The sequence below is a fragment of the Rathayibacter sp. AY1B4 genome (assembly GCF_002932815.1).
Lineage (GTDB): Bacteria > Actinomycetota > Actinomycetes > Actinomycetales > Microbacteriaceae > Rathayibacter.
Genome location: NZ_PSWN01000021.1, coordinates 1 through 53,928, shown reverse-complemented (window position 1 = coordinate 53,928; position 53,928 = coordinate 1). Strand labels below are relative to the sequence as shown.

Sequence of the window (53,928 nt, the reverse complement as noted above, 5' to 3'; positions counted from 1 at the left end):
CCGCACTCCCCCGAGACTCCGGAGAACACGGTGCCCACGATCGTCGTTGAAGTCATGCCCAAGGCCGAGCTGCTCGACCCGCAGGGGAAGGCCGTCGCCGGCGCGCTCGCGCGGCTGGGCCACTCCGCCCTCCACGGCGTGCGGGTGGGCAAGCGCTTCGAGATCACCGTCGACGAGGTGACCGACGAGGTGCGCGCCTCAGTGCAGCGCATCGCCGACGAGATGCTCTCGAACTCGGTGATCGAGGACGTCGTCGGGATCCACTACCCGGCGGAGGCCGCCCGATGAGGATCGGCGTCATCACCTTCCCCGGCTCGCTCGACGACCGCGACGCCCAGCGCGCCGTCCGGTTCGCGGGTGCGGAGCCGGTCGCGCTGTGGCACGGCGACCACGACCTCGACGGCGTCGACGCGATCGTCCTGCCCGGCGGCTTCTCCTACGGCGACTACCTGCGCTGCGGCGCCATCGCCTCCCACTCCCCGATCATGCGCGAGGTCGTCGACGCGGCGAACGCCGGGACCCCGGTCCTCGGCATCTGCAACGGCTTCCAGATGCTCACCGAGGCGCACCTGCTGCCCGGCGGCCTGATCGCGAACGACATCGGATCCTTCGTCTGCCGCGACCAGCGCCTGATGGTCGCGAGCACCGAGACCGCCTGGACGAACGGCTTCGAGCCCGGCCAGGAGATCACGATCCCGCTGAAGAACGGCGAGGGCGGCTACATCGCCTCGGCCGACACGCTGCTCGAGCTCGAGGCGGAGGGACGCGTCGTCGTCCGCTACCTCGGCCACAACCCGAACGGCTCCATGAACGACATCGCCGGCATCAGCAACCGCCGCGGCAATGTGGTGGGGCTCATGCCGCACCCGGAGCACGCCGTCGAGGAGGGCTTCGGGCCCGACACGGCCGCCGCGATGCGCTCGGGCGTGGACGGGCTGACGTTCTTCACGTCGGCGCTGAAGTCGCTGCTCGCCTCCGCCTGACGCATCCGGTCCGGGCGGCTCCGCCCGCCCGCGACGCACGAGACCCCCGGTTCCGGCCGGGGGTCTCGTGCGTGATGGGCGATGTTCGCGGCGCCGCTCAGGGCCCGGTCAGGACCTCGGGCTCCGGGGTCATCGAGATGGTGGGGATCGAGGCGGTGATCACGGTGCCGTCGGAGCGGCGGGTGCCCTCGATGTCGGACGTGGTCGGCGCGCCGTGCAGGCGGCGGCCCTGGTGCGTGAGCGGGACGCGCACGGGGCTGCCGGCGGCGACGTGCACGCGCTCGTCGCGGACGGTGATCGCGGCGGAGTCGCCGGTCTCGACCGTCAGCAGGACCTCGGTCTGCGTCACCTCGACGCGCACGCGCGTGCCGTGGAGGGTGATGCGGAAGGCGAGGCGGTCCCAGTCGTCGGGCAGGCGCGGGTCGAGCGTGATCCGCCCGCCGTGGTCGCGCATCCCGCCGAAGCCGTAGACGAGGGCGCTCCAGACGCCGCCCGTCGAGGCGACGTGGATGCCGTCCGCGGTGTTGCGGTGCAGGTCGGCGAGGTCGACGAACAGCGCGGACAGGAAGTAGTGGCGGGCCAGGTCGCTGTAGCCGACCTCGGCGGCGATGATCGACTGCACGACGGCCGACAGGGTCGAGTCGCCGGTGGTCAGCGCGTCGTAGTACTCGAAGTCGGCGCGCTTCTGCTCGGCGGTGAACTCGTTGCCCTGCAGCAGCAGCGCGAGAACGACGTCGGCCTGCTTGAGCACCTGGAAGCGGTAGATCACCAGCGGGTGGAAGTGCAGCAGCAGCGGGCGCTTGCTCGCGGGGGTGTTCTCGAGGTCCCACAGCTCCTTCTCGAGGAAGGCCGCGTCCTGCGGGTGGATGCCCGCCCGCGCGTCGAAGGGGATGTGCATCTTCTCGGCGGCGCGCGCCCACTCGAGCACCTCGCCCTCGTCGAGAGCGAGGCGGTCGGCCATCCGCTCGTACGCAGCGGGCTCGACGGCCTTCAGCAGCTCGACGGCGCGGGCGGCCGAGCGGAGGTTCGCCCGGGCCATGACGTTCGTGTACAGGTTGTCGTTGACGACGGTCGTGTACTCGTCCGGCCCCGTCACTCCGTGGATGTGGAAGTGGTCGTCGCCGTTGCTGCGCCAGAAGCCCAGATCGGCCCACATCCGCGCGGTCTCGACGAGGATGTCGATCGCTCCGCGGGCGAGGAAGTCGTCGTCGCCGGTGGCGCCCACGTACTGCATGAGCGCGTAGGAGATGTCGGCGTCGATGTGGTACTGCGCGGTGCCGGCGGCGTAGTAGGCCGACGACTCCTGCCCGTTGATGGTGCGCCAGGGGAACAGCGCGCCGCGCTGGTTGAGCTCGGAGGCGCGCGAGCGGGCCGCCTCGAGCATGTTCTGCCGGAAGCGCAGGGCGTTCCGGGCGACGAGGGGCGCCGTGTAGCTGAGGAACGGGAGGACGTAGACCTCGGTGTCCCAGAAGTAGTGGCCGCCGTAGCCGGAGCCCGAGACGCCCTTGGCCGCGACTCCGCCGCCGTCGGTGCGGGCGGTGGACTGGGCGAGCTGGAAGAGGTTCCAGCGGGTGGCCTGCTGGATCGCGGGCTGGCCGTCCAGCTGCACGTCGGAGCGGGTCCAGAAGTCGTCGAGCCACTCGCGCTGCTTGACGAACTGCTCCTCGACCGGCGTCTCGCGGGCGCGGTCGAGCGTGCGGTCGCAGCGGTCGGCGAGCTCGCGCACGGGCACGCCGCGGGAGGTGTGGTAGGTCAGCGTCTTGACCAGGCGGACCGGCCGGCCGGCCTTGGCCTTCACGCGGTAGACGTGCTTGGCGAGGTCGTCGTCGATCTGGGAGGTCTGGTCCCACTCGTTCTCGGTCTCGAGCTGGTGCTCGGCGCCGCAGGCGACGGTCATCTGGGAGTTGGTGGTGCGGTAGCCGAGGAGGTAGCGGGTGCCGCTGACGCGCTTGAGGCGCGGCTGGAGCACGCGGTCCTCGAACGACTCCGCCTTGCGCGGGTCGAAGCCGGCCCCCTCGCTGCCGGAGGGGGCGTGGTACTCGTCGACGCCGTCCTGGCGGTTGAGGATCTGGCTCGAGATCAGCACGGACGCGTCGTGGTCGAGCATCTCGACCTCGTAGTCGAGGATCGCGAGGTGCCGGTCGGTGAAGGAGACCAGGCGGCGCGAGCGGATCAGGACGCGCTTGCCGGAGGGGGTGCGCCACTCCAGCTCGCGGGTGAGCACACCGTTCGCGAAGTCGAGGCGGCGCGAGTAGGCGAGGACGTCGGCCTCGCTCAGCACGAAGGGCTCGTCGTCGACGTAGAGGCGGATGATCTTGGCGTCCGGCACGTTGACGATGGTCTGGCCGACGCGGGCGAAGCCGAACGCCTCCTCCGCGTGGCGGATGGGCCAGGTCTCGTGGAACCCGTTGATGAAGGTGCCGTAGGCGTAGCCGTCGCGCCCCTCCTCCACGTTGCCGCGGAGGCCGAGGTAGCCGTTGCCGGTGGCGAAGAGCGTCTCGGTGCGGCCCTGCAGCTCGGAGGCGAACTCGGTCTCGACGAGGGCCCACTCGTCGATCGGGAAGCGGTTCCGGTCGAGCGGGTCGGAGGTGATGGGGTTCATGCGGCGTCCTCGGGGGCGGGAGCGGTGGGGAGGAAGGGGAGCAGCTCGGCCAGGTCGTCCACGACCAGGTCGGCGCCGTGCTCGAGCAGGGTGTCGGCCCCGACTCCGCGGTCGACGCCGACGACGAGGCCGAAGCCGCCCGCGCGGCCTGCCGCGACTCCGGAGTGCGCGTCCTCGAGGACGGCGCACTCGGCGGCCGGGAGGCCGAGGAGCTCGGCCGCGTAGAGGTAGGTGTCGGGCGCGGGCTTGCCGGCGATCGAGCGCTCGGCGGCGAGGAGCCCGTCCACGACGACCTCGAAGCGGTCGCGGAGGCCGGCCGCCTCGAGCACCGGCACGCCGTTGCGGGAGGAGGTGACGACGGCGACCTGCACGCCCGCGGCGATCGCGGCGTCGACGAAGCGGAGCGAGCCCGGGTAGGGAGCGACGCCGGTCTCGGCGAGGGTGCGGTTGAAGGCGTCGTTCTTGCGGTTGCCGAGCCCGCAGACGGTCTCGAGCGACGGGTCGTCCTCGGGCGCGCCCTCGGGGAGGGTGATGCCGCGCGAGGCGAGGAGCGCCCGGACGCCGTCGTACCGCGGGCGTCCGTCGATGTACCGGAAGTAGTCGGCGTCGGTGTAGCCCTCGGCGATCCCGCGCGAGGAGAGGTACTCCGTGAACAGCCGCGACCAGGCCTGCATGTGGACGTCGGCGGTCGGCGTGAGCACGCCGTCGAGGTCGAACAGGAGCGCGCGGACGCCGCGGAGGGCGGAGGCGTCGGGGCGCGTCGGGGATGCAGTCACGGCGGGGAGGACCTCTGATCGGGGGCAGGCGTTCGGCGGTTCCGCCGATGACGGTCGTCCGCCGCGGACTGCAGGTATCGTATACGCCCCCCGGCCGCCGTGTGGAACCGTTTACACGTCCGTCATCTGCGCGCCGCCGGGGGCGTCGATCCGCTCGGGGGCGAGGCGGTGCCGCCCGAGGGGGAGCATCAGCGGGGTGCCCGAGGTCGGGTCGGTGATGATGCGGCTGTCGAGGCCGAACACGGCGAGCACCGTCTCCTCGGTGAGCACCGCGGCCGGGGTGCCGGAGGCGTGCACCGCGCCGTGCGCGATGGCCACGAGGTGGTCGGCGTAGCGGGCGGCCATGTTGAGGTCGTGCAGCACCATCACCACCGTCGTCCCGCGGGTGCGGTTGAGGTCGACGAGCAGGTCGAGCACCTCGATCTGGTGGCTGACGTCGAGGAAGGTGGTCGGCTCGTCCAGCAGCAGCACGTCGGTCTCCTGCGCGAGGGCCATCGCGATCCAGACGCGCTGGCGCTGCCCGCCGCTGAGCTCGTCGACGGAGCGGTCGGCCAGGGCGGCGGTGTCGGTCGCGTCGAGCGCGGTCGCGACGGCCTCGTCGTCGTGGGCGCTCCAGCGGCTCAGCATCCCCTGGTGCGGATGGCGGCCGCGGCCGACGAGATCCGCGACGGTGATGCCCTCCGGGGCGATCGGCGACTGCGGGAGGAGGCCGAGCGTGCGGGCGAGCTGCTTCGCCGGCGTCCGGTGCACGGCCCTGCCGTCGAGCAGCACGGCGCCGGAGCGGGGCGCGAGCAGGCGCGACATCGAGCGCAGGAGCGTCGACTTGCCGCAGGCGTTCGCTCCGACGATCGCGGTGATGCGGCCGGGCGGGACGACGAGGTCGAGGCCGTCGACGACGGTCCGGTCGCCGTAGCCGAGGGTGACCCCCTCGGCCGTCAGGGTGTGCGCGGTGGTCACAGTGAGCCTCCCGCTCTGTTGCTGCGGACGATGAGGTAGACGAGGTAGGGCGCCCCGAGGACGCCGGTGACCACTCCGACCGGGTAGCGCAGGCCCAGCCCGAACTGCCCGACGAAGTCGGCGACGAGCACGAGCAGCGCGCCGACGAGGGCCGAGGGGATGAGGAGCGACGCGCCGGGCCCGATCAGGCGGGCGGCGATCGGGCCGGAGAGGAAGGCCACGAACGCGATCGGGCCGGCGGCGGCCGTCGCGAAGGCGATCAGCCCGACCGCGGCGACGATCACGACGAGGCGAGTGGCGTTCACGCGGATGCCGAGCGCGGAGGCGGTGTCGTCGCCGAGCTGCGTGGCGGAGAGGTCGCGCGAGCGCGAGAGCAGGACGGGGGTGAGGACGACGACCGCGGCGAGGACCGGCACGACCTCGCTCCAGCTCGCGCCGTTGAGGCTCCCGGTGAGCCAGCGGGACGCCTCCTGCAGGTCCCACGCGGCGGCCTGCGAGAGCACGTAGGCGGTGAGGGAGTCGAGCATCGCGGCGACCCCGATGCCGATCAGGATCAGCCGGGTGCCGGCGACTCCGCTGCGGTAGGACAGGGCGTAGACGAGCAGGGCGACCACGAGTCCCGCGACGATCGCGAGGGCCGAGACCTGCGCCGCCCCGAGCGAGAGCGTCACGATCGCGAAGGCCGCGGCGGCGCTCGCCCCGGCGCTGATCCCGATGATGTCGGGGCTGGCGAGCGGGTTGCGGAGCATGGTCTGGAAGCTCACTCCGCCGAGCCCGAAGCACAGGCCCACCAGCAGGGCGAGGACGGCGCGCGGGAGGCGGAGGCGCCCGACGGTGAAGCTCGCCCCGGGGACCTGCTCGCCGAGGATCACGCGCAGCACCTCGTCGGGCGAGTAGACGGTCTGGCCGACCAGCAGGGAGACGGCGAGGACGGCCGCGATCAGGACAGCGAGCACGGCGACGACGATCCGGCGGCGGGCCCCGCGGCGGCGGCGGCCGGCCGCGACGGCGCGGGCGGTGGCGGAGGGCGCCTCGACCAGCGCGGTCACAGCTCGCGCACCTTCTGGCGGCGGACGATCGCGATGAACACCGGGGCGCCGACCAGCGCGGTGACGATGCCCACGTCGATCTCGCTCGGGCGCGCGACGACGCGGCCGACGATGTCCGCCGCGATCAGGAGCACGGCGCCGGTCACCGCCGAGAACGGCAGCAGCCAGCGGTGGTCCACGCCGACGAGGAGGCGGCAGGCGTGCGGGACGACCAGGCCGACGAAGCCGATGGGCCCCGTGACCGCGGTCGTCGCTCCGCAGAGCACGACCGCGCCCAGGGCGGCCCCGCCGCGCGCGAGGGCGACCCGCTCCCCCAGGCCCGCGGCGAGCTCGTCGCCGAGCGCGAGGGTGTTGAGGCTCTTGGCCGAGAGCACGCAGAGGACGAGGCCGGCCAGGAGGAAGGGGAGCACCTGCGCGATGCTCGCGGACGTGGCGCCGCCCACTCCGCCGATCTGCCAGGAGCGGATGCCGCCCGCGATGTCGGCGCGCGGCAGGACGATCGCGCTGATCACCGAGACCAGCGCGGCCGAGGTGGCGGCGCCGGCCAGGGCGAGCTTGAGCGGAGTCGCGCCGCCGCGCCCGAGCGACCCGACCGTGTAGACGAAGACCGCGGCGACCGCGGCCCCGCCGATCGCGACCCAGACGTAGGCGGCGGAGCTCGTCAGCCCGAAGAAGACGATGCCCGTCACGACCGCGAGCGAGGCTCCGGTGTTCACCCCGAGGATGCCGGGGTCGGCCAGCGGATTGCGGGTCACCCCCTGCATCAGCACGCCGGCGACGCCGAGGGCCGCCCCCGCGATCGCGGCGAGCACGGTGCGCGGGATGCGCTTGGCGACCGCGGCCTGCGCGAACCCGTCCGTGGACCCGCCGAACGCGGCGACCACGTCGCTCCATGCCACCTCCCGCGACCCCACCAGCACCGAGACCACGGCGGCGGCGAGCAGCACGGCCACGGCCGCGAGCAGCCAGAGGGCGCGCAGCCGCCTCGGGCGGCGCACGGCGGCGACGCCCGAGGCGGCGGAAGGAGCGGCGAGGGTCACGCGGGTCGGGTCCCGGCTCAGGCGGCCGGAGTGCTCTGCGCGGCCTTGGCGGCGGCCTCGTCGAGCAGGTCCAGGTAGTCGTCGAGGACCCACGAGATCGAGAGCGGCGTCGGGTTGGCGGCGGTGCCGAGCGGGGTGGAGGGCAGGCGCACGATGGCGTCGTCGGCGACCGCGGGGATCTGCGAGAGCAGCGGGTCGGCCTTGAGGGTGCTCACGAGCTCGTCGTCGCCGTAGGTGACGATCACGTCGACGTCGCTGAAGGCGTCGGCCTGCTCGGCGCTCTGCGTGAGCGAGAACTTGTCGGTCACGGCGGAGGCGGTGGCGATGCTGCCCGGGGTGGCCATGCCGAGGTCCTCGAAGAACGCGGGGCGGGTGTCGTGCGAGGTGTAGAAGCTGACCTGGCTGAGGTCCGTCGGGTCGACGTGGGTGAGGAACATCGCCGAGGTGCCGGCCAGCTGCGGGTGCGCGGCGACCTTCTCCTCGATCTCGCCCTCGAGCTCGGTGATCAGGGCGGCGCCCTCGTCGGCCCTGCCCATCGCCTCGCTGTTCAGCGTGATCATGTCGCGCCAGGAGGTGCCCCAGGCGGTCTCGGGGTAGGCGACGACGGGGGCGATCTCGCTCAGGGTGTCGTAGTCCTCCTGCGTGAGGCCGGAGTAGGCGGCGAGGATGACGTCCGGGTCGGTGTCCGAGACGGCCTCGAAGTCGATGCCGTCGGTCTCGTCGAAGAGGACGGGGGTCTCGGCGCCGAGCTCGTCGAGCTTCTCGCTCACCCAGGGGAGGAGCCCGTCGCCGTCGTCGTCGCCGAAGTTGGCGGCGGCCATGCCCACGGGGACGACACCCAGCGCGAGCGGGACCTCGTGGTTGGCCCAGTTGACGGTCGCCACGCGCTCGGGCGCCGACTCGATGGTGGTGGTGCCGAGAGCGTGCTCGATCGTGATCGGCGTGAAGCCGCTGTCGGCGGCGGCGTCGTCTCCGGCGGCCGAGCCGCTGCAGCCGGCGAGGCCGATCGTCAGCGCGGTGGCGGCGAGCAGGGCGAGGGGCGTGGTGGCGCGGGGCATGGGTCCCTTTCGAGAGGCTGTGCGGGAGGCGGCGCAGGGTCCGAGTGGACCGGCACTAAGGACAGCCTAACCAAAGAATGTGCGTGCTCTCAGCCCCGATTCCTCGCCTCCCGAGGTCGGAGGCGCCCGGAGGTGCCGCTCGCGGAGCCCGGAGACGGCCCTGCCACGGCCGCGGACGTCACGCCGTCGCGAGCCTCTCGACGGTGCGCAGGTTCCGGGTCGTCGTGGTGGAGCGGTAGGCGGATCGGGCGAGGATCCGTGCGACCGGCGTGTCCGTCGAGGAGCCGCGCGGGCAGCGCCAGTAGAGGACACCGGCGCCCCGGGCGACGAGCTCGACCGCCGGATCCGGCTCGCCGATCGCGGCCTGCGCGGCGTCGAGCGCCTCCTCGTCCGAGCCGAAGACGACGTACGGATGCGCCTCCTCGTCGATCCGCGGGAACGGGTAGGCGGTGAGCACCGCGGCGAGCGCCTCCTGCGTCACGAGCACGATCCAGGCGTCGTAGCCGAACCGCTCGGCGAGCGCCGCCTCGAGCGCGGGCTTCAGCTCGGCGGCCGGGCGATCGGAGTCGAAGGCCGCGTTGCCGCTCGCGAGGACCGTCCGCACCCGGTCCACGCCGATCCCGGCGACCGTCTCGGCGAGCTCGGCGCTGCGGACAGTGCGGCCGTTGACGTTCACTCCGCGGAGGAGGGCGAGGAACCGGGTCATGCGGCCGACGGTAGCGTGACGGCATGGCGCGCGGAAGCGGACGACGACGACCCCGGCGGACCCTCGAGGAGGAGATCCTGCGGGCGAGCGGGCGCGGACCCGGGGCGAGGACGCGGGCGGAGACCGTCCCTCCCTCCGGACGCCGGCTGGTGGCGCCGCCCGCCTCGGGCACCCTTCTCCACGTCGACGTGGACGCGCTGGTGGCGCTCGCCGCGCGGGAGGACCTGCTGATCGCGCTGGAGCGGCGGATCGGCGAGCACGCGGTGGCCGCGACTCCGGTGCTCTCGTGGTGGTCGGCGACTCCGTCGGTCCCGGGCGAGGAGGAGGAGCGCCGGCTCGACGCGCTCGTGCTGCGGACGGTGGAGCTCGGGGCGGGACCGGCCGAGGACGTGGACTCGCGGCTGCGGGAGCTGGCGCACGAGGGCGGTCTGGACGAGCTGGGCTCCGCTCTGGCACTGCTCGCGCGGGTCCCGGATCCGCCGGCGGCGTTCCAGGATCCGGAGGGGTTCCTGCGCGTGACGGTCCCGGAGTCGCCGTTCGAGCGGCGGCTCGAGGTCCTCGCGGAGGCGCAGGGCCGGGCGGGCGAGCTGCTGGTGCTGCTGCGCGACTGCGCGTTCACCGCGACCCTGCCGCGGCGGCGCTCGGCGATCGCAGCGATGAGCGGGCGGATCCGTGCGGCCGCGGACCCGGGGCGCCTCGACTCCCGGCGGCTGGACGAACTCGCGGAGGCGGTGGACGCGGCGCTCGAGAAGCGGTGGACCGTGCTCTGACGGCGGTCGGCGTTACGGGCGCGCCCGTCGCGGTGACCGTTCGCGCACCGGTTCAGCCCCCGCGCACCCCGGGTGAATAGGCTGGACGGATGCCTCTCACCGGTCTCGACCTCCGCCGCTTCCCCGCCGCCCTGAACGACGAGGGCGGTCCCGATGCCGCCACCGCCGCGTGGGCCACCGCGATCAACGCGGGCTTCCACGAGAAGGAGTTCACGCCGGAGAAGCTGCGCGACTGGGCCGAGCACATGGTCGCCGACCAGCGCGTGCTCACCGCGGTCGTCGACTCCTCCGCCCCCGAGGGGCTCGACGGCGCGGGCGTGCCGGTCGGCACCTACGCGGCGTTCCCCGGGGCCCTGCAGGTCGGCGGCGGACGCGAGCTGCCGACGCACCTCGTCTCGCAGGTGACCGTGCGGCCCACGCACCGGCGCCGCGGCATCCTGCGCGCGATGATCACCGAGGATCTGCGCCTGGCGAAGGAGGCCGGCACCCCGGTCGCCGCGCTCACGGCGAGCGAGGCCTCCATCTACCGCCGGTTCGGCTTCGGCCGCTCGGCCTTCACCCGCTCGATCCGCGTCGACACCGGGCCGCGCTTCGGCCTGCAGACCGAGCCCGCCGGCCGCGTCGAGGTGGTCGCGACGAGCTGGCTGCAGCCGCGCATCCCCGCGGTGTTCGCCGCGTTCCAGGCGTCGACCCCCGGCTCGCTGACCCGCCAGTCGCGCTACGAGGCGAACTCCGTCGGCACCGCGTCCGGCGAGACCACGCCCGGCCTCGACGTCCGCTCGGCCGTCCACCTCGACGAGGAGGGGACGCTCGACGGCTTCGTGACCTACCGCGCGGTCGGGCCCGAGGACGACAAGACCCTCGAGATCGTCGACCTCGTCGCCCCCGGCGCCGACGCCTACCTCGCGCTCTGGGGCTACCTCGGCGCGGTCGACCTCGCCTCCGCGGTGACCTGGGACATGGCGCCGGTGGACGATCCGCTGACCTGGGCGCTCCGCGACGCGCGCGTGGTGCAGGTGAGCCACGTGGGCGACCTGATCTGGCTGCGGATCCTCGACGTCGCCGCCGCGTTCTCGGCCCGGCCGTGGACCGCTGACGGCTCGGTCGTCGTCGAGGTGGCCGACGGGCTCGGGCTCGCCGACGGCCGCTACCGCCTCACCGCCTCGGGCGGCTCCGCCACCGTGGAGCGCACCGGGGACGAGGCCGAGCTCGCGCTGGACGTGGCCGACCTGGGCTCGCTGCTGCTGGGCTCGGTGCGGCCGTCGATCCTGGCGAAGGCCGGGCTGGCGCGCGTCACGGGCGAGGCGGGGCGGATGGACCGCCTGTTCGCGCCGATCGCGACGCCGTACTGCATCTCGTTCTTCTAGGGGGCACCGCCCTCCCGGCGGCACCGCCGTCGGGGGCAGCGCGCGGCCGGCGGTGTCCGGCTCCCGCGCCGCCGCCGCCCCCGCGCACCGCGGCCGCCGCGGACTGCCAGCCGCCTCCGGGCGTCCGCGCATCCCGCGTCGGTCATGCTGGAGGACCCGTCCCCCGACACCGGCAGGAGTTCCGCGTGGGTGCATCCGTGATCGTCGACGTCATCGTCGTGCTGAGCCTCATCGGCGCGCTCGTCGACGGTCTGCGGCGCGGCCTGCTCCGGACCCTCGGCGGTCTCGCCGGGATCGTCGCGGGCGCGATCGGCGCCTCGTTCGCCGTGCCCGCCGTCTCGTCGTGGGCGGCCGGCAGCGAGTGGCGCCTGCTCGCCGTGATCGGCACCGCCGTGCTGCTGCTGGGCGTCGGCTACGCGATCGGAGCGACGCTCGGCGCGGTCATCGGCCGCGGAGCCGACCGGGTGAAGCTCGGCCTGCTCGACCGGCTCGCGGGTGGCGTCGCCGGCGTCGCGATCTCCGGCCTGGTCTGGATCGCCGTCACCTCGGCCGTCTCCCTCCTCGGCGTCCCCCTCGTCACGACCTCGGTCGCCGGCTCGACGGTCATCCGCACGATCGACGACCTCACCCCCTCCCCCGTCCGCGCCTTCCTCGCCCAGCTGCAGTCGACCGTGGTCGACGAGGGCACGTCGTGGGTCGTCGAGGCGCTCGACGCTCCGACCCAGGCGCCCGCGATCCCGGACGTCTCGACCGACGACCCGGAGGTCGCCGCCGCCACCCGCTCGGTCGTGCGCGTCTCCGGCACGGCCTGGGCCTGCGACGTCGGAGTGACGGGCAGCGGCTTCGTCGTCTCGGACGACCGCGTCATCACCAACGCGCACGTGGTCGGCGGAGTCTCGCAGCCGGTCGTCGAGGCGCCGGGCGAGGCCCCGCGCACCGGCCGAGTCGTCTACCTGGACCCGGCCGCCGACCTCGCCGTGATCGCCGTCGACGGGCTCGACGCCTCCCCGCTCCCGCTCGACGACGCCGTCGCCGCCGGGGACGACGCGGTGGTCGCGGGCTACCCCTTCGGCGGCCCGCTGACCCTCGGCTCGGCCGAGATCTCCTCCGACGCCACGGTCTCGCTGATGGTCGACGGAGCACCGACCTCACGGGAGGTGCTGACCCTCGCCGCCGTCGTCAACCAGGGCAACTCGGGCGGCCCGCTGCTCTCTCTCGAGGGCACCGTGTCGGGCGTCGTCTTCGGCAAGGCCGCCTCCGTCGACAACGTCGGCTACGCCATCCCGCTCTCGGTCCTCACTCCCGTGGTCGAGCAGGCCGCCTCGCTGACGGACGCCGTCGATCCGGGGGCCTGCCGCTCGAAGTGAGCGGTCACGGCAGCGGTCCGTCGACCAGCACGAGGGTGAGGTCGTCGAGCCGCACCGTCTCGGGCCGCGCCGACTCGAGGTAGGCGGACACGCGCGGATCGACGGGGAAGCGCGCCGACCGCTCGATCGCGATGGCGACGATCCCGGCGGAGGACGGATCGGTCGTCACCCGATCGCCGATGTAGGGCACGTAGACGCCCGAGGACATGCCCTGCGCGAGGACCAGGCCGCCGTCGAGGCCGCGCTCGCGCAGCACGTCGGCCACCCGCGCGATCCCGGTCGGCCGCTCCTGGGCGATCCCCACCGAGGTGGCGATCGCGATCACGAGGGAGGCGGCCAGCAGCACCGCGCCGGCGCCGCGGGCAAGGGGTGCGGGCAGCACGATCCCGCCGTGCAGCGCCTCCGCGATGCCGACGCCCGCCAGCGCGCAGAGGAGCCACGCCCACGCCGCGTAGTAGTGCGGCAGCGCGACCGAGCTGATCGCCAGGTGGAACACGAGGAGGAGCAGCGTCGCGGCGCCCAGGTAGAGCACCAGCGCGCGGCGCCGCGGAGCGAGCAGTGCCAGCAGGGTCCCGAGGAGCAGCACGGCGAGCGCCGCCGGCCCGATGCCGACGAGCATGAACCAGAGGTTCGCCCACCACGGAGGGAAGACGTACGCGGTCCCGGCGACCTCGATCAGGTGGCCGTCGGCGTTGTGCTCGGACTGGAACTCGAGCAGGTACCGGACCGCCTCGACTGGGTGCACCGGCAGGTAGGCGAGCACCCCGGTGACGACGAACGCGACGGAGAGGGCGAGGCCGCCCCGCAGAGCCCGGGCCCTGCTCCCCGACCACAGCAGCGGCAGCAGGAGCACGGGCGCGAGGACCGCGGTGGTCAGCTTCGAGGTGACCGACAGCGCCAGCAGCGCACCGGCCAGCGCGATCAGCCAGCCGCTCCGCCTGCCCGGGGAGGCGTGCGACCAGGTCCACGCCGCCGCCATCGCCGCGACGGCGAAGAGCACCATGAACGGCTCCAGGAGCGCGAGGCGGTCGATCCGGGTGCCGGCCCCTACGGCGGTGCGCGGGAGGAGGAGGAACAGGCCGGCCGGGACGAGCGCGAGGGTCGGGCCGAGCTCGCGCCGGAACCAGAGCCAGAGCACCAGCCCGGTGAGGAACGAGGCCGCGCCGGCGGCGATCCTGCCCGCGAGCAGCCCCTCGCCGAGCAGCACCTGCGCGAGCCCGATCAGGTACTTCGCCGTCGGCGGATGCTCGAGGTTCGCGCTCACGTCGCCGTGCAGGTAGTCCCACCCCGCGGCGAGGTACACGGGCTCGTCCGACGAGATGTTCGCCGCTCCGAGGTTCCCGAAGCACTGGTAGAGCCCCCACAGCACGGTCCCGATCAGAGCCGCCCGCTTCACCCGCCCGATCCTAGGCGCCGGTGCCCGCACCGCTCCACCGGAGGGCCCGGGCCGCGGCGACCGCGGCGGGTAGGATCGACGCGCATCCCGTCCCCCTCCCCTGGAGCCTCCAGCACATGGCAGACAGCCGCACCGCCGTTCCCGACACCACTGCGAACGCGGAGGCGACGCCCGAGCGGGAGCAGCCCTACGCGGCCCTCGGACTCAAGCCCGACGAGTACGCGAGCATCCGCGAGATCCTCGGCCGCCGCCCCACGAGCGGCGAGCTCGCGATGTACTCGGTGATGTGGAGCGAGCACTGCTCCTACAAGTCGTCGAAGATGTACCTCCGCCAGTTCGGGCAGAAGGTCTCCCCCGCCATGAAGAAGAACCTCATGGTCGGCATGGGCGAGAACGCCGGAGTGGTCGACGTCGGCGAGGGCTGGGCCGTCACCTTCAAGATCGAGAGCCACAACCACCCGAGCTACATCGAGCCCTTCCAGGGTGCGGCGACGGGGGTCGGCGGCATCGTCCGCGACATCATCTCGATGGGCGCCCGGCCGGTCGCGGTCATGGACGCGCTGCGCTTCGGGGCGATCGACGACCCCGACACCGCGCGCGTGGTCCACGGCGTCGTGGCCGGCATCTCCTTCTACGGCAACTGCCTCGGCCTGCCGAACATCGGCGGCGAGACCTACTTCGACTCGGTCTACCAGGGCAACCCGCTCGTCAACGCGCTGGCCGTCGGCGTCCTCCGCCACGAGGACCTGCACCTCGCGAACGCCCGCGGCGTCGGCAACAAGGTCGTGCTCTTCGGGGCGCGCACCGGAGGCGACGGCATCGGCGGCGCGTCGATCCTCGCCTCCGACACCTTCGCCGACGGCGGACCGACCAAGCGTCCCGCGGTGCAGGTCGGCGACCCGTTCGCCGAGAAGGTGCTCATCGAGTGCTGCCTCGAGCTGTTCCGCAAGGACCTCGTCGAGGGCATCCAGGACCTGGGCGCCGCGGGCATCTCGTGCGCCACCTCGGAGCTGGCCTCCAACGGCGACGGCGGCATGTTCATCGAGCTCGACTCGGTGCTGCTGCGCGACCCCTCGCTCACGGCGGAGGAGATCCTCATGTCGGAGTCGCAGGAGCGGATGATGGCCGTCGTCACGCCCGAGAAGCTCGACGCGTTCCTCGAGGTCGTCGGCAAGTGGGACGTCGAGACCAGCGTGCTCGGCGAGGTCACCGACTCCGGCCGCCTCATCATCAACTGGCACGGCGAGGAGATCGTCAACGTCGACCCGCGCACCGTCGCGGTCGACGGCCCGGTCTACGAGCGCCCGATCGAGTACCCCTCCTGGCTCGACGCGCTGCAGGCCGACTCCTCCTCCCGCCTGCCCCGCTCGACCGGCGGCGACGCGCTGCGCGCCGAGACCCTGGCGCTGCTGGGCTCGGCGAACCTCGCCGACAAGAGCTGGATCACCTCGCAGTACGACCGCTACGTGCTCGGCAACACCGCGCTCAGCTACCCCGACGACGGCGGCATGGTCCGCGTCGACGAGGAGTCGGGCCTCGGCTTCGCGGTCGCGACCGACGCGAACGGGCGCTGGTGCCAGCTCGACCCGGCGCAGGGCGCCCGCCTGGCGCTGGCCGAGGCGTTCCGCAACGTCGCCGTCACCGGAGCGACCCCGGTCGCCGTCTCGGACTGCCTCAACTTCGGCAGCCCCGAGAACCCCGAGGTGATGTGGCAGTTCCGCGAGGCCGTGGGCGCGCTCGCCGACGCCTGCCTCGAGCTCGAGATCCCCGTCACCGGCGGCAACGTCTCGTTCTACAACCAGACCGGCGACGTGCCGATCTTCCCGACCCCCGTCGTCGGCGTCCTCGGCGTGATCGACGACGTCGCGCGCCGCATCCCCTCCGGCTGGCAGGACGAGGGCGACAACCTCTACCTCCTCGGCACCACCCGCGACGAGCTCGACGGCTCCGCGTGGGCCGGCACGATCCACGACCACCTCGGCGGGCTGCCCCCGCAGCTCGACCTGGCCGCCGAGCGCGCGCTGGCCGAGCTGATCTCGGCGGGCGCGAAGGAGTCGCTCATCGCCTCCGCCCACGACCTCGCCGACGGCGGGCTCGTGGTGGCGCTGGCCGAGTCCGCGCTGCGCTTCGGCGTCGGGGCGCGCATCTGGCTCGACGAGCTGATGGAGCGCGACGGCGTCGACGCGACGGCCGCGCTGTTCTCGGAGTCGACCGGCCGCGTGCTCGTGTCGGTGCCGCGCGAGGACGACGTGAAGTTCCGCGGGCTCTGCGAGGGCCGGGGCTACCCGGTGCTGCGCATCGGAGTGACCGACGCGGCGACCCCCGCGGTCGAGGTGCAGGGCCTCTTCACGCTGCCGCTGGACGAGCTGCGCTCGGTGAACGGCGCTGTACTGCCGCGCCACTTCGGCTGAGCCTCCGGGCGATCCGAGTCCGCAGGAGTCGCGGTGGTCGAGCTGGACCACCGCGACTTCTGCGGTACCGGCTCCTCTCGGGAGTTCCGTGATTACGGAATGTTTGCAATAGTGGAGGCATGACCCCCTCCCGAGACCTCGCCGGCGAGGTCGACGAGCTCCGAGCGCGGCTCGACCGCCTCGAGCGCGCCGACACCCCCGCCGCGCCCGCCGCCGACGATCCGCTCTGGGCCCTGACCGCTCTCCGCGAGCGCCTGCCCTCTCCCGGCGGAGTGGTCTTCGCCGGCTCGGTCGCCACCCCGGCCGGCCCGGTCGAGTGGCAGTACGGCCTCAGCACCGACGCGTTCTTCGAGCGCGACTGGGGAGCGAGCCCCGGGCCGACCGCGCTCGCCGCGCTGGGCAGCCCCGTGCGTCTGCGGTTCCTGCAGGCGGTGGCCGGCGGAGTCGAGACCGTCGCCCAGCTCGCCGAGAGCGAGGGCGCGGGCACCACCGGGCAGATCTACCACCACGTCAACCAGCTGGTCGCCGCCGGCTGGCTGGAGGCGCGCGGCCGCGGCCGCTACGGCGTCCCGCCGGAGCGGCTCGTCCCCCTGCTCGTGATCCTGCTCGCCTCCGGAGGACCCCGATGACCCGCCGCCGCCTCGCTCTCGCCGCCGTCTCCGCCGCGGCCGTCGTCCTGCTCGGCGGAGTGCTGCTCCGCCCCTCCGCTCCCACCCTCTCGACCGAGGCGACGGGCGACGCCGAGATCGCCGAGTGGCTCCGGACCGACGTCGGAGACGGGGCGCGGAACCACCTCGTCGCCGCCGTGATCACGCCCGACGGCGTGCGCTACGGCGGACTCGGAGCCGACGAGCGGACCGAGGTCGAGATCGGATCGGTCACGAAGACGATGACCGCGCTCCTCCTCGCCCGGAGCGCCGCCGAGGGGACGGTCGGGCTCGAGGACCCCGCCGCGGAGCACGCCGACGTCGGCGGCTTCACCGGGACGCTCGAGGAGCTGGCGACCCACCGCTCCGGCCTGCCGCGCCTCCCCACCGGTGTCGGCGATCTCGCCTCGACGCTCGTCGCCCAGCTGCGTGGCACGGACCCCTACGCGGGCTGGTCGGCCGACGACGTCCTCCGGCAGGCCGCCGAGGCGGACCAGGGCGAGCACGTGCACGCCTACTCGAACCTCGGTGCGGCGGTGCTGGGCCAGACGCTCGCCCGTGCCGAGGGCCGCGACTACGCCGACCTCCTCCGCGAGCGCGTCCTCGATCCGCTCGGGATGACCGCGACCTCCGTCCCGGAGACCGCGGACGCCCTCCCCGGCGACGCGCCGACCGGCTTCTCGGCGAGCGGGCGGTCCGTCGACGCGTGGACGATGGCGGGCTACGCGCCGGCGGGCGGCGTCCGCTCCACGGCGGCGGACATGGCCCGCTACGCGCAGGCCCTCCTCACCGACGACCCCGCGCTGGGGGTGCCCGCGGCGAGCGTCCTGGATCCGCGGTTCGACGCCGACGGGGCGCGGATCGGCCTCGGCTGGTTCACCTCGGAGTCGGAGGACGGCGGATCCGTCACCTGGCACAACGGAGGGACCTCCGGCTACTCGACGATGCTCGCGATGGACCGCGAGCGCGGCGTGGCCGTGTTCGTCAACGGGGACACGGCGAGCTCGGTCGACGAGCTCGGCCTGCGCCTGCTGCAGCGCGCCGGGGAGGAGTCGTGATGACCGCCTCGATCCTCGTCCTGCTCGTCGTCGCGTTCACCGTCGGCCGCTTCGCCCTGGGGAGCGTCCCCCGGCGCCGGGCGGCCGGGCTCCTCGACCGCGACCGCGTCCGGACGCTCGCCCGCGGCGTCGAGGCCGTCGCCGTGCTGCTGCTCGGGCGGGCGCTCGTCGACTGGTCGGCGCTGACGCTGCTCCCCTGGGCCGTGCTGGTGGCTCTCACCGCGGCCGGGGCGGCCGGCGCCGTGCTGCGCTGGGGCGGGCTGCCGTGGTTCGAGGATCCGGCGCGCCGCCGCTCGCGGACGACCGGGCTCGCGGCGACCGTCGCCGTGTCGGCGGTCCTGATCGGCGTCCTGGGCTGAGTGCCGCGCACGTGCCGTCGGATCCGCGCCTTCCGCGGTGGTCGCGTGCTGCTGCGAGGCGGGAGGAGTGGCGGCGGGCGTCGGCGGCGTCAGCCGGTCTGCGCGGGGAGGTCGTCGGGCTCGGCGTTGTCGAGGACGCGGCCGTTCTGGTCGCCGACGCTCAGGACGGTCGCCGGGCGGAGGTTGAGGGTGTCGCCGCCGTAGAGGCTGTCGATGTCGACGCCGTCGCGGCGCACCGAGTTCAGCGCGGAGAGGTAGTCGGAGCTGATGCAGAACCGGTCCGCGATCCGCTCGCTGATGTCGCCCGCTGCCACCAGGTAGGAGGCCGGGGCGCCGTCGGAGGCGGTGCTCGCCGTCCCGGTCGCGCCGGCGCGGGCGCCGCGGTCGCGCACGCGCTCGAGGTCGACGCCGTCGAGCGTCCCCTCGTCGAGCGCCTGGACGACGCACTCGCCCGAGACGTCCTCGACCGGTGCGGGAGTGGTCGAGACGCTCGGCACCGGCCGCGGCGTGGACTCGGCTCCGGCGGCGGGCGGCGCCGTGGAGGCGGACGGCCCGGCGGGTGCGGCGGCGGGGCTCGTCGCCTCCGCCGTGCAGCCGGCGAGCAGGACCACGGCGGAGAGGGCGATCACGAGGCGCTGCGTCGTCCGGACCATTCCGCGACTCTAACCCGGCACCCGGGCGGCCGGGCGCCACCGCGCCCAGCGGGCTGTGGGCGATCCGGTCGAGGCCGCTGGACCCGGCCGACGCGCAGGCCCGAGGCGGGGCGCGGGGCGGCCGCTGGCCGGCGCGCCCCCGATTGACCTCCCCCGTCGATCGCACCCATGCCGAGCACCTGTTGGACACGCGGCCCGAACCGGAGTCGACTGGGACCATGCAGTACACGCACCTCGGTCGCACCGGCCTGTCCGTCTCCCGCACCGTCCTCGGCACCATGAACTTCGGCATGCAGACCGAGGAGTCCGACTCGTTCGCGATCATGGACCGCGCGCACGAGCTCGGCGTCAACTTCTTCGACACGGCCAACGTGTACGGAGGCGAGGCCGGCCGCGGCGCCACCGAGGAGATCGTGGGCCGCTGGTTCGCGCAGGGCGGCGAGCGCCGCGAGCGCACCGTCCTCGCGACCAAGGTCTTCGGCGACATGGGCGAGTTCGCCGCTCCCGGAGCCGAGCGCGGCCGCGACTCCTGGCCCAACGGCGGCCGCCTCTCGGCGCTCACCCTGCGCCGCGCGCTCGACGAGAGCCTCCGCCGCCTGCAGACGGACCACATCGACCTCTACCAGTTCCACCACGTCGACCGGACGACGCCCTGGGACGAGATCTGGCAGGCGATGGAGGTCGCCGTCCAGCAGGGCAAGGTCCTCTACGTCGGCTCCAGCAACTTCGCCGGCTGGCACCTCGCCCAGGCGCAGGAGGCGGCGCGCGCCCGCCACTTCACCGGCCTCGCCTCCGAGCAGTCGATCTACAACCTGCTCGTCCGCGACGTCGAGCGCGAGGTCCTGCCCGCCGCGCTGCACTACGGGCTCGGCGTCATCCCCTGGTCGCCGCTGCAGGGCGGGCTGCTGGGCGGCGTCCTCGAGAAGACCGCGGAGGGCGGGCGCCGCTCCTCCGAGCGCACCCTCGCCGCGATCGAGGAGCACCGTCCCGCGCTCGAGCAGTGGGAGGCGTTCGCCCGCGAGCGCGGCGAGGCGCCCGGCGAGCTGGCGCTGGCGTGGCTCCTCCACCAGCCCGCCGTCACCGGTCCGATCACCGGGCCGCGGACGCTCGAGCAGCTCGAGAGCGCCGTCGCCGCCGTCGACATCACCCTCGACCCCGAGGCCCTCGCGCGCCTCGACGAGATCTTCCCCGGCCACCGGACAGCCCCCGAGGACTACGCCTGGTGACCACCCACCCCACTGCGAAGGAGCATTCATGAAGCAGCGCACTCTCGGCGACCTCCAGGTCGGCGCGATCGGACTCGGCGGCATGCCGATGTCGATCGAGGGCCGCCCGGACCGCGAGCGCTCGATCGCCACGATCCACGCCGCCCTCGACGCCGGCGTGACCCTGATCGACACGGCCGACGCCTACCACCTCGCCACCCAGGACGACCTCGGCCACAACGAGCTGCTGATCGCGGAGGCGCTGCGCAGCTACGGCGGCGACACCTCCGCCGTGCTCGTCGCCACCAAGGGCGGCCACCTGCGGCGCGAGCCCGGCCCCTGGGACCAGGACGGCCGCCCCGAGTACCTCAAGGCGGCGGCCCGCGCGTCCGCGAAGCGCCTCGGCGTCGACGCGATCGGCCTCTACCAGTACCACCGGCCCGACCCGGCGGTCCCCTACGCCGACTCGATCGGAGCGCTGGCCGAGCTGCTCGACGAGGGCGTCGTCCTCCGCGCGGGCATCTCGAACGCCGACCCGGACCAGATCCGCGAGGCGCACGGCATCCTCGGCGAGCGCCTGGTCTCGGTGCAGAACCAGTTCTCGCCGTCGTTCCGCTCCAGCGAGCCGGAGCTCGAGCTCTGCGCCGAGCTGGGACTGGCGTTCCTGCCGTGGAGCCCGCTCGGCGGCATCTCCTCGGCGGGCGAGCTCGGCTCGCGCTACTCCGCGTTCGCGGCGGTCGCCGAGGCCCGCGGCGTGACGCCGCAGGTCGTCTGCCTCGCCTGGGAGCTGGCGAAGGCCCCGGTCGTGCTGCCGATCCCGGGCGCCTCCCGCCCCGAGAGCATCCGCGACTCCGCCACGGCGGCCGACCTGGAGCTCACGCCCGAGGAGTTGGCCTCGCTCGACTGAGCCCGTTCATGACGGAGGAGGGATCCGGTCGAGGCACCGGTCCGACGCGCATCGCGGGATCTCGGCGCTGGTCCCTCCTCCGTTGCGAGCACGATCCCGCTCAGACCGCGTCCTGCAGCGGCTGCGGGAGGGCCGAGACGAACGCGCGGGCCGCGGCGCTCGGCCGCTCCGGCACCGCCACCATCGTCCGCCACACCAGGAGCGGATCGGCGAGCGCCACCGCCCGCAGCCCGGCCGGGCGCTTCTCGGCGAAGTGCGCCGGCACGACCGCGATCCCCATGCCGTACTCGACCAGGTCGAGCAGCGTGTGCACGTCGTTCACCTCGAGCTCGACCTCGAACGCGAGGCCGTGCGCCGCGAACGCCCGCGCCGCGAGGTGACTCGCCGCCCAGTGCTCCTGCAGCCCCACGATCGTCTCGCCCGCCAGGTCCGGGATGCGGCAGCCGACGCGGCTCGCGAGCGGGTGACCCGGGCGCACGAGCACCGCGAAGCCCTCGCTCGCCAGCGGCATCGTCCGCACGCCGCCCGGCACGGCTCCGATGTCGGCGACCAGCGCCAGGTCGAGGCGGCCGGCGGCGACGGAGTCGAGCAGCGTGCCGGACCCCTCGTGGATCAGCCGGAGCGCGACTCCCGGGTGCTGCTCGCGGAAGGTCGCGAGCTCGCGCGGCAGGTGCACGCCGCCGAGGCACTCCTCCGTGCCGACCGCGAGGCTCCCGCGGAGCACCCCCTGCACGGCGAGAACCGCATCGCGGGCGGCGAGCGCGCTGGCGACCGATCGCTCCGACTCCGCGAGCATCGCCCGACCGGCCGGCGTCAGCTCGACCCGGCGCGTGCTGCGGGTGAAGAGGGGGCTGCCCAGCTCGCTCTCGAGCGCGCGGATCGACGCCGAGAGGCCCGACTGCGAGATCTGCAGGGCGCTCGCGGCGCGGGTGAAGTGCTGCTCCTTCGCGACGGCGAGGAAGTGTTCGAGCTGTCGCAGTTCCATGGGTCCATCCTCGTCGCGCGGGCGGAGGAGCGGGGACCGGACCCGGCACTCCCCAGCGGCCGCTCGGCCTGCCTGTGCGGAGCCGACCGTCGGGTACGGCGGCGGCCGTCGCGAGAGCCGGCCCGGCTCAGGCGTCGGCGGACGAGATCGCGAGGACGATCGCCGTCAGCGTCGCCCGCAGGCGCTCGAGCGACGCGGGCTCCGACTCGTCCTCGAGGATCGACTGCTTGACCGCGTCGTCGTAGCCCGCCACCAGCAGGCGCACGGCCGTCGTCGGCTCGAGGGAGAACTCGCGGCGCACCTGGCGCAGCGCCCCGTGCACGATCTGCACGAGCGAGGCGTCGAAGCCGGCGCGGAAGTCGCGGTACTGCGGAGCGATCCGCGGGTCGCGGAGCGCGAGCAGCTCGAACTCCGACTCGACCACGCACCAGCGGCGGTTGTCGGTGGCAGGACCCTGGAGGAAGTCGAGGATGACCACGGCCAGCGTCTCGGCCGTCAGCGGCTCGTCGGCCGAGACGACGCGCGGGATCGTGCGGTCCATCTGCTCGACGAGGGCGGTCACCCGGGCGCCGTTCTCCCGCTCCATGAGCGCGAAGAACAGCTCCTCCTTGGTGGAGAAGTTGGAGTAGAAGGCGCCGCGCGAGAACCCGGCGCGCTCGCAGATCTGCTCGACGGACGCGCTGTGCACGCCGGTCTCGGCGAAGACGTCGTAGGCCGCGTCGAGCAGGCGCTCGCGGGTGCGGCCTCGGCGGGAGGTCTCGGGAGGGGTGGAGTCGATCGCCGTCATCACCAGCCTCCTGCCCGCCCTGTCAACACCTCCGACGCCGTTCACCTTATCCGATACATTCACGTATCGAATACGGTCCTGTATCGGATACGCTCGTGTATCGGAGCCCGGCTCCGCCCTGGTACAGAGACGTATCGCCATCCTCCCCACCCATCGTCAGGAGACCGCGTGTCGTCGCTGCTCTACCGTCTCGGTCGTCGCGTGTACCGCGCCCACCGCCTCGTCGCCGTCCTGTGGCTGCTGATCGTGGTGGCGGGCGGAGGAGGAGCGCTGCTGCTCAACCAGGGCACCGACAACACGTTCTCCATCCCGGGCACGCAGTCGCAGACCGCCCTCGACCAGCTCGAGCGCACCTTCCCCCAGGTCAGCGGCACGTCCGCGCGGTACGTGGTCGTCGCGCCCGACGGAGGCAGCGTCCAGGACGCCGACGTGAAGGGCCCCGTCAGCGACGCGGTCGCCGCGCTCGGCGACGTCGACGAGGTCGCGGCCGTCACGGACCCCTACTCCGACAGCGTGTCCGGCACGATCTCCGACGCCGGGAACGCCCTCGTCATCACCGCCCAGATGGACGGCTCCGCCACCACCACGAGCCCCGAGAGCCGCGACGCGCTGAAGGCCGAGGCGACGACCCTCCAGGACGCGCTGCCCGCCGGCTCCGTGGTCTCGCTCGGCGGCGACCTCTTCGCCCAGAACCTCCCCGGCGTGACCATCACGGAGGCGATCGGCCTCGTGGTCGCCCTCGTCGTCCTCGTGCTCACCTTCGGCTCGTTCCTGGCCGCCGGCATGCCGCTGGTCACCGCGCTGCTCGGCGTCGCCCTCTCGATGTCGGCCATCTTCATCGCCACCCGCTTCGCCTCGATCTCCTCGACCACGCCGCTCCTGGCGCTGATGCTGGGCCTGGCGGTCGGCATCGACTACGCCCTCTTCATCATCAGCCGCCACCAGGACCAGCTGAAGCAGGGCATGGACCCGGAGGAGTCGACCGCGCGGGCGACCGCGACCGCGGGCTCCGCCGTCGTCTTCGCGGGCCTGACCGTGATCATCGCGCTCGTCGGCCTCTCGGTCGCGGGCATCCCGTTCCTCACCACGATGGGCGTCGCAGCGGCGGGCGGAGTCGCGATCGCCGTGGTCATCGCGCTCACCCTGACCCCCGCCCTCCTCGGCTTCGCCGGCGCGCGGCTGCGCCCGAAGGAGCGCCGCGCGAAGAAGAAGGCCGCGAAGGCCGCCGCCGCCGCGGGCACCCACGTCGACACCGAGGCGCACGAGGAGGCGGCGACCGCCTCCCCCGGCGGCCACGTGCACGCCGAGGTCCCGCGCGGGTTCTTCCGCGGCTGGGTCCGGGTCGTCACGCGCTTCCCGATCGTGACGATCATCGCGGTGATCGGCGTGCTCGGCGTCGCGAGCATCCCGGCGCTCAGCCTCCGCCTCGCCCTGCCGGACGCCGGCTACCAGGCCGAGGGCACTCCCGCGCGCACCACCTACGACCTGCTCGCCGAGAACTTCGGCGCCGGCTACAACGGCCCGCTCATCGTCACCGGCACGATCATCGGCTCGACCGATCCGCTCGGCCTGATGGACGACCTCAAGGGCGAGATCGAGAAGCTCGACGGAGTCGCCTCGGTGCCGCTCGCGACGCCCAACGAGACCGCCGACACCGGGATCATCCAGGTGATCCCCGAGGGCGGCCCCGACTCCGAGGCCACCAAGGCGCTGGTCGCCGAGATCCGCGACAAGCACGACTACTTCCAGCAGGAGTACGGCGTCGACCTCGCGGTGACCGGCCAGACCGCGGTCGGGATCGACATCTCGGACACTCTCGCCAAGGCCCTGCTGCCGTTCGGCCTGCTCGTCGTGGGCCTGTCGCTGGTGCTGCTGACGATGGTGTTCCGCTCGCTCTGGGTGCCGATCAAGGCGACGCTGGGCTACCTGCTGTCGGTCGGTGCGTCCTTCGGCGCCGTGGCGGCGGTGTTCGAATGGGGATGGTTCTCGGACGCTCTGCACGTCGACAAGACGGGCCCGATCATCAGCTTCATGCCGATCATCCTGATGGGCGTGCTCTTCGGCCTCGCGATGGACTACGAGGTGTTCCTGGTCTCGCGGATGCGCGAGGACTACGTGCACGGGAGGCCGGCGCGCGCCGCCGTCGAGTCGGGCTTCGTCGGCTCGGCCAAGGTGGTCACGGCCGCCGCGGTCATCATGTTCTCGGTCTTCGCCGCCTTCGTGCCGGAGGGGGACACCAACATCAAGCCGATCGCGCTCGGGCTCGCCGTGGGCGTCTTCGTCGACGCGTTCATCGTGCGGATGACGCTGGTGCCCGCCGTGCTGCACCTGCTCGGCGACCGCGCCTGGCACATGCCGCGCTGGCTCGACCGCATCCTCCCGTCCTTCGACGTCGAGGGCGAGGGCCTCACGAAGGAGCTCGCGCTGGCCGACTGGCCGGAGCCCGGATCCACGGACGTGATAGCGGCCGAGGACCTCCGCCTCGACGGACCCGACGGTCCCGTCTACAGCGGCGTCTCGCTGCGGGTCGCTCCCGGCTCCTCCCTCGTGGTCCACGGGCCGCACCGCTCCGGCCGCACCGCGCTGCTGCTGAGCATCGCCGGTCGGCTCGCCCCCGACTCCGGGCGCCTGAAGGTCGCGGGCCTGGTCGTGCCGATCCGCTCCGCCGCCGTGCGCGGCCGGGTCGGGCTGGTGCGCCTCGCCGGAGCCGCCGACCCCGTCGCCGACGTCCGGTCGGCCCTGGAGTCGGCTCCGCCGATCCTGGTGCTCGACGACCTCGACACGGTCACCGACCCGCAGCTGCGCGGCGCGATCCGGGCCGAGCTCGACGCCGCCCGCGCCGCCGACGACGCGTTCACCGTGGTCGCCTCCTCCGTCGACGCCGAGGCGCTCGACGACCTCCTCCCCTCCGACCGCGGCGTGCTCGCGGTCTCGCCCGCGGCCGAGCGCCGCGCGATCGCAAAGGTCCTCTGACAGATGGCTCTCCTCTCCCTCGAACGCCCCCGCGGCGTCAAGAAGGTGTCCTGGCTGACCCTTCTCGGGATCGTCCTGGTCCCCCTCGTCATCGGCGGCCTCCTGGTGTGGGCGCTGTGGAACCCGACCGAGCGACTCGACACGATCACGGCCGCCGTGGTCAACGAGGACACCCCGGTCGAGATCAACGGGCAGACCGTGCCGCTCGGGCGCCAGCTCGCGGCCGGCCTGGTGACGGGCGGCACCGACTCCGCGAGCTCGGACGCCCCCTCCTCCACCCCCTCGGCGAGCGCGACGCCGTCCGCGAGCACGACCCCGGTGCCCAACGTCTCCGGCTCGGACTCGACGGGCAACTTCACCTGGGTCCTCACGGACAAGGACGACGCCGCCAAGGGCCTCGCCGACGGCAGCTACGCGACCGTCGTGACGATCCCCTCGTCCTTCTCCGCCGCCGCCACCTCGTACTCCGGCGACGCCGCGGAGGCGACGAAGGCGACCATCGACATCGCCACCAGCGAGAAGGCCAAGCTCGTCGACGACGCCATCTCGGCCACCGTGACCAGCACCGCCACGTCGCTGCTCAACACGCAGCTGACCACGGCCTACCTCGAGAACGTCTACGTCGGCTTCAACACCCTCAACGAGCAGATCGGCCAGGCGGCCGAGGGCGCGGGCACGCTCGCCGACGGCGCCGACCAGCTCGGCACCGGCGCCTCCACCCTCGCCGACGGCACCAGCAGCCTCGCCGACGGGATCGACGAGCTCGCCACCGGCGCCTCCTCGCTCTCGGACGGCGTCGGGCAGATCGGCACCGGAGCCTCGTCCCTCGCCGACGGCGTGGGGCAGCTGGGCACCGGAGCCTCCGACCTCTCCGGCGGAGTCGCGCAGCTGGCCACCGGTGCGCGCGGCCTCTCCGGCGGAGTGGGACAGCTCGCGACGGGCGCCCGCGACTCGGCGACCAAGACGACCGCGCTGCAGGGCGGCGCCTCCGACCTGGCCGACGGGCTCGACCAGCTGAGGGAGGGAGTGGTGAGGACCGGCGACGGGACCCAGCAGGTCGCCGCCCTCAGCGCCGGCGCCGCCGCCGCCACTGCGGGGACCTTCGAGGCGCTCAGCGCCGCGCTCGAGGGCTGCGAGACGACGCAGTGCCTCGCCGCGCGCGCCGTCATCGCCTCGGCGGGCGGACCCACCGGCGCGACCACCCTCGCCACGACGACCGCGGGAGCCGTCGCCGGGATCGACGCGGGCATCCGCCTCGGCGGCGACGGGCAGCCCTCGCTGATCGACGCGGTCGGGCAGTCCGCCACCGGCGCGCGCACTCTCTCGGGGGGCATCGGACAGCTGTCCGGCGGCCTGACGCAGCTCGCGGACGGCGCGGACGACGCCGCGGACGGAGCGTCCCAGCTCGCCGACGGCCTCGACACCACGGCGGCCGGGTCGGCGCAGCTCGCGACCGGCGCCACCACCGCCGCGGCCGGCGCCCGCGACCTCGCGACCGGCGCGACCACGGCCGCGGGCGGTGCCGCCGACCTCGCCACGGGAGCCTCCTCCGCCGCCGACGGAGCCGACCAGCTCGCCGACGGAGCGAGCGGGGTCTCGGACGGCGCCGTGCAGCTCGCCGACGGCACCCGCACGCTCGCGACCGGCCTCGACGCCGCCGTCGCGCAGCTCCCGACCTACACCGAGTCGGAGTCGACGAACCTCGCCGACGTCGTCTCGGACCCGGTCGAGAACGCGAGCAGCGCGACCGACCTGTTCGGAGCCTCCAGCGTCCCGTTCTTCGCGACGATCGCCCTCTGGCTGGGCGCCCTCGCGACGTTCCTGGTGCTCGCGGCGTTCTCGCACCGTGCACTCTCCTCGACCCGCTCCTCCGCGGCGCTCGCCCTCTCCTCCTACGTGCCGGCGCTCGTGATCGGCGTGGTGCAGGGACTCGCGGTCGCGATCGTGATGAGCGGGGTCGCGGGCCTGGAGCCGGGCCGCTGGGTCGGCTTCGCCCTCCTGGCGATGCTCACCGGCGCCTCGTTCGCCGCGGTGAACCAGGGGCTGGTCGCCCTGCTCGGAGGGATCGGCCGCTTCCTCGCGATGGTCGCGGCGGTGATCGCGCTCGGCGCGGGCATCATCTCGACGGTCCCCGGGCTGTTCGACGACGTGCTCGGGTTCCTGCCGCTCTCGGCGGCGCAGAACGCGCTGTCCGGAGTGGTCGAGGGCACCGACGGCACGGCCGGCGCCGTCGTCGGCCTGGTGATCTGGCTGCTGTTCGGCCTGCTGCTCACCGTCGCCGCGATCGCCCGCCGCCGGGTCGTCTCGGTCCGCGCCCTGCACCGCACCGCGGAGGCGTAGGCCGCGCCTCGCGCCACTCCTCCCCCGAACCGGGGACGGGTGGCGCGAGGATCGCGCCACCGCCGCGCCTCTCCGGGCGACCGGCCCCGGCCGGGGCTAGCCTGACGCGATGGAGTCGGAACCGATGGCGATCCGGACGCGACGGGTGTACGGCCCGTCGGTCCTGCGGCGCCTCCGCGCCCTCCTCCTGCGGCTCCTCGGCGCCGGCCTCGCGGCCGTGCTCATCCCGTTCGCCGTCCTCGCGGACCGCCGCGGGGTCCTCGACGAGTCGGTGCTCGCGCTCGGCCTCCTCGCCCTCACCGTCGTCATCGGACTGGCCTCGGCGGTCTCGCTCTTCGTCGTCTCCCCCACCCGCGTGATGACGACCGAGACGCAGGTCGTGCTGATGCGCGGCCGCCGCCGCCGCGAGCAGTGGCCCCGCCGGTCGGTCCGCTTCCTCGAGTCCGCCGACGGCGACGGCTTCGTCGCCTGGTGCCGCGGAGACGGAGTCGAGGTGCGCTGCAGCCACTTCCGCCCGGAGGACCTCGCCGCCCTGCTCGCCGACCTCGGCGCCGCCGCCCGCGTCCGCGACGCCCTGCCGCCCGCTCTGGCCGGGCCCGCCTCGGCCGTCCGCTTCCGGCCGCACCGCGCTCCGCTCCAGCGCCGGGCGGTCGCCCTGGTCGTCGTCGCCACGGAGGCGTTCGCCGCCGGCGTCCTGGCCGTCGCCCTCGCGGGATCCCCGTCGGGCGACCGCGCGCAGATCGCGCTGGGGGCGGTCGTCGTGGCGCTCTCCCTCCCGCTCGGGCTGGTCGCCGCGCGGCTGGCGCTGCGGCCCGGGCTGCCGGGCTCGATCGTGGTGTCGGAGTCGGCCATCCAGATCGACGGGCTGATCTTCCCGCTCGAGGCCCTGCGCTCGGTCGTCGCCTCGAGCCCGACGGGGAGCCATAGCCTCCGCCTGACCCTCACCGAGACGAACGGCCGCATCACGGAGGTCCCCCTCGGGCTGCGGGTGCCGACGCTGCGGCGCGACCAGCTCTTCCCCGACTACCCGCTGCTGCTCGGCGTGCTGCGCGAGCGCACGGCGGGGCTGCTGCGGATCGAGGGCTGAGCCTCAGTCCTCGGCGCCGTCGGCGATGCGCTGGTGGTGGTGGATGACCTCGGCGACGATGAACCCGAGGAACTTCTCGGCGAACGCCGGGTCGAGGTGCGACTCCTCGGCGAGCGCCCGCAGCCGCGCGATCTGGCGCGCCTCGCGCTCGAGGTCCGCGGCGGGCAGCCCGTGCGCGGCCTTCAGCCGGCCGACCTTCTGCGTGAACTTGAAGCGCTCGGCGAGCAGGTGGATCAGCGCCGCGTCGATGTTGTCGATGCTCTGACGGATCTGCACGAGCTCGGCCCGCGCCAGGGACTCCTCGTGCGACGGCTCCTCGTGCGACAGCTCCTCGGTCATGCCCCGACCCTAACGGACCGCCCCCGGACACGACGACGGCCCCTGCCCGGAGTCCGGGAGGGGCCGTCGAGAGGGCCCGGTCAGTCGACCAGGTTGATCTGCACGGGGATGTTGCCGCGGGTGGCGTTGGAGTACGGGCAGAGCTGATGCGCCGCGTCGGCGACCTTCTGCGCGTCCTCGGAGCTCGCCTTCGGCACGTAGACGTCGAGCTCGACCGAGAGGCCGAAGCCGTCGGAGTCGTTCTTCCCGATCGAGACGCTGGCCGAGACGGCCGCGTCGGTCGTGTCGATCTTCAGCTGGCGACCGGCTCCGTGCAGGGCGCTGAGGAAGCAGGCGGAGTAGCCGGCCGCGAACAGCTGCTCGGGGTTGGTCCCCTCGCCGGAGCCGCCGAGCTCCTGCGGGGCGCGGGTGTCGAGGTCGAGACGGTCGTCCTCGGTGCGGACGTGGCCGTCGCGTCCTCCACCGGAGGCGTGGGCGATGGCGGTGTAGAGAGCATCCATCCCCCCATCCCACCACTCGCCCGCCGTGAGTCGGGTGAACGCGGGATGCACGTCCGTGCGTTCTCCCGGGAATCCCCCTCGGGAACGCTCCGGGGAGCGTCAAGCCCCTCCCCCTCGGCGCCCTCCGGGTGTGCGGTGGAGGGACACCGACCCCGACCGGCGCGAGCCGGAGAACGGACACGAGCATGCGAGCACTCACCTGGCAGGGCATCGAGAAGGTCTCGGTCGAGACCGTCCCCGACCCCCGCATCCAGCAGCCGACCGACGCGATCGTCCGGATCACCTCGACCGCGATCTGCGGCTCCGACCTGCACCTCTACCGCCTCCTCGGGCCCTACATCGACCGCGGGGACGTGCTCGGCCACGAGCCGATGGGCGTCGTCGAGGAGGTGGGGTCCGGAGTCACCACCCTGAAGCCCGGCGACCGGGTCGTCGTGCCCTTCACCATCGCCTGCGGCGAGTGCTTCATGTGCCGCCGAGGGCTGCAGTCGCAGTGCGAGACGACGCAGGTCACCGAGTACGGCTCGGGAGCGGCGCTCTTCGGCTACACGAAGATGTACGGCCAGGTCCCCGGAGGGCAGGCCGAGCTGCTCCGCGTGCCGCTGGCCGACTACAACACGATCGTCGTCGGCACGGACCTGCCGGACGAGCGCTACCTCTTCCTCAGCGACATCGTGCCCACCGCCTGGCAGGGCGTGGAGTACGCGCAGGTGCCCGACGGCGGGACCCTGGTCGTCTTCGGACTCGGCCCGGTCGGCCAGTTCGCGGCGCGGATCGGCGCCCACCGCGGCTACCGCGTCCTCGCCGTGGAGCCCGTCGCCGAGCGGCGCGCGATGGCCGAGCGGTACGGCGTGGAGACGTTCGACCTGTCCGATGACATCGCCGCGCAACTGCGCGACCTCACGGACGGGCGCGGCCCCGACTCCGTCGTCGACGCAGTCGGCATGGAGGCGCACGGCTCGCCGGTCGGCTCGTTCGCGCAGTCGATGGCGGGGCTCCTGCCCGACCCGATCGCCCGCAAGGCGATGGACACGGTCGGCGTCGACCGCCTCGCCGCGGTGCACGCCTCCCTCGACCTGGTGCGCCGCGGCGGCACCGTGTCGCTGAGCGGGGTCTACGGCGGAGAGGCCGACCCGATGCCGCTGAAGTCGATGTTCGACAAGCAGGTGACGGTGCGGATGGGCCAGTGCAACGTGAAGCGCTGGATCGACGACCTGCTGCCGCTGGTCGAGGACTCCTCCGATCCGCTCGGCGTGATGGACCTCGTGACCCACCGGGCGCCGCTCGAGGACGCTCCGGCCCTCTACGAGACCTTCCAGAAGAAGGAGGACGGCTGCATCAAGGTCGTCCTGCACCCCTAGCCGGGGAACAGCGAAGGCGGCGCCCCCCGAGGGGAGCGCCGCCTTCGCGGTACTGCCAGACCTACTTGAAGACGTCCTTGACGTCCTCGCCGGCCTTCTTGGCCGAGGCCGCGGCCTGGTCCTTCTGGCCTTCGGCCTTCAGGCTGTCGTCGTTCTTGTGGTCGCCCAGGGCTTCCTTCGCCTTGCCGGCGATGTCCTGAGCGGCGTTCTTGATCTTGTCATCGAGCCCCATGGTGGTGCCTCCTTCGCTGATCGTTGGCACGACCGTAGGACCGGGAACTGCCCGCTTCCTGGGAGCGGGAAGGGGCTTGCCCGGGTGCCCGCTGGACTGCGATGATTCGCGCCCTCGACCGGGGCCGGCCGGCCGAGGGCGCGGGATCAGGTCGCCGGGGTGGCGGACTCGGACGGAGCGGACTGCGAGGGCGCGTTCGTGGGCGTCTGCGACGATCCGTCGTCGGCGCTGGTGGGCACCGCGCTCCCCGACTGGTACGGCGTCTGGGCGTCGCCGGTGCAGCCGGCCAGCAGGCCGATCGTCAGGGCGGAGGCGCCGAGCGCCCCGAGGACCCGTGCGGCGCTCACTTGCCCGTCACCGCGTCCTTGACGGCCCCCACTGCCTTCTCGACGATGTTCGGCTTCGGGTCGGTGCCGTAGAGGCGCTCGTCCGGCTGGGTGGGCGGGGGCATCGGGACGTCGCCGCCGGGCTCCGCGACGCGGTAGCTGAACTCTCCCTTGCCGTCCGGGGTCGGGCCCGAGGCCCAGCTGCCCTCGGAGGCCGCTGCTCCGTCCGAGAAGTTGATGTACTCGTACGACACGGAGCGCTCCTCCTTCGAGATCGGGAAGTTCGAGGGCACGGGCAGGTCCTCCCGGCCCTCCGCGCGCAGCTCGGCGGCCGCCGCGATCCACTGGTTCTGGTGCATGGTGTCGCGGGCCAGGAGGAACGACAGGAGGTCACGCACGCCGTGGTCGTCGGTCATGTGGTAGAGCCGGGCGACCTGGAGCCGGCCCTGCATCTCCGCGTTCGCGTTGGCGGTGAAGTCAGCCAGCAGGTTGCCGCTGGCGGTGATGTAGGAGCCCTGCCACGGGTTGCCCATGCTGTCGACGGGGCGCGCGCCGGCGCCGGCCACGATGGCGTGCTGCACGTCGGAGCCGCCGATGACCGCCGCGAGCACGGGGTCCTTCTTCATCGCGTCCTCGGACTGCTCGACCGGGGCCTTCTCGAGCAGCTGGGCGATCATCACGGCGATCATCTCGACGTGGCCGAACTCCTCGGCGCCGATGCCGAAGAGCAGGTCCCGGTACTTGCCCGGGTCGTGGGCGTTCCAGGCCTGGAAGCCGTACTGCATCGCCACGGTGATCTCGCCGTACTGGCCGCCGAGCACCTCCTGGAAGCGGCGGGCGAAGACCGCGTCGGGCTTCGAGGGCGTGGACGTGAACTGGAGTTCCTGACGGTGGAAGAACATGACTGGTTGCCTTTCCGGGGTAGCCGGGCGGATCCGGGTGCGGACGTCCGATGTCTGTCCTCTCGACGGTAGGGAGCCCTGTTCGCGGGTCAGAAGGGGCTTGACGCGGCGGCGGAGCAGTCGATCCACGGGCCCTCGGGACCCGCCCTCGTGGGCGCGGGATGGTAGCCCCATCGGGGGGTCAGCCGCTATGCCCTTCCCGGTACTCGAGGGCCCGAACAGACTGGCGACGCCGGCACGCATTCATTCCCCACTCGATCCTGGAAGGGACAGACGATGTCGAACATCGATCCCGCTTCACCTCCGTTCGGAGACGGCGCCGCGAACTTCGGCGCGACCGAGACCCCCATCGACAGCGGGGCGCACGTCGCCTCCACGGACACCTCCTCCGGCTCCTCCTCGGGCGGCACGGCCGACTCCGCGAAGGAGAAGGCGAGCGCCGCCGCGGGCACCGCCAAGGACCAGGCCGGCGCCGTCGCCGGCGACGCCAAGCAGGCCGCGAGCGAAGTGCTCTCGACCGGCAAGGACGAGGCCGCCAACGTGGTCCAGGAGGCCAAGGTCCAGGTCAAGGACCTCTACGACCAGAGCCGCACCCAGCTCACCGAGCAGGCCCACGCCCAGAAGGAGAACGCCGCCAAGGGCGCCCGCGCCTTCAGCGACGACCTGACCGCGCTGGCCAACGGCGAGGGCGGCAGCGACAACGCCGCGGCGAAGCTCGTCTCCCAGGCGGCCACCCGCGTGCAGGGTGTGGCTTCGTGGCTCGAGAACCGCGACCCGTCCGAGCTCCTCGACGACGTCCGCGCGTTCGCCCGCCGCCGTCCGGGTGCCTTCATCCTCATCGCCGCGGCGACGGGACTCGTCGGCGGGCGCCTCATCCGCGCCCTGACCGCCGAGGCGAAGGACGAGAAGGAGGCGACGAGCACCCGCACCGACGGGCCCGAGTTCGACGCCCCCGCCTCGACCACCGCGTACTCCGACGCCTCCGCGTACGACGCGCCCGTCGCGTCCGCCTACGGCACCGTCGGCTCGAGCTCCCTCGAGCGCGACTACGCGCCGACCGAGCCCGTCGCCGACCCGCTCGACGGCGGCTTCCCGAACGGCGGCCGGCTGTGACCGACCCGACGGGCGTCCACCGCTCGACGGAGACGCCCGACCAGCGGGCCGGGTCGACGTCGCTGGGTGATCTGCTCGGCGAGGTCTCGCGCGACCTCTCCACGCTGATCCGCCAGGAGATGGCCCTCGCGAAGGCCGAGCTCAAGGAGTCCGCCGGCAAGGCGGGCAAGGGAGCGGGCCTCCTCGGCGGGGCGGGCTATGCCGCGCTGATGGCCGTGCTCTTCCTCTCGATCGCCCTCTGGTGGGGCCTGGGCACTCTGATCGGCAACGGCTGGTCCGGAGTGGTCGTGGCCGTCGTCTGGGCGATCGTGGCCGCGATCCTCTACGCGGTGGGCCGCAAGAGCCTGAAGCAGGTCGACGGCGCTCCCGAGACGGTCGACTCCCTCAAGAAGATTCCCGACACCCTCAAGCCGAACGGGGCAGGACGATGACGTACGACGCAGGACAGAACAAGACACCCGAGGAGATCCGGGCGGACATCGAGCGCACGCGCCTCGAGCTCGGCGGAGACGTCGATGCGCTGGCCGAGAAGGTCAGCCCGTCCGCCATCGCGCAGCGTCAGACCGACAAGGTCAAGTCGGCCGTGGGCTCCGTCCGCGACCGGGTGATGGGCTCGGCGCACGACGCCTCCGACTCGCTCTCGAGCGGTGCGGGCTCGGCGAAGGCCAAGGCCGAGGGCAACCCGTTCGCCGTGGGGCTCATCGCCCTCGGCGCCGGACTCCTCGTCGCCTCGCTCATCCCCGCTTCCAGCAAGGAGAAGGAGGCGGCGAGCCGCGTCAAGGAGCAGGCCCAGCCGGTCGTCGACAAGGTGACCGACGCGGCCAAGGAGGCGGCGAGCGAGCTCCGCGAGCCCGCGCAGCAGGCCTTCGCCTCCGTCAAGGAGACCGCGACCGACGCCGCGCAGAACGTCAAGGAGGCGGGCACCTCCGCCACCGACGACGTGAAGGACTCGGCCCGCGAGGCCAAGCACGCCGTCCAGGAGGACGTGCAGCACTGATCCCTCGGCGCTGACAGGGCGGTGGGCCTCCGGGCCCGCCGCCCTTCGTCGTGCCGCCGGGAATACACCGCCGCCCGCGCTCCTTGCCCTCCGTATGCGATCGATCGTCTACTCCCGCACCGGTGACTCCTCCGTCCTCTCCCTCGTCGACCGGGAGGAGCGGGCGCCGGGCGCCGGCGAGGTCCGCGTCCGCGTCCTGGCGTCGGGCGTGAATCCGACCGACTGGAAGGCGCGCGCAGACGGCGACCTCGCGTTCGACGAGGTCGTGCCGAACCAGGACGGCGCCGGTGTCGTCGAGGCGCTCGGCGAGGGCGTCGAGGGCCTGGCCGTCGGCCACCGGGTCTGGATGTACCTCTCCGCGCACCGCCGCCCCACCGGCACCGCGCAGGAGTCGGCGGTGCTCGCCGCCGAGCACGTCGTGCGCCTGCCCGAGGGCGTCGGCACCGACGTCGCCGCGAGCCTCGGCGTCCCCGCGATGACCGCCCACCGCGCCCTCACCGTGCACGAGCACGGCCCCTCCCGCCTCGCCCCCGGCGCCCTCGCCGGCCGCACCGTCCTGGTCCAGGGCGGCGCCGGAGCCGTCGGGCACGCCGCGATCCAGCTCGCGGTCTGGGCCGGGGCGACCGTCATCGCGACGGTGAGCAGCGACTCCAAGGAGCGGCTCGCCCGTGCGGCCGGTGCGCAGCACGTGCTGCAGTACCCGGACGACGCCCTCGCCGACCGGATCCGCGAACTCGCCCCCGAGGGCGTCCAGCACGTGGTCGAGGTCGCACCGGCTCAGAACGCCGCGCTCGACGTCGAGGTGCTCGCCAACCACGGCAGCATCGGGTACTACGCGAACAACAACGGCGACGAGTTCACCGTGCCGATCGTCGCGAGCTTCGCGAAGAACGCCCGCTGGCAGGGCCTGCTGCTCTACACCGTGGGCGAGGAGGCACTGCAGGCCGCGGCCGAGGACATCACCGCGGCGCTCGTCGACGGCGCGCTCCCGGTGGGCGAGGAGGCGGGCCTCCCGCTGACCTGGTTCCCGCTCGAGGAGACCGCGGCCGCCCACGACGCGGTCGAGCAGGGCGCGACGGGCAAGGTGCTCATCCGCGTCGCCGACTGACCGGGAGGGCTCGCCTCTGATCGACTCCCGGCCGGATCAGCCCCGGAGCGGGGGCGAGCCCGGGACGGTCGAGCGGTCGGCCAGACCGGTCACGAGCTCGGCGAGCGCCTCCTCCGCCGTGCGGGTCGGCGCCCAGCCGAGCTCGGCGCGGGCGCGCTCGGTCGACATCACCGGGACGTTGCCCGCGATGTCGAGCCAGCCCGCGTCGGTGCGCTGCAGGCGCAGGTGCCAGGTCGCGGTGACGACGGAGCGGAGCAGCCCGAACGGCACCGTGACCAGGCGGGCGCCGAAGGCGTGCGCCAGCCGCTCCGGAGTGAGGACCGGCTCGGCCGCGATGTTGAAGGCCCCGCCGGCGCGCCGGTCGAGCGCGCGCCAGAAGGCGTCGGCCACGTCGTCGGCGTGCACGCCCTGGAAGACGATGCTTCTCGGCAGCGGAAGGACCGGGATCCGGACCGCCTTCAGCCACCGCGTCGGGTAGTGGGGTCCGGCGAAGAGCCCGGCGATCTCGGTCGCCGCTCCGCGCTGGAAGACGAGCCCCGGGCGCAGGCGCGTGACGACGATCTCGGGATGCCGCTCCTCGAAGGCGTCGAGCTGCCGCTCGTTCGCGGCCTTGTGGCGGCTGTAGGTCGAGGTGTGCAGGCCGCCCGTGGGCCAGTCCTCGGTCACCCGGATCGACTTCGGCGCCGCGCTGTAGGCACCCACGGACGAGGCGACGGCGACCTGGCCGACTCCCGCGGCGGCGACCGCCTCGAGCACGGCCGCGGTGCCTCCGACGTCGACCAGCCGCTGGAACGGCTCGTCGTGGCTGGGCTGCAGCGCCCAGGCGAGGTGGACGACGGCGTCGACGCCGGCGAAGGCCTCGCGGAGCCGCCGCGGGGCGACGCTCGACGCGAGGTCGATCTCGACCCAGCGCACGTCGCGGTACTCCTCCGAGCGGAGCCGAGGGGCCCGGCGGGCGATGCCCACGATCTCCTCCACCCCGGCCTCGCCGTGCAGGCGCCGCAGCAGGGCCGTCCCCAGGTTGCCGGTCGCCCCGACGATCGCGATCCGCATGGCGTCATCCCTCCGGGAGCGGCGCACGCCGGCCCCCTCCTCCGAGGCTAGGCAGGGGCGCCGCCGCGGAGGAGCCGCTTGACAGCGCCCACACGTCCGGCGCTGCAGGCCCAGCTCCAACGAGGACCATGAGCACTCAACCCATATGGCCCCGCTCGAGCCCGCGCGCCGCGCCGTATACTCGCGCGTCCTGCGACTCTCCTGGCGGAGGGCCGATAGGGTGCGGGAGAGTCCACCCGCGAACAGAACGGTGCCTGCATGCCCTCGACCATCGAACGACTCCGCGTCAACGACTTCACCGTATTCTCCGGCCTAGATCTTCCGATGGCTAGCGGCATCAATGTATTCGCGGGTGAGAACGGGGCTGGGAAGTCTCACCTCCTCAAGGCGATGTACTCAGTACTCTCCGCGGACGAGACGCCACGAGACTCGCTTTCCGCGAGCCTAGGTAATCAGGTCGCCGCGAAACTGGTTAGCGTCTTCAGGCCGGAAAGTCTGGGGCGCCTCGTCCGTCGACGTGTAGGGCGCGGTCGCGCGGAAGTCGAGCTGCAGTTCTCGGGAGCCCGTCAACGCATCGCCTTCTCGTTTGCAACGAACTCGCAATCAGAGGTCAAGGTTGAGCACCGACTCGCCGCGCCCCTTCAAGGCACGCCCGTCTATCTGCCTACGCGGGAACTACTGACGATCTACCCCGGGTTCGTGTCACTGTACGAAAGGACTTCCTTGGAGTTCGAGGAGACGTGGCGTGACACGTGCGTCCTTCTAGGTCTTCCACTCAGCCGCGGTCCTCGTCAGGAACGCGTGAAAGAGTTACTCGCACCTCTTGAGGACTCCTTGGGCGGTAGCGTCGTCGAAGAAGGAGGTCGTTTCTATCTCAAGGTCTCGGGCGGCGGCAAGTATGAGATGCCGCTTGTCGCCGAGGGAATGCGGAAACTGGCGATGCTTGCTAGGCTCATCGCCAATGGAACCCTGTTTGACAGTGGTTTCCTTTTTTGGGACGAACCGGAAGCGAATCTGAACCCGCGGGTGCTTCGTCACGTCGCGCGCACGATAGCGCAGCTCGCCCGCTCGGGCGTCCAGGTCTTCGTCGGGACGCATAGTCTTTACCTGATGAAGGAACTCGAGATCCTTAAGCGCACCGAAGGCGACACGTTCCCGGCCATGCAGTTCGTCACTCTTTCCAGAGGTGAAGACGGGGTCAGGACAGACGCAGGTCAGTTCCTCGACGAATTGGAGAGTCTCGCTGTCCTCGATGAGTCGCTCGCCCAGTCGGATCGTTACCTCGACGCCATGAGCGAAGCATGATCCTCGACGTAGATGGCGCCGACTTCTCGTTTCCCGAGAACTGGGACGTCCTTAAGTACGACGAGTCCGACTTCTTTCGGAATATTTTCCTTCGAGTTCACGACGGCATCAAGGCAGTCGACGTTGTCGCCATTGAGCGCAATCCCGACGGTATCGATCTCCGCCTGGTCCTGATAGAGGTCAAAGACTATCGGCACGCAAATGCAAGAGGATTGCATCCGACCGAGCTAGCCGTGACCGTCGCGAAGAAAGTTACCGCCACCCTCGCCGGACTAGCTGCCGCGACTCGGAAGGCGGAGGACTCGGCCGAGAAGAATCTCGCGATCCGCTCCGGTCAGGTCCTTTCCGTGAAGATCGTTCTCCATTGCGAGGACCGGGCCGTTCCGATCGTCGACCCGTCCGAGTTGCTCATCAAGTTACGGCAACGGCTCGGCCCGATCGCTGACGTCGTGACCGTCGGGTCGTCCCGGAACACCCGAGGAGAGTGGGCTGTACGCATGCCGATTCTTTCGTGAGATCCGCAAGAGGCGAGCTCCCTTTGTTCTCTGTGCGTTCGACCAGGGCCTCGCCGCCTTAAGTCACAGAATCGATGGGCGAATCGCACCACGTCGACTGTCGAATCTCTAGCCTGGGGAAGTGCTCCTGAAACGACTTCGCCGCTCCGGCTTCATCCAGCACTCCGTCGAGGGCGTCACGCTGCGGACGGTCGACACCGGTCCGGCCGGGGCGGGCGCGGTGTTCGTCCTGATCCACGGGATCGGGATGTCGCACCACACCTTCTCGCCGCTCGCCGCCCGCCTGAAGCGGCACGGCCGGGTGATCGGCGTCGACCTCGCAGGCTTCGGCGCGAACGCGCGCCCGCGGCGGAGGGTCGGCCTCGAGGACCACGCGCGGCAGGTCGAGCAGGTCCTCCGCGGACTGGGCGTCTCGCGCGCGGTCGTCGTCGGGCACTCGATGGGGTCGCAGGTGGCGGTCGAGCTGGGGCTGCGCGCGCCCGGCCTGGTCGACGGCGCGGTGCTCATCGGGCCGGTGGTGGATCCGCAGCGGCCCGGAGCGGTCCGCCAGGGGCTCGCGCTGCTGCGGGACTGCCTCGGCGAGCCGGTGGGCGTCGACGCGATCCTGCTGGCCGACTACCTGCGCGGCGGCCTGCGCTGGTACCTGCGCCAGCTGCCCGAGATGCTGAGGCATCCGGTGCAGGAGCGCGTCGCCCGGCTGGAGGTGCCGGTCCTCGTCGCCCGCGGCCGCGACGATCCGATCGCCACCCGTGACTGGTGCGAGCGGCTCACGGCCCACGCGCGCGAGGGGCGGCTCGTCGAGTTCGCCGGCTCGCGCCACGTCGTCCCCCGCACCGAGCCCGGAGCGCTCGCCCGCGAGATCCTCCGCTTCGCCGCTGCGCTCGGCGAGAGGCCCGCCGCCCCGCTCCCCCTCCGGTCGGAGCCGGCCGCATGAGCCGGCTCCGACGCCTGGTCCGCGACGCCGTCTGGTGGATCCGCGACTACGCCTACGCCGTCGCCTGGCAGGTGCGCGGCGTCCTCTCGCGCCGTGCCCCGGACGACTACCTCGACGGCGACCGGCGGCCCGTCGTGGTCCTGCCGGGGATCTGGGAGACCTGGTCCTTCCTCCGCCCGATCATCGATCCGCTGCACGAGCGCGGGCACCCTCTCCACGTGCTGACGAGCCTCGGCCGCAACGGCCGCCCGGTCGCCCGGACGGCCGAGGACGTGGCCGCCTACCTCGCCGAGCACGGGCTCCGCGACGTGGTGATCGTCGCCCACAGCAAGGGCGGACTGATCGGCAAGTACGTGATGACCGAGCTCGACCCGGACGGCCGGGTCGACCGGATGGTCGCCGTGGCGACCCCGTTCGGCGGCTCCCGCTACGCGCCCTACCTGGTCCTCCGGAGCCTGCGCGCCTTCTCGCCGCGCGACGCCACGACCCTGCTGCTGTCGAGCCGCTCCGGAGCGAACGCGCGGATCACGTCCGTGTTCGGCCTCTTCGATCCGCACATCCCCGAGGGCAGCATGCTCGAGGGCGCGGTCAACGTCCGGATCGAGACCGGCGGGCACTTCCGCATCCTGAGCGACCCCGAGACGCTCACCGCGGTCGTCACGGCGGTCTCGGCGGAGGAGCGCGCCGACGGAGAGGCGCCCTGACGACGGCGGAACCCCTGACGACTCCGTAGCAACCCGCGTCGCCGCGGCGGAACCCCCTGGCGCCTCCGGCCCGCGAGGCGGAGCGTGGAGCCATGCCCGCCTCCTCCACCGGCCCGACCGAGCTCCTCCTCGTCCGCCACGGCGAGAGCCTCGCCAACATCGCGGCGAGCGCCGCCGAGGCCTCGGGGGCGCACGAGATCGCCGTCGACCGCCGCGACCCCGACGTCGAGCTCTCCCCCGCCGGCGAGGAGCAGGCGCGCGCGCTCGGCCGCTGGCTGGCCGAGGAGGCGCGGCCCGCCTCCGCCTGGACGTCGCCCTACCGCCGCGCCTCCGCGACCGCCCGCCTCGCCCTCGGCGAGGCCGGCATCGACCTGCGGCTGCGCCCCGACGAGCGCCTGCGCGACCGCGACCTCGGCGTCACCGACCGCCTCACCTCCGCCGGCGTGCGGGCCCGGATGCCCGAGGAGGCGGCGCGGCGCGAGTGGCTCGGCAAGTTCTACTACCGGCCGCCGGGAGGCGAGGCCTGGACGGACCTCGCGCTCCGCGTCCGCGCCTTCGTCGACCACCTCGCCGTCGCCGCGCCTCCCGGGCCGGCGATCCTCTTCTGCCACGACGCGGTCGTCCTCGTCCTCCGCTACGTCCTCGAGGGCCTCTCCGAGCACGAGCTGCTCGACATCGGCGCTTCGACGCCCGTCGCCAACGGCTCCGTCACCCGTCTCGTCCGCGACGGCGACGCGTGGCGCCTCGAGCTCTTCAACCGCACGTCCCACCTCGAGCGCTCCGGCGCCCCCGTCACCCGGCACGACGACCGCGCGGACGGAGAAGGAGACCCTCATGAGTGACCTCGTCTCCCGCGCCCTGCTCGAGCAGCGCTGGCCCCTCCCGGAGCCCGGAGGCTCGAAGCACTCCCGCGGCGACGTGGTCGTCGTCGGCGGCGCCCGCAAGACGCCCGGCGCCGCGATCCTCGCGGGGATCGCCGCGCTGCGGACCGGCGCGGGTCGCATCACGCTCTGCGTCGCCGAGTCGGTCGCGTCGGCCACCGCGGTCGCGCTGCCGGAGTGCGGAGTGGTCCCGCTCGCGGAGACGCGCACCGGCTCCGTCTCGGGCCGCGGGCTCGACGTCCTGGCCGGCGAGCTCTCCTCCGCCGACGTCGCCCTGATCGGACCCGGCCTGGACAACCCGCGCGCGACCGCCGCGACCCTGCGGGCCCTCGCTCCGCTCCTCGACGACGTGCCGGCCGTGCACCTCGACGCCTTCCCGCTCGGGGTCCTCCCCGGGCAGCGCCGTCTCGCGCGGAGGCTCGCGGGCCGGCTCCTGCTGACCCCGAACTCGGAGGAGGCGTCCCGGCTCCTCGGCGAGGAGGTCGACGACGTCGAGCGGGCCGCCCTCGCTGTCGCCGAGCGCTACGGCGCGGTGGTGAGCCTGTTCAACACGATCGCCTCGCCCGACGGCGCCGCGGTGCGGATCGAGGGCGAGCACCCCGGGCTGGCCACCGCGGGCAGCGGCGACGTGCTCGCCGGAGCGACGGCGGGCCTGCGCGGGCGCGGCGTCGACCCGATGGGCGCGGCCGCCTGGGGCGCGTTCCTGCACACGGAGGCGGACACGCGCCTCTCCGCGCGGATCGGCCCGGCCGGGTACCTCGCGAGCGAGATCCCGGGGGAGTTCCCGCGCGTGCTGGCGGGCTGAGCGGGGCGGGTGCGCTGAGGACGGCAGTCGTTCCGAGGCGGGCCGGCGGTGCGAGCGCCCCGGACCGAGCCTGCAGCGCGAGCCCCGGCGGTCACCGTGACCGCGGCGTCGACCTCAGCGCGCGACGTCGGCGACCGAGAACGCCACTCCCGGCGTGATCAGGATCGAGGTCTCGCGGGGCTCGCCTTCGCCCTGGTTCACCGTGATCCAGCGCGACGCGGAGCCGTCCAGGGCGCGGTCGATGCTCTCGCGCACCTCCGCGGCCGACGTCTCGCTCAGGCTGAACGGCGCTCCGCCGTAGATGATCTCGACGCGCTTCACAGCATGCTCTCCTCGCTCTGACGGGCGGTCCCGTGGGGCTCCTCGCTGATCCGCAGCCCATGCGCCGTGTGCGAGTCGGCGAGCAGCTGGCGGATCCAGTCCGGGTTGATGTTCGGGGCACGGCCGCCGTGGTACTTGAAGCGCAACGGGATGGCGGGGTGCAGCCAGATCGAGGTGCGTCCGTCGCCGACCGCTTGCGAGTCCTTCCACGAGAAGTAGAAGGACTCGTTGCGCGCGAGCTTCGAGCCGATCACGATCTGCAGGTGCGCCAGCAGACGGTCGTCGAAGTCGGCCTCGAGGGTCGAGTCGTAGATCAGTCGCCCCATCAGGCGGTTCTCCGTTCGGGAAGTCGCCCGTCCGCGAAGGATCGGGCGGAGTCGTGAGTGTCGATCCTACCGGCGCCCCGGATGCTCACCAGGAGTCGTCCTCCCCGTGGAAGTGCGGGATCTCGGTGTCGACGGCGGAGAGGGGCCCGGCGCCGCCGTCCTCCTCGGCCACGGGGTGCGAGACGCCCAGGCGGGCCGTCTCCCGGGTGAAGCGCTCGACGAGCTCCTCGTCGAGCAGCTCCTCGGCTCCGTCGTCCTCGGACTCCGAGAACAGCTGGCTCGCCGGTCCGATCAGCAGCGCCGCCCGTCCGGGCCGGCCGGACTCCTGGCGGATCGGGATGTCGACCGTGATCGACCCCTTGGTGAGCGCCAGCGCCTCCGCGTAGGCCAGCAGCGACCGCGCGATGGCGGTACCCGTCAGCACGGAGCTGCCGGCGTAGTGGATGCGTTCCATGCCTCCTTCCTACTCCTCGGGCGGCCGCCCGGTCAGCGGTTGCGCGGTCGAGGGAGGGAGCGCTAGCGCCGCGTCGATCCGGCGGTCGAGCGCGTCGCGGACGGCCGGCCACTCGGCCGCGAGGATCGAGTGGACGGCCGTGTCGCGCCACGAGCCGTCGGCCCGGCGCTGGTCGTGGCGGAGCACCCCCTCGAACACGGCGCCGAGGCGGAGGATCGCGGCCCGCGAGCGCGCGTTCACCGCATCCGCCTGGAGCTTCACCCGCTCGTAGCCGCTGTCGAAGGCGAGCCCGAGCACCAGCCGCTTCGCCTCCGGGTTCACGACGGTGCCCCACGTCTCGGGCGCGTAGGCCGTCCAGCCGAGGTGGGCCGCCTCGCGCGCCTCGTCGAAGTCGGCCAGCGAGGTCGTGCCGACGACGCGTCCCTCCTGCAGCACGGCGAACGGCAGGCCCGTGCCCCAGGGGTAGTAGCGGTCGACGAAGGCGCGGAACTCCTCCGGGGTGCCGGGGAGGCCGGACGGTCCTCCTCCGTAGCCGCCGGCGAACACCTCCGGACGTCCGATCGCCCGCCCGAGCGGCTCGACGTGCTCGGCGGCGAGCGGCTCGAGGACGATCGAGCGGCCGACGAGCGTGACGGGACCGGGGCGGCGGGGACTGCTCATGCGATCAGTGTGGGGCACCGTGCCAGCATGGCTCCATGAGCACCGCCGCGCTGTTCGAGTCCGCCGCCGCCGCCCTCGTCGGCCTGCTCGCGCAGGTGCGGGAGGACCAGTGGGAGCAGCCGGGGCTCGGTGTCTGGGACGTCCGCGGCCTCGCGGGCCACGCGTCGCGGGCGGTGCTGACGGTCGAGGCGTACCTCCTCGCTCCGGAGCCGCCCGAGCCGACCATCGAGGACGCGCTCGACTACTACGCCGCGCTGGCCGGGAACGTCGCCGACCCCGCGGCGGTGGCGCGGCGCGGGGTCGAGGCGGGGCTGCTGCTCGGCGACAGGCCGGCTCAGGCGCTGGCGGAGGCGGCGGGCCGCGCGGTCGAGCTGGTCGCCGCTCAGCGTCCCGGCCGCCTCGTCGCCGTGGGCGGCCACGCGATCGAGCTGGACGAGTACCTCCGGACCCGGCTGCTCGAGCTGGTCGTGCACACGCTCGACCTCTCGCGGGCCACCGGGATCCCGCACGTGCTGCCCGCCGAGGCCGTCGAGGCGTGCTGCGCGCTGACCGGTGGGCTGGCCGCTCGAGCCGGACGCGGCGAGGAGCTCCTGCTCGCGCTGAGCGGGCGGGAGCCCCTCGCCGCGGGGTTCTCGGTGGTGTGAGGGCGCCGGTTCTCCGGCTGCGGGTTCGGCGTGGTGCCGGCTCTCAGGCCACGGCGAGAGCGGCGACCGGCGACACCTTCGTGGCGCGGCGGGCGGGGAGCACGGCCGAGACGACCGTGATCACGACGCCCACCACGAGCACCGCCACCAGGATCGGCACCGGGACGGTCGGCGGGATCAGTCCGATGCCCGGCAGCGAGCCGAACACCGAGATCGCGCCGCACCAGCCGTAGACGATCCCGAGCACGATGCCGAGCACCGCGGCAGCGATGATCATCTGCGCCGCCTCGAGCACCACCATCGACCGCACCTGCGAGCCGGTGAAGCCGAGCGCGCGGAGCAGGCCCAGCTCGCGCCGGCGCTGCAGCACGCTGAGCGACAGCGTGTTGACCATGCCGACGGCGGCCAGGACGACCGAGAAGCCGAGCAGGACGCTCATCACCGCGGTGCTCACCTGGATGAACTGCTCGAACGCCGCGATCACCTCGGGGTTCGTCTCGCCCGAGCGCTCCATGATCGTGCCGAAGGTGGCGGCGGCCGCCGCGAACATCGTGACCAGCGACACTCCGATGACCAGTCCGATGACGGCGCGGGCGCTGCGCGCCGGATTGCGGACGGCGTTGGCGGACGCCAGTCGGGCGACGGGGCCCCGGCCGAAGGCGCGGCCCACGAGGGCCGTGAGCGGAGGGAGCAGGACGGGCGCCCCGAGGATCACGCCGGTGAAGGACGCCATGCCTCCGACCAGCCCGAGCAGGACGCCGCCGGGGTTGGCGAGCCCGAGGACCACGCCGGCGGCGAGCAGCAGCGCGCCGACCACGACGAAGACGATCGCCGTGACGTTGCGGGCGGTGCGGCCGCGCAGCTCCTCGTAGCGGGGCTCGGCGGACGATCCGGCGGCCTGCGACGGCGCGACCGCGAGCACGCGGCGCGATCCGGACCACGAGGCGATGACCGTCGAGGCGACCACGGCGATCAGCGGCAGCACGAGGCCGGGCGAGACGAGCGGGTAGTCGAAGCGGGGCAGGGTGCCGCTCCGGATGGCGAGCTCCGCGGCGAGCGCCACGAGAGCGACGCCGGCGACCAGGCCGATCGCCGCTCCGAGGAGCCCCTGCAGGAGGCCCGTGCGGACGATCCCGCTGCGCAGCGACCGGCCGGAGGCGCCGAGCAGGCGCAGCAGGGCGATCTCGCGGGTGCGCCCGGCGATGACGGTCGAGACCGCGTTGGCCGTGACGATCCCGCCCACGAACACGGCGATGCCGAAGAAGACGGCGCCGACCATCCCGAGCATGAGGGCGACCTGGCCGATGCCGTCGATCCCCGCGGCTGCGAAGGCCGCGACCATGTCGGCGATGACCTGCACGAGCACGGCGCCGAACGCCGCGGCGAGTGCGGCGACGATGACGATGGCGCCCCCGCCCTGGCTCGAGCCCGTGCGCACGCCGCTCACGCCGCGCCCTCCATCGTGAGCATCGCGCGCGAGATCTCCTCGGCGCTCATTCCGCGGCGGTCGTCGACGACGGCCCCGTCGCGGAGGAAGACGATGCGGTCGGCGTAGGCCGCCGCGATCGGGTCGTGGGTGACCATGGCGATCGACTGGCCGTACTCGCGGGTAGAGGCCCGGAGCAGGCTGAGGACCTCGCGGCCGGTGCGCGAGTCCAGGTTGCCGGTGGGCTCGTCGGCGAAGATCAGCTGCGGTCGGGTGGCGAGGGCGCGGGCGATCGCCACGCGCTGCTGCTGCCCGCCCGAGAGCTCGTGGGGCCGGTGCGTGAGGCGCTCGCGGAGCCCGAGGGACTCGATCAGCCGGGCGATCCACTGCTCCTCGTCGCCGGTCACGGAGCGGCCGTCGAGCTCGAACGGGAGGCGGATGTTGCCGCGCACGTCGAGCGTGGGGACGAGGTTGAAGGCCTGGAAGACGAAGCCGACGCTGCGGCGGCGGAGCACGGTCAGCTCGGCGTCGCTCATCGAGGTGATCTCGGCGTCTCCGAGGAACACGCGGCCGGAGGAGGCGGTGTCGAGGCCGGCGAGGACGTGCATGAGCGTCGACTTGCCGGATCCGCTGGGGCCCATCACCGCGGTGAACTCGCCCCGCTCGATCGAGAGCGTGACGTCGTCGAGGGCGACGACGGGCGGCGTGCGGCCGTAGAGCTTGCGCACGCCCTCGACGCGCGCCACGACGGAGGAGGTCTGGTTCTGCATGTCCTCGACGCTACGGAGGCACCCGTGTCGCCGGCGTCGTCCGCAGTGGCTCGCGGCGTCATCCCTCCGGCGGACCCGCGGTGGTCCTCCGGGGTCAGCGGGGCCGGAGCCCCGCCCGGCGGAGGGCGAGGGCCGCCAGCGCGGCGGTGACGGCGGGGTCGCCGGTCCGCCAGCCCGCGGCGGCGTCCGGGTGCGCGGCGAGGATGTCGCGGGGGGACGCCTGGGTGAGCGCGCGCAGGGCCAGCAGCTCGGTTCCGCCGCCGGTCGAGCCGAGGGCGCGCAGCTCGGCGGTCCGGCGGGCGAAGCGGAGCCGGGGCCGGAGCCAGAGCACGGCCAGGAGCAGGAGCGGGAGGCCCCCGACGGCGAGCCCGGCGACCACGGCCAGGGCGCTCGCGAGCTGCTGCTGGTCGCGTCCGGCGGCGGCCAGCACGGAGCCGGCCCCGCTCGCCTCGTCGAACGGCGCACGCACGGCGTCGCCGAGCAGGGGGATGCCGCCGAGGGTGGTCCCGGCGTCGCTCATCGTCGAGCCGAAGCCGCTGCCGGCGCTCTCGAGCCGACGGCCGATCTCGGCCAGGCCGGCGATCAGCGAGCCGACCGCGATCCCCGCGGCGATCGCCACGACGGCCACGCCGAGAGCGAGGGCGTCGGCCAGGATCTGCCGCGCGCGGACGGCCGGGAGGTCGGCGTAGATCTGCATGCGCCGATTATCCGGCGCGCTCGGCGGCGGTCGTGTCCACACCGCAGGAAGGATTCGTCGACAGGGCCCGGGATCCGCGTCTCTCCGCGAGGTCACCGATGTTCTTCCTCCGCTGTGACCACGTCGGCCGCCTCCGAGAGGGCTGCCCGGCCCGGCTCCTCGCCGCTTCTAGTCGAGCAGGTCGTGCAGCACGACGACCTGCTCGCGCTCCGGCCCGACGCCGATCGCCGAGAACCGGGCGCCGCTCATCGCCTCGAGCGCGCGCACGTAGTCCTGCGCGGTCTGCGGCAGGTCCGAGAACTCGCGGCAGCCGGAGATGTCCTCCTGCCAGCCGGGGAACTCCTCGTAGATCGGCTTCGCGTGGTGGAAGTCGCTCTGCGAGACCGGGACCTCGTCGTGGCGCACGCCGTCGACGTCGTAGGCGACGCAGACGGGGATGGTCTCGAGGCCCGAGAGCACGTCGAGCTTGGTGAGGACGAAGTCGGTGACCCCGTTGATCCGCGCCGAGTAGCGGGCGATCGGGGCGTCGTACCAGCCGCAGCGGCGCGGGCGGCCGGTCGTGGTGCCGAACTCGAAGCCCTGCCGGCGGAGGTACTCGCCCCACTCGTCGAAGAGCTCGGTCGGGAACGGGCCGGCGCCGACGCGGGTCGTGTACGCCTTGATGACCGCGATGACGCGGTCGATGCGGTTCGGTGCGACTCCGGAGCCGGTGGCCGCTCCTCCCGAGGTCGCGTTGGAGGAGGTGACGAACGGGTAGGTGCCGTGGTCGACGTCGAGCATCGTGGCCTGGCCGGCCTCGAACAGCACCGTCCTGCCGGCGTCGAGCGCCTGCGAGAGGATCAGCGACGTGTCGGCGACCATCGGGCGCAGGCGCTCGGTGTACTGCAGCAGGTCCTCCAGCACCTGCTCGACCAGGATCGCGCGGCGGTTGTAGACCTTCACCAGCAGGTGGTTCTTCTGGTCGAGGGCGCCCTCGACCTTCTGGCGGAGGATGTTCTCGTCGAAGAGGTCCTGGATGCGGATGCCGACGCGGTTGATCTTGTCGGCGTACGCCGGGCCGATGCCGCGGCCGGTGGTGCCGATCTGGCGCTTGCCGAGGAAGCGCTCCGTCACCTTGTCGAGGGTGCGGTGGTAGCTGGTGATGACGTGCGCGTTGGCGCTGACGAGCAGCTTCGACACGTCGACGCCGCGCGCGCTCAGCGCCTCGAGCTCGTGGAACAGCACCTCGATGTCGACGACGACGCCGTTCGCGATGACCGGGACGACGCCCGGGGTGAGGATGCCGGAGGGGAGCAGGTGCAGGGCGTACTTCTCGTCGCCCACCACGACCGTGTGCCCGGCGTTGTTGCCGCCGTTGAACTTCACGACGTAGTCGACGCGGCTGCCGAGGAGGTCGGTGGCGCGTCCCTTGCCCTCGTCGCCCCACTGGGCGCCGGTGATGACGATTGCTGGCATGGCGTGTCCTTCTCGACGGGAGGGGCGGGGGTGGGCGGGTGCGGCGCGGCAGTCGTGCCGCCTCCGCGCGACCAGCCGCTCGATTCTAGCGGAGGGGCCGGAGGACGGCTCCAGCGCGCGGGGGCGGCACCGCGGACTCCCCCGGCTCCGGGCCGGCACCGCGGACGCATCGCCGAGCAATGCTCTCGATCCCGTCATGCGCAGTTCACACGCGGCGCATAGATTCGAGGACGTTCACACTCCACTCATCACGCGAACAGGACCACGATGCGCAGACTCCGCGCCGCAAGCCTCCTCGCCGTCGTCGCACTCGGAGCCGCCACCGCCGCTCCGATCGCCTCGGCCGCCCCTCTCGACGACGGCGTCGAGCTCACCCTGGTGTCGACGACCGACACGCACGGGCACGTCTACGACTGGGACTACTTCGCGAACGCGCCGTACCCGGCCGACGGTGCGCTCGGCCTCACCCGCGTCGCGACCGAGGTCGACCGCCTCCGCGCCGAGAAGGGCGAGGAGTCCGTGCTCGTCATGGACAACGGCGACGCGATCCAGGGCACGCCGCTCACCTACTACTACGGCCTCGGCGACGGCGCCGCGGGCGTCCTCTCCGGCGAGACGACGCACCCGATGGCCACCGCGTTCAACACCATCGGCTACGACGCGCAGGTCGTCGGCAACCACGAGTACAACTACGGGCTCGACATGCTCAGCGCGTACGAGGGCGACCTGAACGCCCCGCTGCTGGGCGCGAACGTCGTCGACGTCGCCACCGGCAAGCCGTACCACGACCCCTACACGCTGATCGAGCGCGAGATCGACGGGAAGACGGTCACCGTCGGCGTCCTCGGCCTCGTCACCCCCGGCGTCCGCGTCTGGGACAAGCAGTACGTCGACGGCGTCCTCGAGTTCCAGGACATGGTCGCCGCCGCGAAGCAGTGGGTCCCGATCGTGCAGGAGCAGGCGGACGTGGTCGTCGTCCTCGCGCACACCGGCCAGGGCACGGTGCCGGACGCCGAGTACGACGCCGCCGACCTCAACGAGGACGTCGTCAACAACATCGCGACGCAGGTCCCCGGCATCGACGTGGTCGTCGCCGGCCACAGCCACAAGGACCTGCCGCAGACGCTGTTCACCAACGTCGCCGGCGAGCAGGTGCTGGTCACCCAGCCCGAGTTCTGGGCGCAGGGCCTCACCGAGGTCACCCTGAACCTGGTGCCGGACGCCGCGGGCGGCCTCGAGGTCGACTGGTCGGCCGGGAACGCACCCGTCACGCAGCCCGTCTACGCGAAGGACATCGCCGAGGAGTCGCCCGCACTGGTCGACGCCCTCGCCGAGCAGCACGCCGCCACGATCGAGTACGTGAACACCCCCGTCGCCGACTCGGTCGAGGAGCTCTCGGCCGCGACCTCGCGCTACGAGGACACCCCGATCATCGACTTCATCAACACCGTCCAGGCCGAGACCGTCGAGACGGCTCTCGAGGGCACCGAGTGGGCCGACCTGCCGGTGATCTCGCAGGCGTCGCCGTTCTCGCGCACCGCCGTCTTCCCGAAGGGGCAGGTCAGCATCCGCGACATCGCGGGCCTGTACATCTACGAGAACACCCTCCGCGGAGTGGAGCTGACCGGAGCCGAGGTGCGCGACTACCTCGAGTTCTCGGCCCGCTACTTCGTGCAGACCGCCGAGGGCGCCGTGTTCGACCCCGAGACCGGCACCAACGCGACGACCGAGGACCGCCCCGACGGCATCCCGGACTACAACTACGACGCGATCTCGGGCCTGGACTACGTGATCGACGTCTCCCAGCCCGCCGGCTCGCGGATCCGCGGTCTCGCCCACGCCGACGGCACCCCGGTCGCCGACGACGAGCGCTTCGTGATGGCGGTCAACAACTACCGCCAGAGCGGCGGAGGCGCCTACCCGGCCGTCGCGCAGGCACCGCTCGTCTACGACGAGCGTCTCGAGATCCGCCAGCTCCTCATCGACTGGTCGACCGCCCGCGGCGTGATCGACCAGGCCGACTTCTACGACCCCAACTGGTCGCTGACGACGGAGCCCGCCGCCGAGGTCCCGGTCACCCCGGCGCCGACCCAGCCCGGCACCCCGACGGAGCAGCCCACCACCGCTCCGTCGCCGCACCCCACCACCACGGCGGCCCCCGTCGCGGGAGGCTCCGGCCCGGGCTCGCTCGCGAACACCGGCGCCGACGCGGCCGGCCTGATCGGCGGAGCCCTCGTGCTGCTGCTGTCGGGTCTCGCGCTGGTCGTCGCGCGACGCCGCCTCGCGGCCTAGCCGAGCAGGGCACGGGCGGCGGTCGGCGGGGTCTCCCGCCGGCCGCCGCCCGTCGTTCCGGAGGATCGCGGGACGATCGGGCCGCGGACCGGCGGCTCAGTCCCCGCGGCGTCGCGACCGGCGGGCCCGCCAGGCCGAGAACGCCCCGGTCGACCAGAGCGCCCAGACCACCAGCAGGGGCTGGAAGACGAGCCGCACCGCGCGCGCCGCGTCCGTCTCGAGGCCGAACGCCGGCGTCCGCGTCACCAGCTGCGAGATGTTCCCCGGGAAGACCGCGACGAAGAACGCGGCCACCACGACTCCCACGATCACGCGCCACCGCACGAGCACGACGAGCGCGAGTCCGAGCGCGATCTCGACGACGCCCGACGCGACGACCACCAGGTCCGGGTCGGCCGGCAGCCACGGCGGGACCTGCGCCTGGAAGGCCTGACGCGCGACCGTCAGGTGCGCCGTGCCGGCCGTGACGAGCACCAGGCCCAGGAGGATGCGGGCGAGAGTGCGCGGAACGGAGCGGCGTCCTCCGTCGGGCGCTGTGGCGGCGGTCATGCCCCCAGTCTGCGCTCGGAGCCCGCTCGCGCCGACCGCGCGCGCGTTCCGGCGGCGCCCCGTATCCTCGTTACCGCCCCGTCCGCAGACCGTGAAACGAGTTCCATGAGCACCCTGCCCCGCCTGATGGCCTTCGACCTCGACGACACCCTCGCCGCCTCGAAGTCCCCCGTCGACCCGGCGATGGCCGACCTCTTCGTGAAGCTGCTCCAGGCCACCGAGGTGTGCATCATCTCGGGCGGCCAGATCGGCCAGTTCCGGATGCAGGTGCTCGACCGCCTCGAGGGCGCCGACCCCGAGGTGCTCGCGAAGCTGCACCTCATGCCCACCTGCGGCACGCAGTACTACCGGTACGAGAACGGCGACTGGGCGCAGATCTACGCCGAGAACCTCACCGAGGACGAGAAGTCGCGCGCGCTCGCCGCCGTCGAGGAGAAGGCGAAGGAGCTCGGCTACTGGGAGTCCGAGACCTGGGGCCCGATCCTCGAGGACCGCGACTCGCAGATCACCTTCTCGGCCCTCGGCCAGTCCGCGCCCGTCGAGGTCAAGCAGGCCTGGGACCCGGACGGCGAGAAGAAGAACACCCTCCGTGAGGCCGTGCAGGCCGTGCTCCCCGACCTCGAGGTGCGCTCCGGCGGCTCGACGTCGGTCGACATCACCCGCAAGGGCATCGACAAGGCGTACGGGATGAACAAGCTCACCGAGCTGACGGGCATCCCTCTCGACGACATGATCTTCGTCGGCGACCGCCTCGACCCCGACGGCAACGACTACCCCGTCAAGGCGATGGGCGTCGAGTGCTTCGCCGTCGAGGGCTGGCACGACACCGCCGCGTACCTCCGCTCCTACGGCCTGTAGCCGCTCCGCGAGCGACGTTCCGGGATCCCCTGCTGCGGCGGGGGATTCCGTGCATCCGGGGGTCGTCGCAGGCCTCGGGCGCTGGACGTCGTGGGCGGTGCGCGTCCAGCTGCCGTCAGGCGTCGGCGCCCCCTCGCGGGTCCTGTGCACCCGCCAGGCGCTGCGCAGGCGGGCACCGTCAGGCGTCCGGTGCTCCGTTTGGGCCTCGGGCACAGCGCGTCCATGCTCGGCCGGTTCGGGAGTCTGCGCGTCCGGGTCCTCGTGTCCCGGCCGCTGTCAGACGTCCTCGTTCAGCGATCCGGACGCCGTGCCGTCGAGGGCGAGGCGGAGCCGTTTCGGCAGGTTCGCGACCACGATCGCGTGCGACTCCTCGATGAGCTCGAGCACCAGCTCGGGCTCCACGGTCCCGCCGGCCTCGACGGTGACCCAGTGCTTCTTGTTCAGGTGGTAGCCGGGCTCGATCCCGTCGACCCCCGCGACCAGGTGCACCACGTTCTCGGGCAGCGCCTTCACGCTCACGACCGGCCGCCCGAACCGCTCCGACTCGAGCGCGAACACCTTCCCCGCGACCTTCCACACCCGGATCCCCTCCCCGAACGGGAATCCCGCCTCCGCTCCCGGAAGCCCCTCGAGAAGCCGCTCCACCGCCCCGCCGTCCATCCCCCCATCCTGCCGCAGCCCTCACGCGCCGCCGAGATCACCCGCCACCCGAGGCCGGCCTCGCGCCGAACGCACGTCCTACGTCCAGGGCCCGAAGCGGCTCGCGCCGAAGGCACGGCCCGACCCTCCAGCACCCGCACCACGCTCGCGCCGCAACCACGGCCTCGACCTCCTCCGCGGAGCCGGCTGGCGCGGCCAGGGCCCCATCCCCTGGCGCCACGGACCCAACCGCGGATTCCTGCTCTCCCTCTACGCCCT

Annotated in this window: 55 protein-coding genes and 1 pseudogene; 29 read left to right on the top strand and 27 right to left on the bottom strand. The window is 73.1% G+C overall.

The features are described from left to right. Positions 1-30: 30 nt before the first annotated feature. Both purS and purQ read left to right on the top strand, forming a co-directional pair. Positions 31-288: a phosphoribosylformylglycinamidine synthase subunit PurS gene (gene purS / locus C5D66_RS13315; RefSeq protein ID WP_104222736.1), complete on the top strand. Its 258-nt coding sequence runs from the start codon at positions 31-33 to the stop codon at positions 286-288. Beyond that, a complete protein-coding gene (gene purQ / locus C5D66_RS13310; protein ID WP_104222737.1) occupies positions 285-983 on the top strand; it encodes a phosphoribosylformylglycinamidine synthase subunit PurQ in 699 nt (232 codons plus the stop codon). Before purS ends, purQ begins: the two co-directional genes overlap by 4 nt. Positions 984-1,080: 97 nt before the next feature. Here purQ and C5D66_RS13305 read toward each other — a convergent pair whose 3' ends face one another. The 7 genes from C5D66_RS13305 to C5D66_RS13280 all read right to left on the bottom strand — a co-directional run bounded on the left by C5D66_RS13305 (position 1,081) and on the right by C5D66_RS13280 (position 9,171). Beyond that, positions 1,081-3,585, bottom strand: a complete 2,505-nt coding sequence (locus C5D66_RS13305; protein WP_104255974.1) for a glycoside hydrolase family 65 protein — start codon at positions 3,583-3,585, stop codon at positions 1,081-1,083. Continuing rightward, positions 3,582-4,361 (bottom strand): HAD family phosphatase, encoded by a 780-nt coding sequence (locus tag C5D66_RS13300; protein WP_104222739.1) that lies wholly within the window; start codon positions 4,359-4,361, stop codon positions 3,582-3,584. The genes C5D66_RS13305 and C5D66_RS13300 overlap by 4 nt, the downstream gene beginning before the upstream one ends. Positions 4,362-4,472: 111 nt before the next feature. After that, a complete protein-coding gene (locus tag C5D66_RS13295) occupies positions 4,473-5,318 on the bottom strand; it encodes an ABC transporter ATP-binding protein (protein WP_104222740.1) in 846 nt (281 codons plus the stop codon). Continuing rightward, on the bottom strand, positions 5,315-6,367 hold the full coding sequence (locus C5D66_RS17545; RefSeq protein WP_244230540.1) for an iron chelate uptake ABC transporter family permease subunit: 1,053 nt from the start codon (positions 6,365-6,367) through the stop codon (positions 5,315-5,317). The genes C5D66_RS13295 and C5D66_RS17545 overlap by 4 nt, the downstream gene beginning before the upstream one ends. Then, on the bottom strand, positions 6,364-7,407 hold the full coding sequence (locus C5D66_RS17540) for an iron ABC transporter permease (protein WP_258061315.1): 1,044 nt from the start codon (positions 7,405-7,407) through the stop codon (positions 6,364-6,366). Before C5D66_RS17540 ends, C5D66_RS17545 begins: the two co-directional genes overlap by 4 nt. 17 nt (positions 7,408-7,424) lie before the next feature. After that, the gene (locus C5D66_RS13285; RefSeq protein WP_104255975.1) at positions 7,425-8,465 is read right to left on the bottom strand and encodes an iron-siderophore ABC transporter substrate-binding protein; all 1,041 of its coding nucleotides are present in this window, start codon (positions 8,463-8,465) and stop codon (positions 7,425-7,427) included. Positions 8,466-8,643: 178 nt separating this feature from the next. After that, positions 8,644-9,171 carry a DUF1697 domain-containing protein gene (locus C5D66_RS13280; RefSeq protein WP_104255976.1) on the bottom strand — a complete coding sequence of 176 codons (528 nt, stop codon included), beginning with the start codon at positions 9,169-9,171 and terminating at the stop codon, positions 8,644-8,646. Positions 9,172-9,194: 23 nt separating this feature from the next. Here C5D66_RS13280 and C5D66_RS13275 point away from each other — a divergent pair, with 23 nt between their 5' ends. The 3 genes from C5D66_RS13275 to C5D66_RS13265 all read left to right on the top strand — a co-directional run bounded on the left by C5D66_RS13275 (position 9,195) and on the right by C5D66_RS13265 (position 12,675). Next, a complete protein-coding gene (locus C5D66_RS13275) occupies positions 9,195-9,941 on the top strand; it encodes a DUF2254 family protein (protein WP_104255977.1) in 747 nt (248 codons plus the stop codon). 89 nt (positions 9,942-10,030) lie between these two features. Further along, positions 10,031-11,308, top strand: coding sequence for a GNAT family N-acetyltransferase (locus tag C5D66_RS13270; protein WP_104255978.1), 1,278 nt, complete (start codon positions 10,031-10,033; stop codon positions 11,306-11,308). Positions 11,309-11,493: 185 nt separating this feature from the next. Continuing rightward, the gene (locus tag C5D66_RS13265) at positions 11,494-12,675 is read left to right on the top strand and encodes a MarP family serine protease (protein WP_258060556.1); all 1,182 of its coding nucleotides are present in this window, start codon (positions 11,494-11,496) and stop codon (positions 12,673-12,675) included. Positions 12,676-12,679: 4 nt separating this feature from the next. Here C5D66_RS13265 and C5D66_RS13260 read toward each other — a convergent pair whose 3' ends face one another. Next, the gene (locus tag C5D66_RS13260; protein ID WP_181028779.1) at positions 12,680-14,071 is read right to left on the bottom strand and encodes a glycosyltransferase family 39 protein; all 1,392 of its coding nucleotides are present in this window, start codon (positions 14,069-14,071) and stop codon (positions 12,680-12,682) included. Positions 14,072-14,187: 116 nt separating this feature from the next. Between C5D66_RS13260 and purL the strand changes: the two genes are divergently transcribed. The 4 genes from purL (at position 14,188) to C5D66_RS13240 (ending at position 18,546) form a co-directional block, all read left to right on the top strand. Further along, the gene (purL, locus tag C5D66_RS13255) at positions 14,188-16,482 is read left to right on the top strand and encodes a phosphoribosylformylglycinamidine synthase subunit PurL (protein WP_104234263.1); all 2,295 of its coding nucleotides are present in this window, start codon (positions 14,188-14,190) and stop codon (positions 16,480-16,482) included. Between the two features lie 119 nt (positions 16,483-16,601). Next, positions 16,602-17,111: a winged helix-turn-helix domain-containing protein gene (locus tag C5D66_RS13250; RefSeq protein ID WP_104255980.1), complete on the top strand. Its 510-nt coding sequence runs from the start codon at positions 16,602-16,604 to the stop codon at positions 17,109-17,111. Further along, positions 17,108-18,187, top strand: coding sequence for a serine hydrolase (locus tag C5D66_RS13245; protein ID WP_104255981.1), 1,080 nt, complete (start codon positions 17,108-17,110; stop codon positions 18,185-18,187). Before C5D66_RS13250 ends, C5D66_RS13245 begins: the two co-directional genes overlap by 4 nt. Beyond that, positions 18,187-18,546, top strand: a complete 360-nt coding sequence (locus C5D66_RS13240; protein ID WP_104255982.1) for a hypothetical protein — start codon at positions 18,187-18,189, stop codon at positions 18,544-18,546. Before C5D66_RS13245 ends, C5D66_RS13240 begins: the two co-directional genes overlap by 1 nt. 89 nt (positions 18,547-18,635) lie before the next feature. Here C5D66_RS13240 and C5D66_RS13235 read toward each other — a convergent pair whose 3' ends face one another. Then, the gene (locus C5D66_RS13235; protein ID WP_104255983.1) at positions 18,636-19,199 is read right to left on the bottom strand and encodes a hypothetical protein; all 564 of its coding nucleotides are present in this window, start codon (positions 19,197-19,199) and stop codon (positions 18,636-18,638) included. A 218-nt stretch (positions 19,200-19,417) separates the two neighbouring features. Between C5D66_RS13235 and C5D66_RS13230 the strand changes: the two genes are divergently transcribed. Then, positions 19,418-20,425 (top strand): aldo/keto reductase, encoded by a 1,008-nt coding sequence (locus C5D66_RS13230; RefSeq protein ID WP_104255984.1) that lies wholly within the window; start codon positions 19,418-19,420, stop codon positions 20,423-20,425. Between the two features lie 28 nt (positions 20,426-20,453). Further along, the gene (locus C5D66_RS13225; RefSeq protein ID WP_104295545.1) at positions 20,454-21,311 is read left to right on the top strand and encodes an aldo/keto reductase; all 858 of its coding nucleotides are present in this window, start codon (positions 20,454-20,456) and stop codon (positions 21,309-21,311) included. Between the two features lie 100 nt (positions 21,312-21,411). Here C5D66_RS13225 and C5D66_RS13220 read toward each other — a convergent pair whose 3' ends face one another. Then, a complete protein-coding gene (locus C5D66_RS13220; RefSeq protein WP_104222755.1) occupies positions 21,412-22,296 on the bottom strand; it encodes a LysR family transcriptional regulator in 885 nt (294 codons plus the stop codon). A 127-nt stretch (positions 22,297-22,423) separates the two neighbouring features. Further along, entirely contained in the window at positions 22,424-23,083 is a 660-nt protein-coding gene (locus C5D66_RS13215; RefSeq protein ID WP_104292731.1) for a TetR/AcrR family transcriptional regulator, read from the bottom strand. 168 nt (positions 23,084-23,251) lie between these two features. Here C5D66_RS13215 and C5D66_RS13210 point away from each other — a divergent pair, with 168 nt between their 5' ends. From C5D66_RS13210 to C5D66_RS13200, 3 genes are all read left to right on the top strand, one after another. Further along, positions 23,252-26,056, top strand: a complete 2,805-nt coding sequence (locus tag C5D66_RS13210) for an MMPL family transporter (RefSeq protein ID WP_104250664.1) — start codon at positions 23,252-23,254, stop codon at positions 26,054-26,056. A gap of 3 nt (positions 26,057-26,059) precedes the next feature. Further along, positions 26,060-28,396 (top strand): YhgE/Pip domain-containing protein, encoded by a 2,337-nt coding sequence (locus C5D66_RS13205; RefSeq protein ID WP_104326939.1) that lies wholly within the window; start codon positions 26,060-26,062, stop codon positions 28,394-28,396. 109 nt (positions 28,397-28,505) lie between these two features. Beyond that, complete coding sequence (locus tag C5D66_RS13200; protein WP_146079284.1) at positions 28,506-29,483, top strand: hypothetical protein; 978 nt, start codon at positions 28,506-28,508, stop codon at positions 29,481-29,483. A 3-nt stretch (positions 29,484-29,486) separates the two neighbouring features. Here C5D66_RS13200 and C5D66_RS13195 read toward each other — a convergent pair whose 3' ends face one another. After that, on the bottom strand, positions 29,487-29,822 hold the full coding sequence (locus C5D66_RS13195; RefSeq protein ID WP_104222760.1) for a chorismate mutase: 336 nt from the start codon (positions 29,820-29,822) through the stop codon (positions 29,487-29,489). Positions 29,823-29,902: 80 nt separating this feature from the next. Next, a complete protein-coding gene (locus C5D66_RS13190; protein WP_104222761.1) occupies positions 29,903-30,322 on the bottom strand; it encodes an organic hydroperoxide resistance protein in 420 nt (139 codons plus the stop codon). Positions 30,323-30,507: 185 nt separating this feature from the next. On the opposite strand from C5D66_RS13190, the gene C5D66_RS13185 reads away from it, so the two are divergent. Then, positions 30,508-31,683: a zinc-dependent alcohol dehydrogenase gene (locus C5D66_RS13185; RefSeq protein ID WP_104222762.1), complete on the top strand. Its 1,176-nt coding sequence runs from the start codon at positions 30,508-30,510 to the stop codon at positions 31,681-31,683. Positions 31,684-31,744: 61 nt separating this feature from the next. Here C5D66_RS13185 and C5D66_RS13180 read toward each other — a convergent pair whose 3' ends face one another. The 3 genes from C5D66_RS13180 to C5D66_RS13170 all read right to left on the bottom strand — a co-directional run bounded on the left by C5D66_RS13180 (position 31,745) and on the right by C5D66_RS13170 (position 33,143). Beyond that, entirely contained in the window at positions 31,745-31,915 is a 171-nt protein-coding gene (locus C5D66_RS13180; RefSeq protein ID WP_104222763.1) for a CsbD family protein, read from the bottom strand. A gap of 146 nt (positions 31,916-32,061) precedes the next feature. Further along, positions 32,062-32,262: a hypothetical protein gene (locus C5D66_RS13175; RefSeq protein WP_104222764.1), complete on the bottom strand. Its 201-nt coding sequence runs from the start codon at positions 32,260-32,262 to the stop codon at positions 32,062-32,064. Further along, a complete protein-coding gene (locus C5D66_RS13170; RefSeq protein WP_104225697.1) occupies positions 32,259-33,143 on the bottom strand; it encodes a manganese catalase family protein in 885 nt (294 codons plus the stop codon). Before C5D66_RS13170 ends, C5D66_RS13175 begins: the two co-directional genes overlap by 4 nt. A 276-nt stretch (positions 33,144-33,419) precedes the next feature. Between C5D66_RS13170 and C5D66_RS17535 the strand changes: the two genes are divergently transcribed. The 4 genes from C5D66_RS17535 (at position 33,420) to C5D66_RS13150 (ending at position 36,361) form a co-directional block, all read left to right on the top strand. After that, positions 33,420-34,256, top strand: a complete 837-nt coding sequence (locus C5D66_RS17535) for a hypothetical protein (RefSeq protein ID WP_104225698.1) — start codon at positions 33,420-33,422, stop codon at positions 34,254-34,256. Further along, on the top strand, positions 34,253-34,687 hold the full coding sequence (locus C5D66_RS17530) for a phage holin family protein (protein WP_104326938.1): 435 nt from the start codon (positions 34,253-34,255) through the stop codon (positions 34,685-34,687). The genes C5D66_RS17535 and C5D66_RS17530 overlap by 4 nt, the downstream gene beginning before the upstream one ends. Then, entirely contained in the window at positions 34,684-35,253 is a 570-nt protein-coding gene (locus C5D66_RS13155) for a DUF3618 domain-containing protein (protein WP_104222768.1), read from the top strand. The genes C5D66_RS17530 and C5D66_RS13155 overlap by 4 nt, the downstream gene beginning before the upstream one ends. 94 nt (positions 35,254-35,347) lie before the next feature. Next, on the top strand, positions 35,348-36,361 hold the full coding sequence (locus C5D66_RS13150) for an NADPH:quinone reductase (RefSeq protein WP_104274551.1): 1,014 nt from the start codon (positions 35,348-35,350) through the stop codon (positions 36,359-36,361). 36 nt (positions 36,362-36,397) lie between these two features. Here C5D66_RS13150 and C5D66_RS13145 read toward each other — a convergent pair whose 3' ends face one another. Beyond that, positions 36,398-37,414 (bottom strand): NAD-dependent epimerase/dehydratase family protein, encoded by a 1,017-nt coding sequence (locus tag C5D66_RS13145; RefSeq protein WP_104255992.1) that lies wholly within the window; start codon positions 37,412-37,414, stop codon positions 36,398-36,400. Positions 37,415-37,672: 258 nt separating this feature from the next. On the opposite strand from C5D66_RS13145, the gene C5D66_RS13140 reads away from it, so the two are divergent. The 6 genes from C5D66_RS13140 to C5D66_RS13115 all read left to right on the top strand — a co-directional run bounded on the left by C5D66_RS13140 (position 37,673) and on the right by C5D66_RS13115 (position 42,558). Next, entirely contained in the window at positions 37,673-38,719 is a 1,047-nt protein-coding gene (locus C5D66_RS13140) for an ATP/GTP-binding protein (RefSeq protein WP_104255993.1), read from the top strand. Beyond that, positions 38,716-39,234 carry a hypothetical protein gene (locus C5D66_RS13135; protein ID WP_104255994.1) on the top strand — a complete coding sequence of 173 codons (519 nt, stop codon included), beginning with the start codon at positions 38,716-38,718 and terminating at the stop codon, positions 39,232-39,234. Before C5D66_RS13140 ends, C5D66_RS13135 begins: the two co-directional genes overlap by 4 nt. A gap of 121 nt (positions 39,235-39,355) precedes the next feature. Continuing rightward, positions 39,356-40,168, top strand: a complete 813-nt coding sequence (locus tag C5D66_RS13130; protein ID WP_104326937.1) for an alpha/beta fold hydrolase — start codon at positions 39,356-39,358, stop codon at positions 40,166-40,168. Next, positions 40,165-40,872 carry a triacylglycerol lipase gene (locus C5D66_RS13125; protein WP_104239324.1) on the top strand — a complete coding sequence of 236 codons (708 nt, stop codon included), beginning with the start codon at positions 40,165-40,167 and terminating at the stop codon, positions 40,870-40,872. Before C5D66_RS13130 ends, C5D66_RS13125 begins: the two co-directional genes overlap by 4 nt. Positions 40,873-40,964: 92 nt before the next feature. Continuing rightward, entirely contained in the window at positions 40,965-41,714 is a 750-nt protein-coding gene (locus tag C5D66_RS13120) for a histidine phosphatase family protein (RefSeq protein WP_104247480.1), read from the top strand. Further along, a complete protein-coding gene (locus C5D66_RS13115; protein ID WP_104274502.1) occupies positions 41,707-42,558 on the top strand; it encodes an NAD(P)H-hydrate dehydratase in 852 nt (283 codons plus the stop codon). The genes C5D66_RS13120 and C5D66_RS13115 overlap by 8 nt, the downstream gene beginning before the upstream one ends. Positions 42,559-42,672: 114 nt before the next feature. On the opposite strand, the gene C5D66_RS13110 is transcribed toward C5D66_RS13115, so the two are convergent. The 4 genes from C5D66_RS13110 to C5D66_RS13095 form a co-directional block, all read right to left on the bottom strand. Beyond that, positions 42,673-42,879 carry a hypothetical protein gene (locus C5D66_RS13110; protein WP_104274503.1) on the bottom strand — a complete coding sequence of 69 codons (207 nt, stop codon included), beginning with the start codon at positions 42,877-42,879 and terminating at the stop codon, positions 42,673-42,675. Beyond that, positions 42,876-43,205, bottom strand: coding sequence for an ATP-dependent DNA ligase (locus C5D66_RS13105; RefSeq protein ID WP_104222776.1), 330 nt, complete (start codon positions 43,203-43,205; stop codon positions 42,876-42,878). Before C5D66_RS13105 ends, C5D66_RS13110 begins: the two co-directional genes overlap by 4 nt. 85 nt (positions 43,206-43,290) lie before the next feature. Further along, complete coding sequence (locus tag C5D66_RS13100; RefSeq protein ID WP_104222777.1) at positions 43,291-43,659, bottom strand: hypothetical protein; 369 nt, start codon at positions 43,657-43,659, stop codon at positions 43,291-43,293. Positions 43,660-43,668: 9 nt separating this feature from the next. Then, positions 43,669-44,319 (bottom strand): GNAT family N-acetyltransferase, encoded by a 651-nt coding sequence (locus tag C5D66_RS13095; RefSeq protein WP_104274504.1) that lies wholly within the window; start codon positions 44,317-44,319, stop codon positions 43,669-43,671. A 35-nt stretch (positions 44,320-44,354) separates the two neighbouring features. Between C5D66_RS13095 and C5D66_RS13090 the strand changes: the two genes are divergently transcribed. Continuing rightward, a complete protein-coding gene (locus C5D66_RS13090; RefSeq protein WP_104274505.1) occupies positions 44,355-44,963 on the top strand; it encodes a maleylpyruvate isomerase N-terminal domain-containing protein in 609 nt (202 codons plus the stop codon). A gap of 43 nt (positions 44,964-45,006) precedes the next feature. Here the strand turns inward: C5D66_RS13090 and C5D66_RS13085 are convergent, their stop codons facing one another. From C5D66_RS13085 to C5D66_RS13070, 4 genes are all read right to left on the bottom strand, one after another. Then, on the bottom strand, positions 45,007-46,410 hold the full coding sequence (locus C5D66_RS13085) for an ABC transporter permease (RefSeq protein WP_104274506.1): 1,404 nt from the start codon (positions 46,408-46,410) through the stop codon (positions 45,007-45,009). Beyond that, on the bottom strand, positions 46,407-47,159 hold the full coding sequence (locus C5D66_RS13080; RefSeq protein WP_104274507.1) for an ABC transporter ATP-binding protein: 753 nt from the start codon (positions 47,157-47,159) through the stop codon (positions 46,407-46,409). The genes C5D66_RS13085 and C5D66_RS13080 overlap by 4 nt, the downstream gene beginning before the upstream one ends. 94 nt (positions 47,160-47,253) lie before the next feature. Further along, positions 47,254-47,856 (bottom strand): hypothetical protein, encoded by a 603-nt coding sequence (locus tag C5D66_RS13075; protein WP_104234281.1) that lies wholly within the window; start codon positions 47,854-47,856, stop codon positions 47,254-47,256. A 168-nt stretch (positions 47,857-48,024) separates the two neighbouring features. Further along, a complete protein-coding gene (locus C5D66_RS13070) occupies positions 48,025-49,311 on the bottom strand; it encodes an adenylosuccinate synthase (protein ID WP_104234282.1) in 1,287 nt (428 codons plus the stop codon). 267 nt (positions 49,312-49,578) lie between these two features. Here C5D66_RS13070 and C5D66_RS13065 point away from each other — a divergent pair, with 267 nt between their 5' ends. Beyond that, positions 49,579-51,603 (top strand): bifunctional UDP-sugar hydrolase/5'-nucleotidase, encoded by a 2,025-nt coding sequence (locus tag C5D66_RS13065; protein WP_104274508.1) that lies wholly within the window; start codon positions 49,579-49,581, stop codon positions 51,601-51,603. 96 nt (positions 51,604-51,699) lie between these two features. Here the strand turns inward: C5D66_RS13065 and C5D66_RS13060 are convergent, their stop codons facing one another. Beyond that, a complete protein-coding gene (locus tag C5D66_RS13060) occupies positions 51,700-52,152 on the bottom strand; it encodes a DoxX family membrane protein (RefSeq protein ID WP_104274509.1) in 453 nt (150 codons plus the stop codon). 105 nt (positions 52,153-52,257) lie between these two features. Here C5D66_RS13060 and C5D66_RS13055 point away from each other — a divergent pair, with 105 nt between their 5' ends. After that, positions 52,258-53,010 carry an HAD-IIB family hydrolase gene (locus tag C5D66_RS13055; protein WP_104222786.1) on the top strand — a complete coding sequence of 251 codons (753 nt, stop codon included), beginning with the start codon at positions 52,258-52,260 and terminating at the stop codon, positions 53,008-53,010. Positions 53,011-53,286: 276 nt separating this feature from the next. Here the strand turns inward: C5D66_RS13055 and C5D66_RS13050 are convergent, their stop codons facing one another. Beyond that, complete coding sequence (locus tag C5D66_RS13050; RefSeq protein ID WP_104274510.1) at positions 53,287-53,670, bottom strand: MmcQ/YjbR family DNA-binding protein; 384 nt, start codon at positions 53,668-53,670, stop codon at positions 53,287-53,289. 154 nt (positions 53,671-53,824) lie between these two features. On the opposite strand from C5D66_RS13050, the pseudogene C5D66_RS17525 reads away from it, so the two are divergent. Further along, positions 53,825-53,928, top strand: a pseudogene (locus C5D66_RS17525) (DUF3151 family protein); the annotation flags it as partial.

What these genes read in the sequence shown, in the direction of transcription:
- C5D66_RS13220 (WP_104222755.1), bottom strand. Translation starts at nt 22,296, where the DNA reads ATGGAACTGCGACAGCTCGAACACTTCCTCGCCGTCGCGAAGGAGCAG.
- C5D66_RS13120 (WP_104247480.1), top strand. Translation starts at nt 40,965, where the DNA reads ATGCCCGCCTCCTCCACCGGCCCGACCGAGCTCCTCCTCGTCCGCCAC.
- C5D66_RS13285 (WP_104255975.1), bottom strand. Translation starts at nt 8,465, where the DNA reads ATGCCCCGCGCCACCACGCCCCTCGCCCTGCTCGCCGCCACCGCGCTG.
- C5D66_RS13180 (WP_104222763.1), bottom strand. Translation starts at nt 31,915, where the DNA reads ATGGGGCTCGATGACAAGATCAAGAACGCCGCTCAGGACATCGCCGGC.
- C5D66_RS13080 (WP_104274507.1), bottom strand. Translation starts at nt 47,159, where the DNA reads ATGCAGAACCAGACCTCCTCCGTCGTGGCGCGCGTCGAGGGCGTGCGC.
- C5D66_RS13275 (WP_104255977.1), top strand. Translation starts at nt 9,195, where the DNA reads ATGGCGCGCGGAAGCGGACGACGACGACCCCGGCGGACCCTCGAGGAG.
- C5D66_RS13070 (WP_104234282.1), bottom strand. Translation starts at nt 49,311, where the DNA reads ATGCCAGCAATCGTCATCACCGGCGCCCAGTGGGGCGACGAGGGCAAG.
- C5D66_RS13235 (WP_104255983.1), bottom strand. Translation starts at nt 19,199, where the DNA reads ATGGTCCGGACGACGCAGCGCCTCGTGATCGCCCTCTCCGCCGTGGTC.
- C5D66_RS13190 (WP_104222761.1), bottom strand. Translation starts at nt 30,322, where the DNA reads ATGGATGCTCTCTACACCGCCATCGCCCACGCCTCCGGTGGAGGACGC.
- C5D66_RS13060 (WP_104274509.1), bottom strand. Translation starts at nt 52,152, where the DNA reads ATGACCGCCGCCACAGCGCCCGACGGAGGACGCCGCTCCGTTCCGCGC.
- C5D66_RS13140 (WP_104255993.1), top strand. Translation starts at nt 37,673, where the DNA reads ATGCCCTCGACCATCGAACGACTCCGCGTCAACGACTTCACCGTATTC.
- purL (WP_104234263.1), top strand. Translation starts at nt 14,188, where the DNA reads ATGGCAGACAGCCGCACCGCCGTTCCCGACACCACTGCGAACGCGGAG.
- C5D66_RS13065 (WP_104274508.1), top strand. Translation starts at nt 49,579, where the DNA reads ATGCGCAGACTCCGCGCCGCAAGCCTCCTCGCCGTCGTCGCACTCGGA.
- C5D66_RS13280 (WP_104255976.1), bottom strand. Translation starts at nt 9,171, where the DNA reads ATGACCCGGTTCCTCGCCCTCCTCCGCGGAGTGAACGTCAACGGCCGC.
- C5D66_RS13145 (WP_104255992.1), bottom strand. Translation starts at nt 37,414, where the DNA reads ATGCGGATCGCGATCGTCGGGGCGACCGGCAACCTGGGGACGGCCCTG.
- C5D66_RS13135 (WP_104255994.1), top strand. Translation starts at nt 38,716, where the DNA reads ATGATCCTCGACGTAGATGGCGCCGACTTCTCGTTTCCCGAGAACTGG.
- C5D66_RS13095 (WP_104274504.1), bottom strand. Translation starts at nt 44,319, where the DNA reads ATGAGCAGTCCCCGCCGCCCCGGTCCCGTCACGCTCGTCGGCCGCTCG.
- C5D66_RS13125 (WP_104239324.1), top strand. Translation starts at nt 40,165, where the DNA reads ATGAGCCGGCTCCGACGCCTGGTCCGCGACGCCGTCTGGTGGATCCGC.
- C5D66_RS13100 (WP_104222777.1), bottom strand. Translation starts at nt 43,659, where the DNA reads ATGGAACGCATCCACTACGCCGGCAGCTCCGTGCTGACGGGTACCGCC.
- C5D66_RS13215 (WP_104292731.1), bottom strand. Translation starts at nt 23,083, where the DNA reads ATGACGGCGATCGACTCCACCCCTCCCGAGACCTCCCGCCGAGGCCGC.
- C5D66_RS13150 (WP_104274551.1), top strand. Translation starts at nt 35,348, where the DNA reads ATGCGATCGATCGTCTACTCCCGCACCGGTGACTCCTCCGTCCTCTCC.
- C5D66_RS13195 (WP_104222760.1), bottom strand. Translation starts at nt 29,822, where the DNA reads ATGACCGAGGAGCTGTCGCACGAGGAGCCGTCGCACGAGGAGTCCCTG.
- C5D66_RS13115 (WP_104274502.1), top strand. Translation starts at nt 41,707, where the DNA reads ATGAGTGACCTCGTCTCCCGCGCCCTGCTCGAGCAGCGCTGGCCCCTC.
- C5D66_RS17535 (WP_104225698.1), top strand. Translation starts at nt 33,420, where the DNA reads ATGTCGAACATCGATCCCGCTTCACCTCCGTTCGGAGACGGCGCCGCG.
- C5D66_RS13075 (WP_104234281.1), bottom strand. Translation starts at nt 47,856, where the DNA reads ATGCAGATCTACGCCGACCTCCCGGCCGTCCGCGCGCGGCAGATCCTG.
- C5D66_RS13230 (WP_104255984.1), top strand. Translation starts at nt 19,418, where the DNA reads ATGCAGTACACGCACCTCGGTCGCACCGGCCTGTCCGTCTCCCGCACC.
- C5D66_RS13200 (WP_146079284.1), top strand. Translation starts at nt 28,506, where the DNA reads ATGGAGTCGGAACCGATGGCGATCCGGACGCGACGGGTGTACGGCCCG.
- C5D66_RS13185 (WP_104222762.1), top strand. Translation starts at nt 30,508, where the DNA reads ATGCGAGCACTCACCTGGCAGGGCATCGAGAAGGTCTCGGTCGAGACC.
- C5D66_RS13250 (WP_104255980.1), top strand. Translation starts at nt 16,602, where the DNA reads ATGACCCCCTCCCGAGACCTCGCCGGCGAGGTCGACGAGCTCCGAGCG.
- C5D66_RS13245 (WP_104255981.1), top strand. Translation starts at nt 17,108, where the DNA reads ATGACCCGCCGCCGCCTCGCTCTCGCCGCCGTCTCCGCCGCGGCCGTC.
- C5D66_RS13270 (WP_104255978.1), top strand. Translation starts at nt 10,031, where the DNA reads ATGCCTCTCACCGGTCTCGACCTCCGCCGCTTCCCCGCCGCCCTGAAC.
- C5D66_RS13170 (WP_104225697.1), bottom strand. Translation starts at nt 33,143, where the DNA reads ATGTTCTTCCACCGTCAGGAACTCCAGTTCACGTCCACGCCCTCGAAG.
- C5D66_RS13090 (WP_104274505.1), top strand. Translation starts at nt 44,355, where the DNA reads ATGAGCACCGCCGCGCTGTTCGAGTCCGCCGCCGCCGCCCTCGTCGGC.
- C5D66_RS13240 (WP_104255982.1), top strand. Translation starts at nt 18,187, where the DNA reads ATGACCGCCTCGATCCTCGTCCTGCTCGTCGTCGCGTTCACCGTCGGC.
- C5D66_RS13225 (WP_104295545.1), top strand. Translation starts at nt 20,454, where the DNA reads ATGAAGCAGCGCACTCTCGGCGACCTCCAGGTCGGCGCGATCGGACTC.
- C5D66_RS13305 (WP_104255974.1), bottom strand. Translation starts at nt 3,585, where the DNA reads ATGAACCCCATCACCTCCGACCCGCTCGACCGGAACCGCTTCCCGATC.
- C5D66_RS13055 (WP_104222786.1), top strand. Translation starts at nt 52,258, where the DNA reads ATGAGCACCCTGCCCCGCCTGATGGCCTTCGACCTCGACGACACCCTC.
- C5D66_RS13105 (WP_104222776.1), bottom strand. Translation starts at nt 43,205, where the DNA reads ATGGGGCGACTGATCTACGACTCGACCCTCGAGGCCGACTTCGACGAC.
- C5D66_RS13155 (WP_104222768.1), top strand. Translation starts at nt 34,684, where the DNA reads ATGACGTACGACGCAGGACAGAACAAGACACCCGAGGAGATCCGGGCG.
- purQ (WP_104222737.1), top strand. Translation starts at nt 285, where the DNA reads ATGAGGATCGGCGTCATCACCTTCCCCGGCTCGCTCGACGACCGCGAC.
- C5D66_RS13205 (WP_104326939.1), top strand. Translation starts at nt 26,060, where the DNA reads ATGGCTCTCCTCTCCCTCGAACGCCCCCGCGGCGTCAAGAAGGTGTCC.
- C5D66_RS13050 (WP_104274510.1), bottom strand. Translation starts at nt 53,670, where the DNA reads ATGGACGGCGGGGCGGTGGAGCGGCTTCTCGAGGGGCTTCCGGGAGCG.